Genomic DNA, 57,671 nt, shown 5'->3' on the forward strand with positions numbered 1-57,671 from the left:
TAGAGATGGATGTTACCTTCTTCGTTAATGATCGTATCCGCCCACGCCTCGACGTAGTCAAAATATTGCTGATCACCCGTTCTCTCCCACACCTTCAGCATGGCTAGACAACCTAGTCCCTGGCCATAGCCGAAATACAGTCGTTTGCCGTGGTCGATCTGCCATGCTTCAGGGAAACGCTTCATTTCGGATTCGGCAAACTGTAGGTACAGCTTCTGCTCCTGCCCCTTAATGGGAACACTCAAAAAGCATAGCAGCAAAATAAAAATAGTATTTGTTATTCTTTTATTTAACATATGAACTAGTATAAGGGATGTTGTTGTCCACGAAGCCCGGGGTTATTGTCAATAGTCGTTGTGTTCAACGGGAAAAGCTCAACTTTATTCTTTTCCAGTCCGCGGTATATATTTCGAACCCAAACGGCGTCGGCAGAAAATGCATTGGCAAAAAAGACAGCAGACGCTCCATACATATCCAGAATCGTATATCCCTGATTTTCTAATGCTGTCCTTTCTTCTTGGCTTGGCTCATTTTCCAAAGCGATAAAGTCTAACGCGACGGTCGGATCGTTAAAGGTTTTTGCGTCTGTTCGTTTGTATGCCCTATACCGAGCTGTCCCTTCATAGTTGCCTGTGTGATTAGCGAGATCGAGAATTTCTTGCTTGGTCTCCGTCAACTTTTCGTATAGTATACCCCAACGGATTAGGTCGGTTCTGCGCCAGCCCTCAAAACCGAGTTCGAGTTTGCGCTCCTGAATGATTGCGTCTCTGAAATCGGCATACGTCCCCGGCGTTTCGCCAATTTTTGACCGATCGTTTTGGAATGCTCGTAACCGTACCTTTTCATACATCTCTTTCGCTACAGCAGTGGGTCCATTATTCAACTCATTTTCTGCTTCAGCGTACATTAACAAAATATCCGCGTACCGCAGGTGTATCCAGTTGATATCCCGCTGGGCTGCCGAAACACCGCCATCTCCTTTCCAATTCACGCGAAACTTACCAACCATATGGTTAGCATAGGTATTCATCTGATGGGTACTATCTGCAGCTAGCGCGTAGTTAGCGATGGTCACATCACGGCGTACATCCCCGTCTTCAAATTCAAAATAATAAGTTGGAAGGGCCGCCATAGCTGGTTGTGATTTATTATAAAACGATCGCTCGTGCGCAAAGATGCCGTTGGTATACCCGTTTCTCACCTCGTTCCGATCCGCTCCCTTCTGTCCGTATTCAAACATAGATTCTTGATTATATCTGCCATTGACCAAATCTCGAAAAATCGTCTCATAATCTATAAGTTCATTCTCTCCTCTGTCCACAACCGCCTTGCAAGCATCACGTGCAATCTCATATAGTTCGTGAATGCGTTGCGTGTCTGAACGCTGCGCCAAGTGAACACTACCGGGCGCATAACTATCTAAATCCCATCGTAATGAATATCCCGCTGCATACAGCGCTATACGAGCCAGCAATCCATAAGCGGCATTTTTAGATATTCGCTCCACAGGCATCCCTGATTCGCCTTTCCAAGGTAACAGCGCAATGGCCTCCTGCAAATCCTGTATACAACCATCTAATATCGTATCTCGACTCACGCGAGAAGTAGAGAAATCCGGCATTTCCACTACGGGGATGGTAGGATAAGGCACATCACCAAAGTAGCGAACCACATGCAGCATGTTAGCTGCTCGGATTGCATAAGCTTCCCCTAATAGCATATTCAGTTTCGTTATTTCTGATTCGCTAACTTGATTCATCAGTGGGATATTCCTGATTAAGACATTCGCTTGCTCGACACCGGCATACATTGCGGCATAGGTAGACGTCGGACTTATCGCAGGATTGTATACATAATTAGAGACCTGGTTTTTCGAGTTGGTTTCTCCCTCTGTGGAGAAGCACTCATCTGTTCCCATACCGAATTGGTAAAAGAGCTCAGCGTTAAAGGTACTGGTGTAGGCGCCCAGTACGGCCATCTCCACTTTTCCGACATCTTCGAATATGGTGGAACTATCGAAATCCTTTTCCGAAGGCAGCTCCAGAAAATCTTTACACGATGTTGTACCCAGTAGAACGCCTGCTATAATGATATATATATTGAATTTCATAATACTATTCTTTAAAACGTTAAATTAATTCCCGTTACAAAACTTTTAATGCGTGGATAAGCCGAGTTGTCTACCCCTCGCGTTAAAATGGCGTCTGTAGCCGAAACCTCGGGATCATATCCCGAATAATTCGTAAATGTGTGCACATTGTTTAACGTAACATAGAACCTCATTCGTTGAATAAATGCTTTTTTAGAAACTCGGCCGGGTAACGTATAGCCTAGCGTGATATTGTTGATCCGCAAGAACGATCCGTCCTCCAGATAGTAATCCAATGGATCAGAAATCGCAATATTATTACCGGAATTCAAGCTCCATATCTGGCGCGCGTCATGTTGATCTGGATTCAATTCGGCTAACCGGTTTAAATCACTTGTTTCCAGCCCGGTATTGGGGTCAATTAGGGTAAAGCGATTCGCCATGTCGCCCAGCGAGTTCTGATTGGGTAAATACGGCCCCATAAACCGTTGGCTATTCATATTGAAAACTTTGTTACCATAAACAAAGTTCAAGAAAACACTCAGGTCGAAACCCTTATAGATAAATTCATTGTTGAAGCCCCCAAAAAATTTAGGTTCAGGGTTACCCAGGTCCGTACGGTCTTCCGGTGACCAGACCGGGTTGCCGTTTGCGTCGGTCTCGCCCATTATTGGCAGATACTTCACGTCACCCGGTTTCACGGAAGAACGATCTTTCCCTTTTAAAGAAGCTACACCATCTTTTAGTGTATAACCGCCCTCACCGTTTTGTGTAAAATCGTCGGTCGTATACACGCCGTCGTATTTGTATCCATAAAAAGTACTAATCGGCCCACCAACCTGTGTATAGAAGTTAATCCTTGATTCATAACTCGTAATCATATAATCATTGCCGGCACTACCAAAAAGACGCCCCACTTTCGACCGGTTGAAGGTTATATTGAAAGCAGACTTCCACTGAAAGTTGTCATTACGTACGTTTAACGTGTTCAAGGAAAGTTCTACCCCACGGTTCCGTAGCGTGGCAACATTCTGAAATTGTGTTCTATACCCAGTAGAAGTTGGTATATTTGCCTTTAACAAGAGATTTTTTGATTCATTATTGTAAAAGTCGGCGGTCAAGTTTACACGGTTATTCAGCAGTGCTAAGTCCAGGGCAATATTAGTGGTTTGCGTCTTCTCCCAGACCAAATCTGGATTTCCCAACGTTTCGCTCGGTCTGACACCAATAACTGTACTGTTGTCCACGGCCACAACGGTTGAGCCATACAATGTAGCATACCGTGTACTTTCAATCCTATCGTTGCCCGTTGTTCCGTAGCCTACACGCAACTTCAGCTGATCGAAAATACCATTGTCTTCCATAAAGCTTTCATTGTGTATATTCCATGCCGCGGACGCCGATGGAAATGCACCCCATTTATTACCTTCCCGAAAGGTGGACACGCCATCAGCACGAATGGTAGCGGTTACCAAATAGCGATCATCGTAGTTGTAAATTCCGCGGAAAAAGCCTGAAACTAAGCCGTATCGACGAGCTTCAGATTCGCCACGTTCCGTCCTTCCGGCCAAGCTGACATCCTTCAATCCAAAATTACTTCCCGGAAATTCAAAGTATTCGTGCTCTACACCATGACTTTCTTCGTATCGTACTTCATGTCCTGCCATTAAATTGATGTGATGCTTATCTAGATCTTTCATCCACGACAAGGTATTCGTCCATTGCCATTCATAATTCTCCGCATTTTTCATAGAACCGTACGGCCCTCTGTTGTTCCTGGCGTCTCTGGTTCTTCCGTCATCCCAAAAGTCATTACGTGTCTGTCCCCACTGATAGGAACCTTGTGTCCGGAAGGTAAAGTCATTCAAAAACTTGGCTGTCAACCCCACGTTAACGTTGGCTAAACGAGAAGCCCTTTCTCTGCTTCGCGCATCGTTCATAATAATGGGGTTTGCAATATCATATTGTGAATCGATGAGCTGGAGGTCCTCACTGATATCGTTATTCAGCAATTCTTGGTCGCTATAGCGAACTCCACCTGTAGCTGGTTGCAGCGCCGACATTTTGAGCATCCCTCCTAAGGAGCCTCCGCCCTGCCTATTGGCATCTTGGAACAACGAATTAAAATCGACGTTCACACCTTTAAACAATTGGTGATCCACCTTGGCACGCACACTGTTTCGCCGAAAGCCCGACTTCGCCAATATGCCATCTTGATTCGTATTGTTATACGATAACATCAACCTCGTCTTCTCATTACCTCCCGAAATATTGACATTGTGATTTTGCAGCAAGGCGTTTCCACCGAACACTTCCTCTTGCCAATCAATACCGGTACGCGATCCATAATCGTTATGAATGCGGGCATAAGCTCCAGAAGCAAAATCAGGCGCGGAAACATCACCTCCAAACATAGCTGCAAAATTGTGTTCTCTACCAGCTAGTGTCTGGAATTCATATTGGTATTTCACATAATCTTCTACGCCCAGGAGGTCAAGCTTTCTGCTCAATTGCTCAAAACTCAGGTAAGCATTGTAATCAACAGCGGTCCGCCCAGATTTTGCCGATTTTGTGGTAATTAATACAACTCCGTTCGCTCCCCGGGCGCCATATATAGCCGTCGCGGATGCATCTTTCAAGATATCGATACCTTCGATATCGTTAATATCAATTTTCATCAGTGCATCGTCCATTACAAACCCATCCACAACATACAAAGGTGTTGTTGATCCAGTAATAGATGTTCCCCCACGCACCATGATATTAACATCCGCCCCGGGAGCTCCACTTTGCGTTACGACATTTACACCCGCAACTTTACCGGTGAGCGCTTGCGCCGCCGTCGTGACAGGGACCTGACGAATGTCTTCTCCTTTAACTGAACCGACAGCACCAGTTAAATCTCTTTTTCGGGCTGTCCCGTACCCAATTACGACCACTTCATCCAAATCATTGTTAGCAGCCATCAATAGGATAGTCACTGGATTCTGGTTAGTTACGGTCACGTCTTCTGGCGTATATCCTACATAGGTAATCTCTAAGACATCGCCTACCTCAGCAGCAAGCGAAAAAGTTCCATTTTCTTCCGTCAGTGTGCTCGCTGTCTTACCTTTGACTTGCACACTGGCGCCACTTATAGCTTCGTTATTTGCGTCAGTCACTCTCCCCGACAAGGAAAAATCTTGAGCCTGTAACATGAGTATCCCCATCAAAAAAAGCAGTAGAGTCAACAACCCGCTGTGGTTAATTTTTCGCATTACGCTGCGTTTCATCTTCATTGTTGCCATATAATTAGAATTAGCATATCGTTTATCACTCTTGGTTTAGTTTATCTTATAATTTCCTTTCATCTTCTACCAAGCTATTGATATAAACTTCGATGTTTAAGTACCCCCGCTTTTTCTTACTTTTCGCTAGGGCGTCGGCGGCATCGTGCTTATTAAGGCCATGAGCATCTTCCCATGCATCTGGAATTCCGTCTCCATCACTGTCCGCCGGCGCTTCTCCTCCCTGGACCTCGCCCACACCGCCATTGGCTAAGGGAACGTCCGCCTCCGTATACACATACACCGCCTCGGTCCCCAATGAACTCACCTCCCCAACGAGCAATTCGTCCAATTCGTCACGCTTCGGATAATTTGCGCCTACGTGCTGGACGACCCAATCAAAGGCTTTTCTTGTGCCCATTGCGGAAGGTGTATAAGGATAATCGTAAGGTCGGGATTGAAAATTTGTCATTTCCACGCCGGGATAACCAGTTAGATTTGGTGGAACCGCACTTCCGTTGAGTACACCGTCTTTATCGTCGTCCCAAAAATTGCCTGACGCATATAGACTAAAAGTAGGTGTACCTCTGGAAAAAGGCGTGTTTTTCGCCGGCGTGTGTGGTCCGGCAATAAAGTAGTTATTAACGATGTTTACCTCAGAGATGCCCGCAGATCCCCCCATGATATATCCATCTCCAGAAACCGTGTGACCATACGTATTACCTTCGTTTCCGAAATTGTACACGACATTATTCACGAATTCATTGATTCCTTTTACTTTAGGATTACGCGTTTTATTGCTAACATACAAATTCCGGATGATACTGAGTGGGCCGCCAGGCTCCATAAGGCCCCCTGCAGAATGGTTATGACGATGAACACCTTGGGCAATGATGCTATTTTGTATTGTAATATTGTTAATTTCGCTACCATTTATAGAAAATACTTCATCGATACCCCAAGCCACAGACAGATGATCAAAAATCATCGAATCGCCGTGCGCTATGGTCACCGCATCTTCATTCCGTCCTGCTCCTGCGTTCACGCCACATCGAATACGCATGTAACGAGCGATGGTATTATTTGAATCACTGAATGAAAAGCCCCGTCCATAAAACACGACACCATCTCCAGGCGCCGTCTGACCGGCGATCGTCGTGTTAGCCGGCACCGCTATACGCGATTGCAGGTTGATGATCCCACCGACAGCAAACACGACAAAACGGCCCGGACGGCTCACGGCGTCGCGAAAAGATCCTGGCCCACTGTCGTTCAAATTGGTAACTACATATATCTCTGGAGATTCATGCCCCCGTGCACCCACAGCATAACGTCCAAAACCTTCCGCTCCGGGGAACGCTAAGATTGGACCATCTTCGACCGGGTTTAAATGTTCGCGTATTTTTTCGCAGGATGATCCGAGTATTGCCAATCCTAATAGCATCATACCGGTTAATTTGTTGAATACCGTCTTTTTCATATTGATTTAAATTAGTTAACTTTTTATAGTCGACGCTATAAGTAACGACACCCCTTAAGATTCAATGTTTATAGTTTATACTTGGTGTGTCATCGTCCCATAGTTGCCTTGTATCGACATATATGTTACTTCTCATCATCAAATGTAGGGCAAGTCCCTCTTTTTCATTTTTAAAAATTGACAAAATTCATCTAATAATTGACATACCCACGTAACGGACGTTTTAGGCGGGTTACGGGGCAAGACAAGACGATATTGTACGACAAATGTCTTGTATCATAAAATAAGGAATGCTATTTTGTTATGGTTTGTTGCTTTTTTTTAAGTAATCCGATGGAGAGATTTCATACATTTCCTTAAAACACGTACTGAAATATCCGGAACTGTTGAATCCCACTTTGTAAGCTACTTCTGTTATGGTAAGTTCGCCCGTATCCAACAGCTGCTTTGCTCGTTTCAATCTAATATCTCTAATGAATTCAACCGGAGACATATTCGTTAAACTTTTTAACTTTTTGTAGAATGTAGTTCTTCCCATTGCCATCGCGTTCACCGCTGTGTCAATATTGAAGGATGTGTCTGACATCCCGTTCTCGATAATTTGGATAACTTCTATTAGGAATGCCTCGTCTTTGGAAGTAATAACCACTTCACTAGGTTCTAGTTTCAATACAGTTGGTTTCGCTAGCATATCGGCAACTATCTTCTGTCGACTCTTCATAAGGTTACGCAACAAATACCTAACGTAATCGATATGGAACGGCTTGGTTATATAAAAATCAGCCCCGTACGAGAGCCCTTTGATCTGATCTTCTATAGTTGACTTAGCCGTCAATAAAATAATAGGGATATGGCTCGTAGACGCGTCGCTCTTTAGCTTTTCCAGCATTTCGATGCCACTGACCTCTGGCATCATAACGTCGGAAATAACTACGTCTGGCATCACGTCGACAGCCATCTTATATCCTTCCTTACCATTGCTCGCCTCATATATATGATATACAGTTCGAAATTCGTTGGCAATAAAGCGCCGTAATTCCGGATTGTCTTCTACCAAAAGTAATTTTGGCAGGTCTTTGTCTGTAAACATAGTAGTATCCAAGCTTTCCGATGCACTGTTCGGATATACCTCGTCTTCGCAAAGTGCTACAGGTTCCTTTTTCAAATCGGCAGGATCAAAATGAGCCTTGCCATCCGGTAGCGCAATCGTAAAAGTCATACCGATCTGTCGATTTTTTTCCGCACGCAACGTTCCTTTATGCAGCTCTACGATATCTTTTGACAGGGCGAGACCAATTCCAGTCCCCTTAAACGCTTTATGCTGCCGATCGCCTCCTTCGTAATACAGCTCGAAAATGGCATCAAGCTGATCCTCCGCAACCCCTTCACCCTCGTCCACAACTTGTATATAGAGGTATCCTCTGTTTTTTTCAATACGAATAGTAATATCGCTATCCTTCGGCGAAAACTTGACAGCATTAGAGATAATATTGAAAAACACGATATCCATCTTATCTTTATCACACCAAGCGTATACTTCCGGCGCTGAGGGGATCACCTTTATGTTCACATTTTTATCCTCCACAAGATCCTCAAAGTTGTCTAGTAATTGACAAATGAAAGCCACAAGCTCTACTTTTTCTATATGGAGCTCGGCTTTTCGGGCTTGTATTTTACGAAAGTCCAGTAACTGGTTGACGAACCTGACCATTCGATTCGTATTCTTATTGGCTACATCCAAATATTTAGCGCCCTTTTCTGATAATGTTTCGGTTTGTTTTAACTTGAGCAGCGGATTAACGAGAAGCGTTAACGGTGTTCGCAGTTCGTGGGAAATGTTCGTAAAGAACTGCATTTTCAGTTCCGTCATTTTCTTCTCAACGGTTATCTTGTGCTTCAACTTGATCATGGTGAAAACAATCCTTCGGGCTATCTCCAATGCACAGATAGCCAAAATAATATAACAAAGAATTGCCCAATTGCTTAGCCACCACGGTTTTTTCACGATGATACTTATACTTTTCTCTGGCACATTCTCGAAATGCCCACTATTTACCGTTTTGACCCGAAACGTGTAACGCCCAGGAGGTATTTTGGTATAAGTTGCTTGCTTTTGGTTCTTTACATTATGCCATTCTTTGTCATACCCTTCCAATATATAGGCATAAGAAATATCGTCAGGGAACCTGTAGTCTAACACCGTGTACGCTATAGTGATGACATCCTCATCATGACTCAATACAATTTCATCCGCGTAGTTTACGGATGTCTTAAGCGGCGATTTCGGGTCCGTAATATCAATATCTTTATTATAGATTTGCATCTCCGTGAAGACCATGTTTCCAGGAAACTTTTCATTCACAATCTTGTCTGGATAAAAAGAAATATAGCCATCCATACATCCGAAAAAAATCTCGCCATTTGGCAATTGAAGACAGGCTGCCTCGGAGAAATCAGTTCTTGGCAAACCGTTGTATGTACTATAATTCCTAAATTCCTGTGTTTTCACATCCAACATAGCAATACCGTTCTCCGTGGTCATCCAGAGATTACCGTTACTTTCCTCCGTGATGCTCAATATGATATCATTGGGTAGACCTTGCTCCTTGGTAAACGCCATAAATTTAAGATTTGTATCAAACTGGCCAGCCTTATTCATCACTTTATTCAGCCCTCCGCCAAACGTACCAATCCATACTTCCTGGCTTTTCGATCGAAAAAGGTACATAATATCATTATTTCCGAGACTATGTTTATCACCGGCGACTTTTACAGTGGGGATAAATTTCATATTATCGGGACTTTCATCAGGATCAAAACGAAGAAGTCCATCAGTCGTTCCTAGCCATATTCGGTTATCCGGCCCTTGGATACTGTGCCGTATGACATTAAATGTCCGCTTTGGATAGTTTTTAAAAGAATTATACACGTTTTTAAACCGGACTTCTCCGCTTTCCTCAACGAGCAGGTTCAATCCTTTCTGGAACGTGCCGATCCACAATCGGCCCTTATGATCCTCCGTAATACTATAAATTTGATTACTGCTCAAGCTTGCGATATCGTTTGGATCGTTCTCATACCGTGTTGCGTGATACTTTGTTCGCTGTTCGTTTTCAGGCATCAGTTTTACCAACCCATAGCCTTTCGTTCCAATCCAAATATTCTTGTTCCGATCTTCCGTTATGCAGTAAATACTTCCCGGAATTTGGTCGTTTTCCAGCCGCTTTAGATTGCCGTTCTTATGGAAATAAATGTCCCCATGTTTATTGGTTAACCAGACCTTTCCATCAGAATCTCGAAGCAAAGCTCTGATTTCATTGTCAAATCGCCCCGGGGCGGTATCGACGAGCCGTCCGTGTTTAAAATTATCAGAAAAAAAAGTGGCTTTATGTACACCACCGTTTCTTGTACAAAACCACAAAACACCTTTTTTATCAGAGTACGCAGCAACAAGATTATTGGAAAATAAACGATTCTTATCTTCCGGATTGTTATAGAAATAAGACAAGTCGTTTTTGCCCTTGTCGTAATAGCCAAATCCGCCCCACTTCATACAAACCCACACGACGTTGTTAACGTCCTCAAAAACCTTAAAACTGCCGTCGTTTTCGAAAGTCCCTCTGGGCATAAAGGGTAAATTATGATCTTTTTTATGTACAAAAGGGCGAAATATATTGCTTGTGGGTTCATATAAAACTACACCGTCCCTTTCAGGTTCTAACCATATGTTTCCGCTTCGATCTTCATACATTGACAAATAGGTTGCATGACCGTTCGTATATTGCTGATAGCTTGCATTCCGATAATCGTAAATGGTTAATCCTTGATTCTCCGCAGTTAAATAAAGTTTACCTGTTTTGGAAATCAGCATATCTAAGATTCGACCTTTCAGTATGCTCTTTTGCGAAAAGGCTTTGGTTGCAGGCTCGTATTGCAAAACTATACCCTCTGAGGTTGCAAAAAACACGCTACCCTCTTTATCAGCCGTCGCTTTGGTGAAGTTCAGCATGGCTCCATAGGATGGAATGGCAGAAGTCAAATGAGGAACGTAGGTATTGTTTTCTTTGATCAAACATCGTAAGCCGCCTGTTGTGCCGAACCAAATCCGATGCCCGTTGTCTTCAAAAATGAAATTGACATTATCTTCCAAATAAGGGCTTTCTGTTCCGTAGTTTACAACATGAGGGGCTCCGTTGTCCGATTCTGAAACGCATATGACGCCATTTTCCTCCGTGGTTAGCCAAACATCTCCATTGGCCGTAGGAATGATTTTCGCGACGAACAGATGTTCCAGACTTTCTCCTTTATCCGTTGTAATTATCGGCAAGAATTCTTCTTTTCGTTTGTCAAATCGATAAACTTTCTTGTCGAAAGTCCTGATCCATAGATACTCCCTTTTACCTTCAACGATATCTCTTATTTTATTGTTTTTCAATGTTGAACGATCCCCTGGCTGCGATTTATAAACAACAAAATCATTCCCATCATACCTGTTCAGTCCATCCCAGGTGCCAAACCATATAAAACCTTCGGCATCTTCAATGATACACGCGACACCATTGTGAGATAAGCCGCTTTCTGTGGAATACGTCTTGAATCTGGGTTCCCGTGGTTGTGTCAATCCATGAAACACGTTGATTAATAAAATCAACATCATCACGCCTATAACTTTATTGTTTTTTTTACTCATTTATATTGGTCTATGGCGTCACAAACGCTTTCTCTCATATAATCACATTTGGTTTACGACTTTTAAATATAAACCATTCCCCGAAGGGATGCATCATGGAGTGTCCTGTTCTGCGTCATAAAAAAACGGGCTGTTCTCTAGAGAACAGCCCGTTAAACGTAAAACAACGTAAACTTTTTAATACGTTTGTCCGTCTACCCCAAAAATCGCCGCATCCGTTTTGGGGTCTATCTTGTAGTATTGAATAGCACTGTCGTTCATTTTCGGATAGGATTTTTTAATCAAGGTAATCATTTCTGCTCCCGCTAACAATGCTGGCCCATATCCGTGTGCTGCATAGGCATTTACCGGACGATGGTAATAATATGCTGGATCGAAAGCCATACCTGTGCCTACACAAGTGCCTTCGACCTGTCCTTTTTCATTGATTTGCGTGGACACAGCACTCCATCCTAATTGCGCTACCGGTCCGTAGGATATGACATCCAACCAACCTTTGTTAATTCCCCGCGCGATACAATAGACATAGATCGCCGTAGCCGAAGTCTCTAGGTATGAATCATTTTTATCCAATAACTGATGCCAGAAGCCGGTACCTGATTGATAAGGAACAATACCTTTGACATGCTTTTTATAAATTTCGAGTATATCCGTTCTCTCCGGATGATCCAGCGGCAAAACATCAAGCACTTCGGTTAGCGTAAGCAACGCCCATCCGTTGGCACGTGCCCAGTGAAAAGCGGGGTGGCTATCTGCACTTTCGATCCAGCCATGCATATACAATCCTTTTTCCGGCACGAACATACGTTGTGTAAATTGCTTTATCTGGCGTACAGCTTCATCGAAATACCGTTGCTCACCGGTGTAGCTCCCCATTTGCGCAAGTGCAGGTATACCCATGTACATATCATCCAGCCATAGACTATTCGCCTGCGGACGCATGCGGGCGAAGGTACCGTCGGCCAGACGGTGTTCCTTATTTTCAATAAAGTCCATGTAATTGTTGATCAGTTCTTTGTAATCTATACCGGATGCTGTATGGCTAAATTTCACCATCGCGGCGCACATTGCGCCGGCGTCATCCAACGAACCAGGCAATATTACCTGTCGAATTTGTCTATCCATCACGTTATGTTCTTCGTGCAGACGTCGAAAATGTGGGGCCACTTCCGACAGAAAATCAAAGCGTTTCGCTACGTACTCCCGATATTTCGGATCCGCCGTTGCTTCCGCTGCTTCCAGCATAGCGGAGTACGTCACGCCCCATTCATAGCTCGCCAGACGAAAATCACCTTTTTCCAATTGGGCATGTTCATTTAGCTGTGCGTAGTCTGAAATTTCCTTACCCGTTATGGTGTCTAGCACACGAGTAGGCGTCTCTTCATCCAGATAAACAAATATCCGATCGATGTTTTGTTTAATTTCCTCAGCGGTCCATTCTTTATAGGGTGTGGTATATTCCGGTGCCAACAGATGCAGCGGGGTATTCGAATCGTTGATCTTCGTCTCCTGTGTGGTCGTCTCTTGACATGACATCATTCCCAATATGGAAATGATTCCTATTGATAAATACGCGGTTCTCATATTTTTTATACATATTCGTTTATAATGAGTTGTCGCTTGCAAGGTACCGAATGCTTTGTATAAAGCTATCATGCCGTATCCTGTGGCAGAAGTACACAACGCAAAAGAGCTGCTTAATCTGGTTAAGCAGCTCTCAAAACAACACCATCAATAAATCAATAACCCGGGTTCTGGTCGTATAATCCCGGAGCTGTATTCATTTCTGATTGCGGAACAGGATATAACACATACTCCATCTGGAAGTCCCGCATCTGCCCTCCTGTATCCTCCGTTTCAATCCATGCCTGCATAGTCGTTTCGACGGTTCCCGAACGGATAAGATCAAACCAACGGGTCCCCTCTCCAATAAATTCGCGACGACGCTCCTCCAACAGTTGTGCTTTCGTGACACCTGTTAACGTCGTGGTCAGCCCGGCACGTTCCCGCACCGCATTGACAACTGCATCTACGTCCGTATCAGTCGAACCCGGCGCACCATTAAGCACGCATTCCGCTTTTAACATCAATAGGTCTGTATAACGGTATACGATATAGTTAATCGGCCAGTCAAACCTACTTGTTGTTGGCACTTTCGCAATATCCACAAATTTCTTAACAAAGGAACGGGTTTCCACCACATTGCCATAGCTATAGCCCTCCTGAATGCTGAAGGATCTACGGACGTCTTCGGTTTCATAGGCTCTCAGCAAGTCCGCTGCTACCGGCCGTATGGTTAACCCTCCCTGTGTCGGAAGACCTAAAACCTCAACAAACCAAATATCAGGAACGAGCACCCAAGGGAACGTCGAGCCTACAATGGGGTTCGCTCCGCTAGCGTATTCAATATTGAAGATAACCTCTTCGTTACGTTCATTATCGTAGTCAAATATTGCACTATATGATGGTAATAGCGCGAACTCATTACTGGTTATGATATCGTTAAATTGCTCAACTGCTTTGTCCCATTCGTTCGTGTTTAACCCTGCGCCTCCAATTCCCAAATCTGGCCCAGAGCGTGTCATATAAACTAATCCGAGCAGCATTTTTGCACTATACTTATTTGCTCTGCCTTTATCTTCTAAAGTATAGTCACTGGGTGCGGGCAGATAACTTATAGCCGTATTTACATCTTCCATGATCAAGTTATATACTTCACTGACCGGGCTACGGGGAATAGCTTTCGCTTCAGTTGCATCGACCACTCTATCTATCAGTGGTACGCTTCCGAAATAGCGAATCAGATCAAAGTAATAAAATGCACGTAAAAATCGTGCCTGTCCTTCCATGCGCCGACGTATTTCCTCATCTAGGATAATGGATTCTCCTTTTTCTGCTAATTGTTCCAGATAATTATTCGCTCTAAAAATACCGTTGAAATTTGTCTCCCAAGCTTCTTCCACGTAGGGGTTGCTCGCAATAGTTCGATGAAAACTATTAATGCCTTCCCAATCACGTACCCCTCCGTCAGAAATTGCATGCAAGTTATCGGACCGGGTCTCTGACAAGTTCATCAATCGGTCTGGATAGCCTCTCAACGAACTATAGACAGCATTTAACCCTTGATTAAAATCATCTACTGTCTGAAAATAGGTGTCAGAAGACGCTTGGGAGATAGGTTGCTGATCCAAATCCATGTCACAGGCCGATAATAGGTTTAAACTTAATGCTAAATATAATATCTTCTTCATCGTTTTAAAAAGTCAAGTTAATACCAAATGTAATTGTTTTTGGTAGCGCCAATCCACCATAATCGCCAGCTTCGAGATAGTCATCGTCGCCACTCAGGTTCGTGTTCGCCGATTCGGGATTCAACCCACCGTCATATTTATCACGTCCCCAGAAGTTCTCCAACGTCAAATACACCCGTCCAGAGTTCAGCCACGATTGTCCTGCAAGCCGTAAATCGCGGAAGTTATATCCGAAAGTGACGTTCCGTAAGCGCCAGTAATCGGAAGAATACAACCAATCGGTATTTTTAATGCGGCCAAAGGTAGAATAGGCTTTTCCGACCCGACCCTCGCCCGGATCTTCTGCTGAACGCCATCTATCCCGGTAAAAACCTAATGCGTTATCACTAGCACCTTGTCCTGTGCGTCCCAATGCCCGCCCTAAAAGCGAATATAGATGTCCGCCACTTTGCCCTTGAAACATAAAGCTTAAGTCGAAGTTCTTGTATTTGAAATCGTTCGTAATCCCCCAGACATAATTAGGATTGGGATGCCCAACAATGACACGATCCTCCGCATCTATCACGCCGTCTCCGTTAGCGTCTACGTAACGGGGATCGCCCGCTACCTGCGTCCCATATAAGGCGGCTCCGTTATCGATATCTTGCTGCGTAAGGATACCATCTTGCTGGACGACGTAAATACTATACATCGGTTGTCCGACACGCAAAATACTGTGCTCGATATCAAAAGAAGACGGAATCAGGATTTCCTGCTGGTCACCGATTAGCTGCGTTACTTTATTCGTATTATGACTGAGGTTGAAAGAGGACGACCAGGAAAAATTATCTCGTTGTATGTTGCGGGACGTAATTTCCAAGTCCCATCCGCGACTTTGTACTGTACCAGCATTATCCAATAAAGACCCGAAACCGGTAGACCACATGGTCGGCACATTCAACAAGAGGTTACTGCTTGTTCTCTGGTACCAATCAAATGATCCTGATAAACGCGAGCGAAGTAACGCAAAATCCAATCCCACATCAAAGGTTCTGGATTTTCCCAAGTAAGATCGGGATTGATAATATTACCGGGAGCCCAGCCAGGCGCGGTATTTCCACCCCAGGCATAATTAGCGTCACCTAAGATAGCTATACTGCTGTAATCCCCGATATTATTGTTTCCGGACTCTCCATAACTGGCTCTCACCTTTAAATCTTGTATAAAGTCTGCTGTCTGCATAAAATTTTCGTCTGACAGCCGCCAGCCAGCCGATACCGATGGAAACCAGCCCCATTTCGTGTTCATACCGAAACGGGAGGACCCGTCCCTACGCATACTTGCCGAAAACAAATACTTTCCATCAAAAGCATACTGTATACGCCCGAAATAGGATAGCATCAAGTTTTTGGTAGCGTTGGTAGAGGCGATAGTACCAACGGCAGCATTCAACGTTTTTATATTACTATTTCTATATCCTCCTTGTGAGGTAATAGATGACGCATCAAATCGATCGTAGTTGTATGCATGCCCTAACAGAGCCGTGAGGTTATGCCTGTCTAATTCCAAATTATACGTTAATGTATTCTCGTTGACGAAAGTCTGCTTCCGATATTTGTTACTAGCCCCGTACGTAGATTGATTCGGGTTGTCCACGCGTTGTTGCAATGTCCCCCCTACTGTATACGGCCTAAAACTAAAAGAGGTCCGATCCGTATGATCCAGATTCACTGTGGTTTTGAAAACCAAATTGTCAAAAATATTGTATTGTCCGTATAATGTCGCCAAAACACGTGCTGTTTTGTTCTCTCCGATATAGTTTTCCAGCTTAGCTATTGGGTCATTGGTCGATGTGCTCCACGGATAATGGGCATTTTCAAATACATTGACGGTCCCAGCAGGGTTATTTTGCACGGGTGTCATCGAATATATCTGGTGTATGATGTTGTCCTTTCCTTCTATCCCCGGATCATTGGCTTCAGAATACGTAGGAGCCAGATTCATCCCAAATGTCAGTTTTTTTGTCGGCTTCACATCGACATTCGCACGTAGTGCATAATTTTTATAATCCAGTCCCCGAATTATTCCTTTTTGATCCATGTAATTTCCCGAGACATAATAATTCACGTACTCGGTACCCCCCGAAGCACCTAATTGATAATTTTGTACCATACCTGTGCGATACGCCTCATCCTGCCAGTCAATTAGATACATACCCGGTCGACCATCCTGCAACCAACGTTCGTCAAACATAAATGACGTGTTGTACCCACCCGAACCTAGGCCTAAAATGGCGCGACGTTCTTCTATCGTTTGATTTGCTGAGCGTCCAGCACCCGAGGCCACCCACTGCCCGTTGATCATTTCCACTGCACGTTCGATCCATTCTTCACCATTTAGCATATCCAATTTTCGATAGGGCGAAGATGCACCTAAGTAGGTATTGAATGTCATCTGGGGCTTGCCAGTCTTTCCGCGTTTTGTCGTGATAAGCACAACACCATTGGCTGCGCGGGAACCATAAATTGCGGCTGCCGAAGCATCTTTCAATACTTCAATCGACTCAATATCATTGGGGTTAATATTGTCCAGAGGGTTGCCCTGTGCATAATTCCCAGATCCGTTTGGCGCTGCAGTCGCCAAAGGGAATCCATCGATCACATACAACGGCTCACTTCCTGCCGTAATAGAACCCGAACCACGTACCTGTACGCTAAGCCCCTTCCCCGGTACGCCTGTTGTCTGTTTCACCCGGACGCCGGACATCTGTCCCACTAATGCTTGATCGACACGCACAAGGGGACGTTCTTCCAGTCCGTCGGCATTAAATTTAGAAACAGGTGCGATAACATCCGAACGACGCTGTGTACCGTAACCAATGACAACTACTTCGTCCAGCATTTCGTCTTTCGCCCGCAAGGTCACGACAAGCGGTTGCAAACTTTTCACCAGCATTTGCTGACTTTCATATTCAACCGAAGAAAATTGCAATGTTTCACCGGGCTTAACCTGAACACTAAACTCTCCTCCAGCTCCAGACGATGCAGACCGGTTATCATCTCCCAAAACCCGCACCGATACCCCCACTAAAGGTCGCTGCGACGCATCAACCACTTTACCTTGCAGCATGTCCTGTGCAGCAGCCGAATAACCAGCCCCCAGAAAAAGGGCAAGTAAACAATAAAAAAAGATCTGTTCTCTCATAGATTTATCAACTCGTTATACCATAGATTTATAGTAGCTCAAAAGCAAGGTAAAAAGTTTGTGTAACAAAACTGTTATGTACTTTCATGGTCGTCTCAAAAAAAGGCCATTTCCTTATCGAAAATGGCCTCTCCCTTAAAACGAATAAACTACTGTATTTCAATAGCTAAATAAACGTACCGGTCCTTTTAGACCGCTATCCATCAGCTTCCAGCTACTTGCATCAAAATCTTTATAATCAATATTTACAAAGTTAATCTCGTGATAATTGCGCCAAGACACGTTTCGTTTGTCCAAATCTCGAATGCGATTAGCCATCAAGTTAGCAACCTCTATCCGTATATCATTTTTTCCTTCTTGTAAAAAATCACCAATTTCAACCGTAAACGGATGTGCCCATACCACGCCGGCATCCTTGCCGTTGATCCATACGCGAGCACTTTCGCTGACTGCCCCCAGCTGCAGCTGGTAAGCTTTATCAGATTTTTTTGAGATGGTGAAAGAGCTCTCATACGCTGCCTCACCGGCAAACTTATTAGCTGCCTCATCTCCCCAGTCCGTCCAATAACTCAGGTTGTTCAATTCCCGGCCTTTGGGCAATTGAGGACCACCTTTCAAGAAACTTACTTTCCACGGATTCACGAATACTTTTTCTTCCTGTAGCTCGTCGACATAGTGATAAGGTAGATCCGCTTTGTCTGTATCGGATACGTATACGACCCATGCATAACCGGCTGGGATCTGCACACGAACGTTACCTTTCTCTGCGGGAAGCTTAAACGTCGCTCCCGTCTGGGGATCCAGCAAGGTATAGTTTTCCCCAACACTATTTAGATGAACACGCTGATCGATCATTCTATCCGTATGGTTGACCATATAGTAATACGTTCCTTTTTCAGTCACTCTTCTATTAAATTTCAGTCCCGTACGTGCTAATCGCTCTGCATACAGTTGCTCGGTTTCCAACGCTGAGTACACATCATTTGTGAGGTATATTTTACCGTTGCCGTACGCCGTATACTGGTTTTCCTCGTCCAGTTCAAATCGGAGCGTCGCCAACAGGTCTTTCATCTTTTTGCGACGCTCTTCCAGATTCGCTAAGCCGCCAACATCTTTCGGTAAAGTTTCAAAAATGAGTGTCGCTCCATTCCTCGCTAATTTCAATAGATTGTCGAGCGTTTCCTCCGAAAAATAATGTGTCGAAGGAATATAGATAACCTTATAAGGTCGTGCTTTTTCTGCCGTTAACACGAGGTTGTCCTTTACCTTTGATTCAGCGAGGATGGCATCGGTTACAAAATCAAAACTATACCCCAAGCGCTGGAGATACATGCTTTGTTTGTAGAACTCGGTCGGGTGTAACCAATCATCAACATGATGTACGCTTAATGTTTTAAATGGCGCTTTGGTATCATGCCAAACATCATATATCGACCAATACACCAATAATTCGTTATCTGCCTGTGTCGTCTGTAAAATAGATTGTACACGCGTAATATAACTATTCAATCCGGGGAGGTGAGACCAAAACGAATTGTTAGTCGTAAAATTGACAGATGCATAAAACAACCAGCCCGGATACGGCACATCTTCCGGAGAATAGGTCGTGCCGTGGTAAAAAACGTGGTTTACCCCCGCCAAAAACAACTGTTCTACTTCTGGTTTTGCCTGTGCGAGCGACGTCTTGAAGTGCTCCGTGAGCCATGTAAACGTTTCGGACGACGTATATTTTTTACCTGTCGTATGGGTTGCCGACGACGCGAACTTAAACATCATCGGATCAGGATCGACATTACGAACATCAGCACTGTCCCGTCTCAAATCCGGAATAGCAAAAAAACTGGAGCCAAAAGTCTCACATTCAGCAATATCCGTACTGGCATATAGATCTATTAAGTTTCCCGGCGATCCATGTGCTTGGTTTTTCGATAGCGCCCCCTGTTGATTGGAGAACGAGGTAAAAGGAACCAAGAAGTTATCCCGAAGAATAGCATTCACCACTTCCCGGTAATCCGACTTCACACGCTTTTCCTTTTCTTTGTCGTTACTCTTTCCAGCAAAGTCCAGTAAGTATCCCTGTAATTTATATCCCTTCCTTTTTTCAAATTCTCCTAAAAAATGATCAGTCCAGTTGGCACCATATACTTCATAGCTGTCGTTAAAAAAAGCACGAACCTGTAGATCCTTTCCTTGAAATGCTTCCTGAAAATGACTAAAGTAGCGTTGCACGGGTTCTTTACCCAGATGATCAAGCGTAAATCCTTCGCCTCCCGGCGCCGCACGTTTGACTTTTTGACGCGTTCTTCCCGAGAAAAGGACGATTACCCGGACGTCTTCGGGTGCTGTCCAGCTTCCCGACTGGTTATGCATCTGACTATCCAGATTGATCTCCTGTCCATCGGATTTATATGCACGAAGCGCCTGCAATTTGCTAAAACGCTGTTTGGTATCGCTTACACCTAGCGGAAACGATATTGCCTGTCCTTGCTTTAGATCGATCTCATCTAAAAACAATTTGGTAGCCGCATGTTGCTCATCGATTTGCGGTCCACCAAATGGCCAGCCCGTTCCTAGGTTAATATCCACGCCCATGTGATGGGCGTTTGCTTGATCCACGGTAAATGCCAGCATATCCATCCACTTGTTCGAAAGAAAAGGGATATACCGATCTTCATACCCTTTGGCACCGTATATAGGGGTCACTTCCACGCCGCCGAAACCTGCCTCATCCAGTAGTTTTATCTCTCTGGAAAGGTTGGGTTTATCCACAGCGGAGCCTAGCCACCACCAACGTGTCCAAGGTTTCATTTCCTTTGTTACGCTGGGCCACAGGTCTTGTGCCCATCCAGCGGAAGTAGCCATACCATAACATATCAATATCGTTAAAAATCTCTTCTTCATCGTTGTTAATCTAAATGGAAAACTTTCGTTAAAGGTCTAGAAATGGGCGAAAAGTCGGCGTTCGTTTCCATGATATCTGCCATATACTTCCACCAACGTTGCACGACAGCTGTCTTTCCTAATTCCTGGGATGATTTACCTGTCAAATACTGGACCGCAAACAGTGTATTGGTATCCTCATCCAAAAAAATAGTATAGTCTGTTATGCCACTTTCTTTCAATAGCTCCACCAGCTCCGGCCAAATAGCAGCATGTCTCCTCTCATATTCTTCCTTCATACCCGGTTTCAATCGCATTTTGAACGCCACTTTCATCTGTTTATTTTTTTGTGAATATCTATTTCAATAATACTCAATCGGCCGTTGGCGCCGATATCATCTCTCGCCACACCGTCATCCAATTTCTTGCCACCTATTTCAGCATGTTGATTCTCCGCTGCGACAACAGAACTACCCTTCAGCTGGATTTTTACGCGGCGTCCTTGGGTACGTGGGATTTCCAGTGTATAGTAACCCAACGTCGTTTTCGTCTTCCCATCAAACACCAGCTTGTCGTCGACAAAAACCTGTAGCGGGTAACTCCGTGACCTAAAATTATTCAATTTTACATCAATTTCATCAATATCCGATTTTTTGTCCAGCGTGTATTCTATCCACGCGCTTTGCAATGTTCCATCATTCACCCAGTCTGTCAACTCATTGTCGTCATAGGAGGCCATAGCCATCTCTTGATTAGCACCAGCTCTTACTTTCTGTATAGGCAATGTTATCCGCCGTTGCTTTAAAGGTTCACCATGCAAACCATTTCCCCGGTCCATATTGACCGGTAAGCCCATTCCCGCACGTTTTACAAAAAGACCACTTTTCTCAACGACAGGAGAAACTTCCCACGAGAGACTATCCGGCAAAAGACCGTTGACCTGTGCTTTTATGTTCATTTCGCCTGACTTTCCGTATCTGGTGCGTAGCAATACGCTATTTATACCGCCTTCAACAGGGAGCGATTCCGAAAGGACATAGTTGTTGGGGCCTTGTGCAATACCTCCCCGCCATTCCATCGGACCGTCCCAACTGAAATCAATCATATGGGTCGCCGTCGGGCAACGTCTACCTTCTTTGTCCAACACTTCCACATCGACTAAAACCATATCGTTACCATCGGCATATAAGCCATTATTCCCATGCTGGTAGTTGAGCTTTACCCGATACGGCTCGCCGGCTGTTTGTATTACTTTTTCATTCAACACCTCCCCGTTTTCATTATATGAACGCGCTTTTAATTCCCCTGCCACAAAAGCTATCTGTGGAAAAGTGAATAAGAACTGATAAGAACGGGCACCAAAACCTTGACTCTGACCGTTGACAAACAGTTCCACCTGCTCGCCTGCGCTGACTACATGGATATCTTTTTTTGTATGTGGCGCATAATTCCAATGGCCGATGATGTGCAGCCCCTTAGGATCTGGATCGATCCATCCATCCCACATGACCTGATGGGCGTAATAGGCATCTTTAGGAATGCGCATGGCATCTACTTCTCCACTTCGACGATAGTTCTCTTTCCCCCTATAATGCGTATTAGAGTCGGAGAAGATAATATTCACACCGCCCGAGCTTACTCGCTTTCCAGTTCCCGGACGTACTTTCCAGTATTCCCACCAACGGCGAACCGTCTCCATGGCGTGCTGATCCTGGTTCCTATTGTAAGCACCGGCATCGTTACCCTTATACAGCGGCCCTTCTCCCTCTTTGTGGAAAGGATAAGTATGTTCATCCCAATACTTACGCAGGCCTTCATCGCGCATGTATTCGGTGGCAATCATCGGGTGTCTACCGCTCTTATTAATGTAGAGCATTTCACCGCCGTATTCCGCCAGTTTACTATCCAACATTTCACGAGATCCGACGGCACGGCCTCCATGGGGATCATATTGGTCACGAATGGCAATCATTTCAGCCATGTGTTCTTCGGAGATTGATTCATTTCCACTTTCCCAAAAAATAACACTCGGGTTGTTCCGGTAGTAAATGATCGCATCGCGCATCAGTTCGGTCCGCTGCTCCCAGCGGCGACCATCTACGTCCCTTTCCGCGTCTCCCGCGGGCAGCATTTGCATCAGTCCGACACGGTCGCAAGATTCCACATCCTGACGCCAAGGCGCAACATGCATCCAACGAACCAGATTCGCATTACTTTCCACCATCAACTTGTTGCTGTAGTCACTCAGCCACGGCGCCACAGAAAGTCCTACTGCCGGCCACTCATTGCTCGTCCGTTGGGCATACCCTTTCATCATCAACACTTGATCGTTTATAAAAACCATACCGTCCCGAAAAGCTGTTTTACGGAATCCTGTACGCGTATCCACCACATCAATCGTCTCGCCATCAACGACTAACTTCGTCGTTACTGTATATAGATAACCGTATCCCCAATTCCAAAAATTGACATCGTCCAATTTAGATTCCGCCCGAATCGTCCCCGTCGCTCCTGCCGCTAACGAAAAAGGACTTTCAAATGTATGTACAAGCCTACCTTCAAGATCCCGTACTTCCACTAAAAACTGTCCTTTAGACGTCGCAGATGTTTCATTTTTCACTTCGGATTCTACGTGGAGATCCAGCCGTTTTTTTGAAATATCGATGTTCTGTGCATAAACATAGACGCCCGTTGTTCCTAAGTTGGAATATAAAGGCAAGGTCTGGTACGTTCCTCCAGTAAAATGAATCCAAACATTTTTGGGGATACCGCCATAATTTGCGTTGAAATTTTTATCGTTCCATTGGAAAATACTATTGGTCGCTTTTTCCCTATATCGCCAGTCGTTATCGGTTCGAATAGCGATTACATTTTCGCCTTTTCTTAGCACGCTTTGCGAGATATCTAAGCCCGCTGCCATAACGCCATTCTCATGACGGCCAATCCACGTGCCGTTCAGATAAAATTCCGCGCCGAAACGCACACCTTCAAATTCCAAAAATACCTTTTCTTGCGGCACATCATCCGGTAGTATGAACGTCTTGCGATACCAGACCACTCCAGTACTGTGTTCGTGTATTGGCTTTGCAAAAGCCTCATCTTCGTTCCAGGCGTAGGGCAACGTAACAGCCCTCCATTCCGTATCGTCAAATGTGGGCTGCTGGGCTTCTTCTAAATCGCCCTTGTGAATCTTCCATCCAGCGTTGAAACTATATGTCTGCCTGGGTTGTGCCCATGTTGCTAAACCATAGAACAAGACACATATCGTTATACACAGTTTTGTCATATCATTAGGGCTTTTATCTCTGGTTTTATAGTCTATGTTATTTGCTTGTTTCCATCAATCGATACACTTCCGTACCCGCCAACAAGAAACATCCGAGCCCATAATCTTCAAAATCAGGTACACTTGCATAACTCACGGGTTGTCCATCCTTGGGTTCTTTTCCAGTTCCCTGAAGATAGCCTAAGAAACCAGATGGGTGTACGGCTTCGCTCACCATCCCGTTCCAAGCCTTCTCCAAAGCTGGCTGGTACGTAGCCTTATCCAAGATACCTTCATTTATTCCCCAAGCCATACCGTACACAAAAAGAGCGGTTCCGCTGGTCTCACGACCGCCAAAATTCGTGGGATCGTGCATACTGACATTCCAGAAGCCATCTTCCCGTTGTGTAGCCAGAACACCTTCCATCAGATCCTTGAAATCTTGTAGATATTCCGCACGATGCCGTTGGTTTTCCGGAAGAAGATCCAGCACACGTACCAACGCGGCTACCACCCACCCGTTTCCACGCGACCAATAACAATCTTCCCCATTGGGTTCTTTATAAGGCGGAACGAAATCTTTATCGCGCCACCATAATTTATCTTCCCTGTTATATAAACCGCCCCCTTCAATATCTCTTGAATGCACATACATCTTATACATGTAGTCAAAGTATTGCTCGTCATCGTACATAACTCCCAATTTCGTATAGATAGGCATTGCCATCTGAATAGCGTCTATCCAAGTCCAGTCGTCCACTTTTCCCGATGCGATGATGAAATCGATATTCTCTTTAATATCTGCTATGCGCTCCGGTTGCGGGTCTATTTCGTAAAGGTCGAGATAGGTCTGACCACAATTTTGATCGTCGGCGTTACGCGTTTCCGTACCATTACGCAGCCCCCATGCATGATTATTGCCCCAGTCTACGGCATAATCATAATATCGTTTATCCGGATCGATTTTATACAACGCCATTAAGCCCTCATAGTACACACCCCTCGTCCAGATATTACTCGGACGCCAACGAGTCGTATAGATAGGTTCCTTCGTATCCGGCCATTTATCCATAAAATAGTTATTGGTTCGTCGCAAGATTTCCAATACTTCGTGTTTTTCTTCCTTTTTTGATACCAATTGCTTTTTGGGAGCACAAGCACTCAGGATAACCATCATCAACAGCAGCAGGCTATACGTTGTTCTTCTTTTACTACTCATCGTATTATTGAAATAGATTATTTGATTTATATTGTTGCAACGATAATACTGCATAATTTCTTACCGGGCAACCTGCTGTATCCTGAGAAAGGATGAAATTTACTCATACCGTACATTTTTTCGCTTCTTGTCCAGTTCTTGATAAGGTATGACGCCAACACGTTTAGACCAAGCATCATAGATATCGGACAGCTCTTTCACCACTCGAGGATATTTGGCTTTAACATCGGTATTTTCTGCCCGATCGTTCTCCACATCGTAGAGATACCATATATCTTCCGGGTATTCCGCGACCAGCTTCCATTTTCCTTTCCGAACGGCTTTATTCCCCTCGTGTTCAAAACAAATCGCTCGATCTTCCGCTACTGCGCCATTCCATATCGTCTGCAACGCCTTTCCCTCCATGGGCTGGATGGCGTGTTCGGCAAATTCCTGCGGATAAGCTACATTCGCCCATTCCACGAAAGCGGGCATAATGTCAATAAGATGGGCTGGACGATCAATCTGCAAACCGCTAGGAATATATTTTGGGCCATAGGCAACAAAAGCAGTGGCATTTCCTCCTTCAAATTCCCAATGTTTAAACTTGCGAAAAGGCGTGTTACTGACTACAGCACCTTCCTTGCCGTAAGCCGTAAACGATTTGGGGTGACTCGCCGGAAAGAAATTGGCAGCCCGGATTTCTTCCGTGAACCCTTGATTGGTTATCGTTTCGTTGCTAGCGCCGTTATCAGATAGAAACAGAAAAATAGTGTTCTCCAACTGGCCGCTACGACGTAGATGTTCCACGAGTTTGCCGACATTTTGATCAATGGCATCTACCATGGCCGCATAAACAGCCATACGTTCATCCCATTGTACTTTTTCTGCCCATGAAAGCGATTCCCAATCGCGCATAGTCGTGTCTAAAGGCGACAACGTAGTCGAGGGCGGAAACAAGCCCATTGCCTGCTGCTTCTCAAATCTTCGTTGACGGACAGTCTCCCACCCATCCATATATTTACCCTGGTAGCGTGCGATATCTTCCGGCTTCGCATGTAAAGGCCAATGTGGTGCTTGATAGGCGATATAAAGAAAGAAAGGATCTGACGCTTTCTCCTGTACGTGCTGATCGACAAAGGAGATGGCGTAATCGGTGTAGGCATCGGTACTATAATAGTTTTGCGGAGTTGCTATTTCCTCGTTGTCCAAGGCAATGGTTAATTTTTGATTGGGACGATAGGGCCTGTTTTCAAAATAACTGTTCGCACCATCAATAAGTCCATAAAATCGATCAAAACCACGCTGCAAAGGCCAATGTTCCTGTGCCTGACCAACATGCCACTTCCCCGTCATATACGTACCATATCCCGCACTTCCCAATACTTCGGCAAGGGTGACCGTTTCACGGTTCAGGTATCCCTGATAGGCGGGGTAAGGCCGGGTATTCATCATGTCTCCGATTCCCGCTTGGTGCGGATATACACCCGTAAGCAACGAAGCTCTAGACGGGCAACAGCGCGAAGCGTTATAAAAATTGGTCATTTTAACGCCGCCTTGTGCCATACTATCTAGATAGGGCGTCTGTATTTCCGATCCAAAACAACCTAAATCCGAATAACCCATATCGTCTGCTAAAATTAAGACAATATTGGGGCGATCTGCGGTCTGTGCAAAAGCAACCTGTAGAAATGCCAAAAAACAAAGAAAATGGATACGTAGAGCTTTCATCATTGGTGTTATATCAAGTTATTTTCTTAAATATCTTTTCAACCCTAATTCGGGATTTTCCAAAAGATAATCTACAATTAACGACGCATTTACCTCTGCTCCAGCTTGCAGGGTATGGGTATGATCCTTGGGGCCAAAGAATAATCGTCCGACCTCTTCCTTTCCTCTCTTTTCATATTCGGCCACAATCAAATCTTCCAACGGGATGAAAAAAGCAGCTGCCTGTTCTGCCGCTTCCTTTGCCCAAATAGCATAATCGGATCGTACGACGCCTGCGCCGTCCCAGCGATTACGCGGGATTGGCGAACAAATAATGGCAGTAGCCCCCTTGTCATGGATATTCTTTACAAATAAACGTAAGTAGTATCCATAACTATAAACCATCTCGTTTTGCTTTAACAGAGGATTTTTCACCTCTTGATACGCATCGCCGTTCCCTTTAATGGTACCTCTTGCTCGCAGGGTATCCACGATTGGGCTGGCATCGTTGTGACCAAATTGCATGATAACGTAATCACCCGGCTGTATACTATCTAACACTTGTTGCCATAGTTTCGGGTTGTTATAAAATGTCCGAGTGCTCGTGCCGCCCAATGCCTTATTCCGTACATCAATTCGTTGCGGGTTAAAATAGTCAGCGATAAAACTACCCCATCCCCATTGTCCATTACTCCCCCCATCTCCCCGTCCGGTTTTGACGGTAGAATCTCCAATGAGAAAAAGTGTAGGTTTGTCTTCCTTTTCGATAAAAGAACATAAAACCAACATGACAAAGACGGACAATACTACATTAACTCTACTGATATTCATTATTTTATATATTTCGATAATGGATGTTGTATGTTTTTCAAATCTTATAATCGCTAATTGCTTTACCATTTGCCTATAGCACTTATTTCTTTGTCTTTAAATCCCTTCCAGGGTTTACAACACGTATGTCCGGCGCTTTAACCGGAAGGACCATCCCTGTGCCGAGGTAAAAACCAGTATGGGGTGGTTGATTATAGGCGACGTTTTGCCAAGCAATACTCAAACGGTATACGGGATCGTGCATCAAGGTATACAGTCGATGTTCTGTCGGAATAGTCGTTGTGTATATCCGCAGGGATTGATTATCCTCGGATCTGAGGATAAGTTCTTCCCGCCAGTCCCCTAATATGTCAGCGCTCAAATTTGGTGTACTTTTTGATCCATTGATTGACAAAGCCCCTTCTGCTCTAAAAATTATCCCTTCTTGATATTTTTCGATATAGTTACTGTTTAATAGCTCCCGGCTTAAGTCACCATCCCACCAAATCAAGAAATTGGTCGAACGGGGCGGAGGTCCCACTGGATTTCCTTTCATATCATACATCACCTTTGAACCTAACCACCACATATAGGCTCCTCGATGGTTGGGGTCGATATTGGCTGCTACTCCCCTGCCCACATCCTGATCAATGCCGCCTTTAAAAAGTATTTCACCCGTTTTCGCATCGCGAAGCGCGGCGCCTATCTTTCTACGTTCATGTATACCAAATGCTTCTAAACCCGGACGGTCCGGATCTAAATCGGTTACGTGTAAAGCATCGCCATGTCCCAGCCCTGTTGTATACAGTCCGGTACCGTCGTCATCAATACACATCGCACCAAATATGATTTCGTCTTTTCCATCTTGGTCTACATCGGCCACTGCAAGACTATGATAACCCTGGCCCGCATAGGGATGTTTACCGGTCTCGGTATCGAATACCCAACGGCTCACTAGTTTGCCGTCTTTAAAATCCCAGGCCACTAATGCCGTCCGTGCGTAGTAACCTCGTGTCATGACAATGCTAGGGTTTTCGCCATCCAGATAAGCAACAGCCGCCAGATAACGCTCCGACCGATTCGCGCGGGTGTCACCCCAAGAGCGCAGGTCACCTCGTTCCGGCAAGTAATCCACGGTGCTGACCGCCTCTCCGGTGCGTCCATCAAAAACTGTAAGGTATTCGGGACCCGTCAAAATACGGCCGTAGGTTGAAGAATTGCTGTCGGTATCCCGCCAGTCCGCATCGGGGTCACCTATAATCTTTCCAGATCCGTCTTTTGTACCATCTGCTGTTTTGCATACAAACTCCGCGCGACCATCGCCATCTAAATCATACACCATAAACTGGGTGTAATGTGCCCCTTCCCGAATGTTTTTGCCTAAGTTAATTTCCCATAAAAAGGTACCATCCAATTTATACGCCTGAAAAATCGGATCAGTAGTGATCCCATTGTGTGCATTGTCGTGTCCCTTTCCAATTTGGTGTACAATAATCTCATACGAACCATCGCCGTCTAAATCCGCCACAGAGGCGTCCCCGGGTGTGTAATCTTCAGGGGTACGTAACGGAATTTCTAGATATTGTCTTACGGGCGTATTCTTTTCCAGTTTTAGCGTGGCCTCCAGATTTTCTTGTTGGTTTTCCACGCTAACCAATGTGTAGGTCACATCCTGCGCTAGATCGACCCTTTTGTCTTCAAAGTTTGTTCCTTTCAGCAAAGGCTTATCGGTAAGCCGTACTTTCTTTCCCTCTCCATATTGTCGGTATAGATGAAAAGGCAGATTATATTCATCTGTCGCCAGCAAACGCCAGCTAAGGAACGTGGTATGATCAGACGTTTTGACCGCTACGAACCCTCGATCCAAGTATTCCATCTGACGCTGTGCCGAAAGCGGGATAGCTACAAGCAGGAAAACTGCTGTCAATAAGGTGTTCTTCAGGTTTTTCATAATGGGTTATTTTAGCGTTATTTCTGAGCAACTTCTTTGCCGTTTACAACCACGTTTTTCAAAATAAAGTTTTCAATATAATCCTGATTGATATGCGGTCTTTTCGCTTTGATATTCATATTTTCAAACGTGAAGTTGGATAATTGATACTGATTAGAGTTACTCACGTCGAATAATACGTCACACGCGAGCTCGATATTACGTAGGACGATATTCCGCGCATAGGAAAGCTTAATACCCTCTTCCCCTTTCAGGTCAAAAAACTGGGTCCAGGGACGGATAAACAGCATGATGTCTGCTGTCCCTTTGACATTCTCGATCAGGATATGTTCGTATTCTTGTGGCGTGTCTGGGCGCATTTTTAGCTGTAACATGCGTTTCGCACCATCAAGTGTATTGTTCCGGTAGATCACATTGTAACTGTGTATAGACTCACTGCCGCAGGTTAATGTGCTATGACAAAAGCCAAACGTACAATCTTCAATAATAATATTATAATTCGGCCCATTGTTCGGGTCTTTGTCTGCCGTTGGTCCCTTGCCACCTTTTAAAGCAATAGCATCATCGTTCACAGACATGTAACAGTTTTTTATCAGCACGTTATGGCAGTCGTCTAAATCAATCGCATCCGAACTCGGTGCCTTAACAGGCTCTTTTGGAGCCGTAATATGCAAATCAATCAACTTCACATTTTCACAACGATAATAATGCGAAGTCCAAAAGGGAGAGTTTTTCATATGTATGCCAGACACCTGTACATCTTTGCTGTTGGATACATAGAGAATACGTGGCCGCATTTCATCTTTATTCGTACAATTTGGATTGAATTTGCGACGAAGCCAAAAAGCTTTCCAATAGCGGAGTCCATTTCCGTCTAATGTACCTTTTCCGGACACGGTAAAACCATCCACTTTGTCCGCGTTAACCAAAGCCGCAAAATACTTGACCGTTTCACCTTCTATACGCGTCGTCAATAGCTCAAAATGACTGATATCATCGCTTCCTTTCAACACGGCTCCCTCCTCCAGATACAAATGGGTCTTCGGTTTGAAAAACAGAGAACCACTTAGAAATATGCCTTTAGGTATGACCACTACCCCTCCGCCAGCTTCGTGCGCTTTGTCTATCACGGCTTGGATTTTTTCTGTTTGAAGTAGGGTGCTGTCTGGCATAACACCAAAATCAGTAATGCGGTATGATGTTCCTAATGTCTCTATACGTGTGGGCTCCACCTTCTTGAACCAGTCAGATACGGGTGTTCCGTCCGGAAAACGGTCCTGCCCTTTGACCAGATGCAATGAAGTAAGCGCTATAAATAATACGGCAACTATGAAGATTCTGTTGTTCATCTGTTTATTTTTTGTTTATGATTATAAAGTTGAAACGTAGGTTCTCTACCTTTCGGTCAGCTTGCGAGCTCTATTATTGTTTAACTTTTTATTTATCATCCCTAAACTATTAACAAATAGCAGCACAGGCAACCTGTAGTGTCCTGTTTGAACTGCATAAAACGGTTGATAATGTGACATTTTGGTAGAGAAAGCTTATATATCGCTTTTATAACCCTATGTAAAAACTTTGTTATGGCATTTAATAGCAGGATCCGTATCAAAGCCTACCCTCGCCCTAATCGGTCAATATGTTCTCTTTAGGCATCACAAATTGCGTATTTTCTTTTTCTCCTCGCGGTGTACCGAAATAGAAATAGAGTGTACGGGATATCGGCCCATCCAACACGGTCATTTCGCCTGCCGGACCATTAACCTCCGGTCTATTGTTAATCCCCATCGCCAATTTGGTACCGATGGCAGGGATAGCATCTAAAAAAGAGATATCACCGGCTGGAAGCTCCGGGTAGTGCTTCGGTCCGGAAATACCATAAAAATCGAATAAACGCAGATACATATCGTCCTGTTCGGTAGCCACAAGGAACTTGCCTTGTGTCGTGTTAAAATGCACCCAGCTTACGTCGGAAAAATATCCCTTGAACTCCGGAAATTCCCAAGGCCCAATACCCGCTCTGGAATCGTTGTACATATTTTCCCACGTGTTTAAGGTCACGCCCTGCAATCGGTTTTTCCAAACCCGATACGGCCCGTTACCCAACCATTTCGCCGTAATGATATAATTCTCCGGGAAATCAAAACTCACTCCCGCGTACGGTCGTTTTCCGTTCATCTGGTAACTATAATCCAATTTTAGCCATCCATCGGGCCGCATGGTCCAGCGGATGTAGTCCAGCTGACCGTCAAAAGCAAATTCCACGGTCTTATTATCACCTACCGAAGTCGTTCTAACCTCTTTCAACGTATATTCTCCATCAATCAATAGCGGACCGTTCTGAAAAGCGAGCTTCATACTATAGTCGTTTGCTAGATCTGCTAGCAAACCGTTTTCCTTTGCAATAAATGCTGTAATGCCATTTGCTTTCAACACATAATATGCGCTGTCTTCTGTCAGTTCGACCGGGGTCGCCGTTTTTACGGGTAAGATCTCTTCAGTTATCGACGCATTACTCCGAACGCGCCAAGACCAGGTATATATCTCTTCGCCATGCGCATCCGTAGCCGTTAGCAACAACGCGTCGTAAGCTTTCCAGCCTTCCGGCAAGTTCAACTTCAAGGTGCCTTTTTCGGTGGGCTTTATGGTTGGTGCCTTTAGAGCCTGTATCTTTTCATCAGCTATCCCTATCGCATCAGCATATGGTTGTTGGTATTTAACCAATCGATACTGAAACGTACATGCAGAGAGGTCGGTATGATGATAGCGGTTTTCTACTTCGATGTCGCCACCAAAATCTGCCGGCAAGTTCTTCATTTTGATATGAACAGGAGAAAAAATCTCTTTGATGGCAAAGAAACTAGCCTCTTTTTGTCGGTAAGGCCCTAAAATACCATCTGGGGCATTTACCCGGTTCACATCAATAGTACCATTAAAATCGGTACGCACAATACCTTCGTCCGCAAAGTTCCAGATAAAACCACCCGCTCCAAGCTTCGCTTCCCAGTGCAGATCCCAGATATCAGCTAATCCGGCAGCAGCGCCACCATCATCCTGTGCATGCAGAAACTCGGTCGTCATAAAAATATTCGGTCCTTCCAGTATTTTCTTTGTCGAGTAAAAGTCTTCATAGTGATTACAATCTATTCCATTGAGTTCATTTCCCGGTCGATGGTGCGCATGGATCACCGTGCGTGCAGATAAATCATACTTCGCGTATTCATCGATCAGTTCCTTATTATGTCCACCTTCGTTACCATTGCTCCACAGTATAATAGATGGATGGTTCACGTCCCTTATAACCAACTCTTTTACCAGTTTCTTTCCTACGGATGTTCCATAGGCCTGTTGCCATCCCGCAAGCTCATCCAAGACATATAAACCTAAAGAGTCACAATATTCGAGAAACGCTTTGTCGGGTGGATAGTGCGAACAGCGTACGGCATTCATGTTCATCTCCTTAATAAGTTTCACATCGTTCAAATCCAATGTTCGGTTGACAGACCGACCTGTTTCTGGCCACCAGACATGGCGATTTACCCCCTTCATTTTCACCTTCACACCATTCACGTATATTCCATCGCCTTGACGGACCTCGACCGTGCGAAACCCAAAACGTTCCGTTGTTTGGTAGCTGTCTCCACGGCTATTCGTTAATGTAAATACGGCGTGGTATAGGTGAGGTGTTTCTGCGGTCCATAAATTGGGTTGGTCTACATTCAGCGTCACCGATCTCACCGAATCAGAAGATGCGAGCCTTATACTTTTTGTTCCGATTACATGTCCTTCTTTATCCTTTAAGTCTACCCGTAAAGTGGAATTTTCCTGAATATGCTCGACATAAACATTGCTCCTGAACGAACCATCTGCTTTCGCATCTATGGCCGCCCACGTAATATGCGCTTTGGGTGTGGCTTCCAAATAGACCGGTCTATATATGCCGCCCAAAATCCAATAGTCGGCCAGACGTTCTGCATTATTTACAGAATTATCTGCCGACATCTTGGATACAATTACCTCTAATGCATTCTCCTTGTCGAAATGGACCTTGTCTGTAATATCATATTTAAACCTGTAGAAAGAACCCTGATGGATGTCACCAGCCGATTTTCCGTTAATCTCCACCTCCGTATCGGTCATTGATCCTTCGAAAACAATGGAGATCTTTCTGTCTTTCCAGTGTGCGGGCACTTCAAACGCATGACGATAAATTCCTTTTTCGTCATGAAAACGAAAATTCTTACCATAAGTAACGTAGTCTCGGCCATAATTATAGTTTCCGAACCCTTGTTGCTCCCAATGACTAGGCACCGCTATTTTCGACCACTTCCCTGCTTTTCTTCCCCCAGTTACCCAAAAATCCCATTCTACGGTATGTTCATTATCCTTACCGGATAGGTACCGAATTTCTTTTACATGCTGCGCATGGCCTGACAAGGTGGTACATAATAGTAAAAAGGCGATATATGTTTTTATTTTCAGTGAAAACATAGGTTTAATCATCATTGTTAAAAGCAGAGGCAAACTACCAAATAAATTAAATTATCGCATCCTGCGGCATCCTGTCGCAGGGGCGATTACACGTTATTTTTTTATACGGAAGCACGTAGTACGGTATAAAATGGTACCTCTAAGCGGCTAGTCAAACCATCTAAAATGCTGGTAGCCGCATATTCCCCCATTAGACGAAAATCCGTCGAAATCGTAGTGATACCATTTAGTATAAATTTTTTTAGCGGAGTCTCATTATAGGAGATAATCCCGATATCTTGGCCTATTTCCAGCCCCTTCACACTCACCTTATCCAATAAATGAAATAAGTCATCTTCGGCCAAGTTGATATAGCATGTTCCTTTTTTTATTTGTTCTTCTTGCAGATCGCCGACCAAAAGATGATCAAATGCATATTCCTGGCAAAACTTATAAAAGCCCTTAATAATTGCTTTTGGATAATCGCTATGATCAGGGAAGACCAATTTGAGCATGTTGTATTTAGCAAGTCGTTGTCGAATGGATTCCAATGCCTCATATATATCTTTTTCGTGATGCTCACAAACAATCGGAAAGTCTCCGCTTACGCCTTCGACATCTCGCCCCAATAACAAAAGCTTATCTGTTGGAATGGCAGACAATACCTCTGCTGCTTTTTCTCTTCCTTCCTTAAAATAGGGAAACACCACATAATAATCATACGGCTGAGATAGGTTTTGCAACAGTGTACGCAGATGCGTAATATCGCTATTGTAAACAAAGAGATCTATAGCGGCCTCACTACCCAACTTACTGGCCAATGCGTCGTAAACAATTTTCTTGTGCGAACTCAACTTATTTAAGAATACCGCTATACGCAAGCGGAAAGTTTGCTCTTTGGCAACAAAATATCCCTTGCCGGGAGAGGACTTTATAATCTCTTCCATACGTAATTTCCGATATCCCTTTTCAACGGTGTCCCGTGCAATTTGCAATTGATAACTTAAATCATTAATGGACGGAAGCGCATCTCCGATTTCGACGACTTTATGCTTGATCGCCTCCACAATAGCATCGGCTACTTGTACATATTTAGGGGTTGCCGAAAAATCATTGATTTTTATCATCTTAATTAACTCCGCATTTATAGTGTCGCGTGCACGTGACGAAATATACAAGGTTTCCATGTTACTATAATTTAAGGTTGGTTAACAAATCTTATACTTTTTATCTACATGATGTTAAGCTTGTTGTTTATACATTGGACCATTTTATACCGATACATTTACGCCTGTATAGTTGCTGTTAGCTAAAAGCAACGCAGTATGGTGGTCAGCGTTTTACAAAGCTATCGCAGTCTAGGAACCTAAGGCAGTAAAAATTGCTCAAATTCCCTGTAAAAATGTCTCAAACCACCAAAATTTAATGGCTTTTTGAAATGGAAGGTTTTCTTTCGTCTTTTGTGCCACTCGAGCCGCGGCGGGGCTCTTCCTTTTTTTTCCGCAAAAAAAGGAAGCAAAAAAACTCCCCACTTTAAAATTTTGAATAATAGGATAATGCAATCACCATATTTCTACATATTCCAAAATTTTATATGTGGGATTTGTAGCTTAATAAGGGGACAATACAATTGCATGAACCCTCCTTAACCTTCAAGGTCGCATCCAAATATTTGAGGTCTGTAGAAACTCATCCTTAGTACTACCCCTATCCTCAAATATTTGAAGCGACGATTTTTATGAACTAGTGTTTATTTTGGTGTTCATGAACTCACTCCGTTCGGTTTGTGCAACTTTTTTTAAAAAAAGTTGATTAAAGAAAACCTTCGTTAAAATTTCAACAAAACATTTATCTGCGTCAGCACAAAGACAGGACAGGATGGAGTTATTAAGCTTTTTTTGTACATTAGACCTTATGTTAAGGGCGATGCTAACCGGAAAGCTAACAATTTTCACAACAACTGTCCTTGTGCTCTTGATCGGTATAAGGCTGGTTAGTCATGCGCAATTTCTACAGTTGAAATTTGACCACATTACCTCCGAAGACGGGTTACCGCAGAGTACCATACATGGTATTGCAAAAGATAAACATGGCTTTATGTGGTTCGGCACCTGGTCAGGACTTTGCCGATATGATGGCTATAATATACGTGTATATCGATATGATGCGCATAACGCTAGAAGCTTAATCAATAACCGCGTCCACAATATTTTAGCCGACAACCACGGCGATTTATGGATCTCTACGTTCGACGAGCAGTACCTCTGTCGTTACCGTTATGAAACAGACGACTTTGAGCGTCTCCCCGTAACAGATTGCCCGCCGGAACTACAAGATAAAATAAACCGACGTAACCATCGTCTTCAAGTTAGCTTCAGCTACCAACAAACACGGTGGCATTTAGATAACCTTTCTACGACATTGGTGGAAACACATCTTCCGTCAGGAAAGCAGAAAATGTACACGGTTGACGCGGGGAATCCCTGGTCTATAAATGATGCTTATGTCAGCGATATTTTTTTAGATAACCAACAGGTTATCTGGTTAGGGACCTATAGCAACGGAATTAATCGCAGCTATCTTGATGCCAGCCCTTTTCATTACCTTTATCATGATCCGGATCGTCCCAATTCCCTTGTCGAAAACATTGTGCGATCTATATGTGAAGATCGGCAGGGAAACCTCTGGGTAGGGACTCGCAGTAAAGGTGTGACGCTGATTAGGAAAGACGGGCAATACCAACATTTTCAACATGATCCAGCGTCGTCACACTCCATTCAAAATAATTATATTAAGAAAGTATTTTGTGACTCGGACGGCTACATCTGGGTAGGAAGCCAAAGTGGGCTAGATCGTTACGATCCTCATGAGGGGATCATCGAGCGAATCGGAGCTTCAGCCGCATTAAATGCAGGTGTGTATGGCATGGCGGAAGATGCGGATGGAGATATATGGTTAGCAACCTGGAATGGCATTTCCAAATTCGATCGCGGCAATCAGAAAATAGAAACGTTCGATCTTGGCAACGTTCTTACACAGCAACACGTATGGACTATCTTTATTGATAGTAAAGGGCAAATTTGGGCCGGAACAGAAGGAGCAGGCATATTCATTTTTCAGGAAACAACCGACGGAAAGCTGAAGCTTCTCCGTGTGCTACATCATGGAAACCCGACGTCCACTGCATTGAGCGATAACCGTATATACAGTATATTTGAGGATTATGAAAATCGCATATGGATTGGAACAGGCAATGGGCTAGATTGCTATGAACCTCAATCTGGACATGTGAAACAGCTTTCTCAGCTTGGAGATCTTTGGCCGAAAGGGACCATAGCTGGCGTTACCGAGGACAATAACGGCTTTATTTGGGCTAGCCACAAGCAAGGCATATCACGAATAAATAAAAAGACGCTCGATATTCGTACATTCTCAAAGCAAGACGGCCTACAAAGTAACGAGTTTGCGGACGGTGCGGTATACAGAAGCCTTCAAGAAAATAGACTCTATTTTGGAGGCAACAAGGGAATAAATCATTTCTGTCCGGATAGTATACGCACCAATACAACGGCTCCCAAAGTTGTCTTAACCGAACTTCGTATTCTCAACCAACCTGTGGAGGTTAACCAACAAATCAATGGCCGAGTGGTGCTACAGCAGCCCCTTTACTTGAGTCCGTCCATCGCACTTACCTATGAAGATAAAAGTGTCAGTATTGAATTTGCAGCTTTACATTTTGTCAATCCCGCTGGTAATCAATATGCCTATATGTTGGAGGGTTTTGATCAGGATTGGATATATGGCGATGCCAGTAAAAGAGTGGCCAGCTATTCTAACCTCGCTCCCGGGAATTATACTTTCAAGGTCAAAGCGTCTAACAGCGATGGTGTATGGTCGACTGTTCCAACTGAACTATCTATTTCTGTGGCTCCCGCTTTCTGGGCCAGCACAGAAGCTTACGTCGTTTATACCTTCATATTCCTACTATTGCTGTACACGTTTTATTATTACATTACCCGATATGCGAAACTAAAATCGAAACTCAATTACGAAGCAATTCTCCACGAAAAAGAACGTGAGCTCCACGAAAGCAAGGTGCAATTTTTTACGAATATCTCCCATGAGATCAAAACTCCGCTTACCTTAATACTTTCCCCGATACAGCAATTAAAAACCTGGGCAGATCAAGATTTTAAGATACAAGAGCAGCTCCAGACGATGGAAACGAATGGTCAACACCTTTTAAAAACGGTAAATCAATTATTAGACATACGTCGTTTTGAAACAGGAAACGAAGAGCTCCACGTTGAACAAACGGAGCTTCTCTCACTTATACAAAAAGTGGTTGATTCTTTTTCGCAACAAGCCCGTCAAAAGAAGGTTCGGTTGAAGGTGGCGTCATCAAAACCCGAAACCTACGCGATACTAGACCCCGATAAAATCGAAAAAGTACTATACAACCTGTTCTCAAACGCCCTTAAATTTACCGACAGTGGTGGTATGATCAAAGTGCGTGTCCAGCAAGATGTCGAACATTTACGCATAGACGTTATAGACAACGGGAAAGGTATTTCTCCGGAGGATCTCGATCGTATTTTTAAACCTTTCCTTCAGGGCCGATCTACCGTTCCGGGGGGTACGGGACTCGGACTGAGCTACAGTAAAACGCTGGTAGAAATGCATGGGGGAAAACTGACTGTCATCAGCCGTGCCCATACAAAACGGAATAAGTTGACTATATTTCGTATTTTATTACCTGTCGCGCAAGATGATAGCGCGACAGAGATATCGAAAGGGACGGATAGTTCGCTCGATGCTGTGTCTACAGCACCGCTGGGCGCATCAAACGAATTCAGCGAACAGCTTCCGTTGGTATCGCAAAAATGCACCCTTCTTCTCGTGGAAGATAATGACCAAATGCGGGGTTATTTAGCAAAATTCTTTCGTAGTGATTACGATATTTTGGAGGCTCCAAACGGTGAGCAGGGACTGAAGCTTGCCAAAAGACACGTGCCTGACTTGATCATCAGCGATGTCATGATGCCCAAAATAGATGGTATATCCTTTACACGCCAAGTAAAATCCGATATCTTGCTACGGCATATTCCGGTTATTCTCCTCACCGCCCGGACTTGGGTCGAATATGAAGTAGAGGGGTTGGAAACTGGAGCAGACGATTACATGGTCAAGCCTTTTCATTTGCCCATCCTCGCGCTTAAAGTACGAAACCAACTCTTAACACGTTTTCATATACAAGAAAAGTTCAAACAACAAGTCTCCATTGAACCAACAAAAATAAATCCCCAATCGCCTGATGAAGTATTGCTTCAAAAGGTGTTGCTCTATATAGAAGCACATGTACAGGACTCCGATTTAAAAATTGAAGATGTTTGTCAAGCAATCGGGCTGAGTAGGGCACAGCTTTACCGTAAAATGAAAGCGTTGACAGGTTATAGCATGAACGACCTAATTAAAGAGATCCGATTGAAACGTGCACAACAGCTGCTGCAAGATCAGAAATTTCAGATCAATGAAATCGCTTACATGGTCGGGTTTAATGACCCCGAGTATTTTAGGAAAAGCTTCAAAGCAAAACACGGATGCTCTCCGACTGCGTATGCCAAACAATTTTGTACAATTTCAAGCGATTTCCCGCAGGACAGCACATAACGCGTTTACGCAAATAATCTTATAAATTGCGTATTGAACTCGTTATATATCAGCCATGGTGAAACCAGCATATATTTTTCTTCTGCCATTTTTTATTACGGTGCTTGGCTATTCAACGGTTGTTGGCCAAAAACGTGCAACACCTCCAGATTGGCATACTAAGGTGGGGGCGCAATCGAAACCGTCAAAAACAAAGGAGTTCTTTGTTAACGATTACGGGGGACAACACGATGGCATTACGCTAAACACGGAAGCCATTCAAGCGGCCATCGACGACTGTGCGAAAGACGGAGGGGGTATCGTGCGCTTTCAACCGGGTTCCTATCTTACCGGATCCATATTTGTAAAGCGTAATGTTCATCTGCGTATAGACAGTAATGTTACCCTTTTAGGAAGTCAAGATATCCACGATTATAAGGTCATAGATACACGTGTAGCCGGCATTGAGATGCAATGGCCGGCAGCGTTAATCAATGTGTTGAATCAGGAAAATGCTGCCATCAGTGGAACAGGCCTTATCCATGCACAGGGAAAACCATTTTGGGAACAATATTGGCGCATGCGAACCGAGGAATATGAACCAAAAGGCTTACGTTGGATTGTCGATTACGACGCGCGCCGGCCGCGCACTATTCTCGTATCCAACGCAAAAAATGTAACATTAGAAGACCTAGAGATACAACAAGCAGGCTTTTGGACGGTCCAGATTTTATATTCCACTTACGTTACTATCGATGGCCTAATCATTAACAATAACGTGGACGGTCATGGGCCAAGTACCGATGGTATTGATATAGATTCATCTTCCTGGATCCTGGTACAGAATACAGATATTGATTGCAACGACGACAATTTTTGTATCAAAGCTGGTCGCGATGCAGACGGTTTAAGGGTTAACAGACCCGCAGAATACATCATCATCCGAGATTGCTTTGCTCGTCGGGGGGCAGGCCTGCTTACGTTAGGGAGTGAGACCTCCGGCGGTATACGTCATGTTTACGCTACCAATATTCAAGGCTCCGGCACGAAAAACTGTCTAAATATCAAATCCGCAACAACGCGCGGCGGTACCGTGGAGGATATTCTATTGGAAAATGTGAAAATGGATAGTGTCGGAGTAGTGTTGCAAATAAACATGAACTGGAATCCGAGCTATAGCTACTCCAAATTACCCGAAGGTTATAATTACAATGAAATACCCGAGCATTGGAAAACACTATTACAACCTGTTGAGCCTGCCGAGCGGGGTATTCCGACTTTTCGGAACATCACCATGCGCAACGTACAGATCAAGGGTGCCAACAGAGCAATCAATGTCGAGGGGCTTCCCTCTTCGTGGGTGGAACAGATCACATTGCAAAATGTGTCTATCGAAGCAAAAGAAGCAGGAAAAATTCGTTATAGTAAAAATTGGAATGTGCAAGATTTTAAACTCGAAATTAAAGATGGTTCAGTTGTTGCAAAACAACATACAGCAAATATATCATTATAAAAAAGCGCATAGACCTTACATCTATACGCTCTCCTAAACACTGTATGAATATTAGATTTTATTAAGCGCGATAATAGCGTAATTCGATAATATCACTTGGCACAGGCTGCGTATTCCATTGGTCGTGAATCACCAATGCAGCACCGATTGCCGTAGCCTGCGCCATGGAAGCTGCGTATAGCTCGATATTACCAAACGTCCTAGCAAGCAAATTCATAAAAATACTGTTTTTACTGAATCCGCCGTCCACAAAAATGCGCTTGATTCTCTTTTCGGCCAAAATAAGACGGGTAGACGCTGCTTGCGCTGCAACAAGGTATAACATAAAAGCATGATAAGCCTCTACGTAATCAGCAAAGCTGTCCAGAGCTACCTGCCCGAAAGCTTCTAGATCAGCGGGAATCCGCTTATCTGCACTCAGTTTATCAATAAGCTTCCAGTCAATCTCTATATGTTTAAAGCGGCCCGTCGTTACCTGAAAATGTTCTGCAATCCGCTTTGTCTGGACCTCATGCTCGTAGCCGGCAAACAAGCGAGATGCTTTAACCGGTGTGCCGGCGTACGTCATATAAAACAGGCAGTCTTCTTCTAATTGCTCTTTTGTCAAACCCTCTTCATTGAACGGATTCAACGAAATGCACCAAGTACCCGTAGAAATCAAAATAAAGGGTTCATGGAAATTCAATAAATACGGAATCAGCGCCGAAGAACTATCGTGCAAACCCACACCCACTTTGTAAGTGCTTCCCGGGAATGCTGCTGAAAACACCTCGTCTCCTTTTACAATGGGTGCCAGCTTGTTTTCTATACCCGTTTCCTGTACCCACTGGTGGTATCCATTCTTTGAAAAATCCCAAAGTGCAGTATGGCAACCTATACTCGTCATATCCGAATATACCTGCCCTGAAACCAAAAAGCTGAGATATTGCGGAAGATGTATGGCGCATTTCAGCTTTTCGTATACTTCCGGTTTCTCCTGTTGCAAACGAAAGAGCTGCAGTCCTGAGTTCAAACTTCCCAATGCAGGAGAGGCTGTAGCAAGAGAAAATGCCTCTACCCCGCCATATGCGCTATGCAAGCGCTCTTCTAGTGTTTTGGGGTAGGCTTTGAGGTAATTGTATAAAGGCGTTAATGGTCGCCCGCTTTCATCTAGATATACGAAACTGGCGCCGTAGGAAGTGAAGTTGATCGCTTTGATATCAAACTCACCCAAACGAAAAACTTCATGAAGGGAATCGAATACAGAAAGTCGGAGACTCTCCAAGTTTTCACACGGATCCCCGTCTTCGTCCACTGTTTCTAGAAATCTGGCGGAACGCTCAAAAACAATGTCGTAATGTTCATCAAACAAAAACAATTTCTTATTTGTCTTCCCTACATCGAAAATAGCGACAACTGGCGTACGCATTCTAAAAATTTAAATTAGCTAAAGATGATCCGCCGACTGGGCGGATCAGTTGAAAAAAATTGTGATTTATTGTTCGTGATTAAACTATAATCCCGTCGCTACAGTATTGCTACCGCGTTCTTCGATCAGCTTATTCCGAATATCCAATTCATGGAATAACGCAACCGGATTTATGGCTGCCCCCTGACGTAAACGTGCTTCAGCCACCAATGGACGTACATCGGTACGGAAGGCGTCTTGCAGAATTTCCTGCGCACGTACGATGTTGTTTTGTTGTTGGGCCTCTTTCAACGCTTTACGATCTACCAACAACGCTTGTGCGTACGCGATTTTAATGGCTTCTACAGACTGCAGCAAGTCAACCAATGGATCTTTTAAGTTGTGTGAGGCATCTATCATCCAACCCAAACCGGTAGCGTGATCGATTCCACGAGCATCCATTCCCTCCACTAGTTCGCTGAAAATCAAGAACAATTGGTAAGGTTTGATGCTACCCGCAGTCAAGTCATCATCGGCATATTTACTGTCATTAAAATGGAATCCACCCAGCTTGCCCTCCATCAACAACAAGGAAACAATTTGTTCAATGTTCGCATTGGGTAAGTGGTGTCCTAGATCCACAAGCGTATAAGCCTTGTTACCCAATTTATTAGCTAACAATAGTGATTGTCCCCAGTCTGCGATAGTCGTTGAATAAAAATGCGGTTCGAAAGCTTTGTATTCAACAAACATCTTCCAATCGTCCGGCAGGTGCTTATAAATCTCTTTTAAACTTTCCAATGTGTTTTGGAAAGCTTCCCGAAAATTAAGCTGTCCTGGGAATGACGAACCGTCTGCTAACCAGACGGTCAATGCTTTCGACCCTAAAGCTATACCATGTTTAATGACCTCGATATTGTGGTCGACAGCTTGCTTACGCACCTTCGGATCCACGTGGTGCAGGGAACCAAATTTATAGCTATATGCTTGCTCCGGCTGGTCTTGAAACGTATTGGAATTGACTGCATCAAAACCTAAGCCATAAGAGGCAGCAAGTGTCTTAATCTGTTCTGCATCCTGGGGGATATCCCAAGGAATATGAAGGGAAATAGCGCCGCTGGAACGGTTCAATGCGTGCAACAAACCAACGTCCTCGATCTTTTGCTCTAACGTACCCGGTTCGCCTTTGCCCGAAAAACGACCAAAGCGCGTCCCCCCTGTCCCTAATGCCCAACTTGGGATAGCAATCTGGAACTGTTGTAGTTTATCCATTAGCTCTTCGACATTCGCTATGTTTTCTGCGGTATAGGAGAAAGCACGTTGGTGCTTCTCCACGAGTTGCCGATTATGTTGTTCTATCGTCTGATTATCTAGTTTCATCGCTGTCTATAAAGTTAATCAAAAATTTACCGTACAAATGCCATTGCAACACCGCCATCGACGTTGAGCACATTACCTGTCGATTTGTTCAGGTTACCACCAACAAAAGCGAAGCAAGCGTTGGCAATGTCATCTGGCAAAATAATTTCGTTTAGTAAGGTACGTTTTGCGTAATAAGCTGGTAACTCCTCGACGGTAACACCGTATGCTTTGGCACGGCCTTCTGCCCATCCGCCTGCCCAAATGTTGCTATCAGAGATAACCGCGTCTGGATTCACTACATTCACGCGAATCTTCTCCGCTCCTAATTCAGCTGCATTCAATCGGCTAAGATGAAGCTGAGCAGCTTTCGCGCTACCGTAACCGGCGTTATTCGGCCCACTTACCAGCGCATTCTTACTTACAATATTGATAATATCGCCACCGATACTTTGTGCTTTTAAAACCTTAGTAGTCCCTTGCGTTACTAAGAACTGGCCTTTTACCAATACGTCGTACAGTAGGTCCCAGTCTTTTTGTGTATGGTCTTCGATCGATTTAGAAATAGACAAGCCTGCATTATTCACGACAATGTCCACGCCACCGAAAGCTAACGCAGCTTCTTTTAATGCTTCCTCTATTTGCTCCTGATTGGTAACATCTAGTACTGCTGTCGCCACTGCATCTTTCCCAAATAAATCGATGAACTCTTGCTTCGCCCCTTCGAGACGTTCCGCGTTCAAATCGTTCAATAATACGACAGCGCCTTCATTTGCGAATCTCTTAGCAATCGCTTTACCGATTCCACCTGCGCTTCCCGTAACCAACGCGATCTTGCCAGATAGCGCCTTCGGTTTGGGCATACGTTGTAATTTAGCCTCCTCTAATAACCAGTATTCAATATTGAAAGCTTCTTGACGAGGCAAAGAAGTGTACTCACTGGCAGCCTCTGATCCCTTCATCACATTGATCGCGTTGATGTAAAATTCCGCCGCTACCCGTGCGGTTTGCTTGTCTTTCGCAAAGGCAAACATCCCCACGCCAGGGTACAGGATGATTACTGGATTTCTATCGCGAATAGCCGGGCTATTATCGTGTTTACAGGTCTCATAGTATTCGGTATACATAGCTCTGTAGTCTTCAAACAACGGCTCTAGTTGTGCTTTTACAGCTTCTACGTCACTCAAATCAGCTTCCTTATCCAAGTTTAGGATAAGCGGTTGAATCTTGGTCCGTAAGAAGTGGTCTGGACAACTCGTGCCCAGCGGAGCCAAACGCTCCAAATCGTTGGAATTAATATATTCCAACACTTTATCATCATCGGTAAAATGGCCGATCATATGGCGTTCGCTGGAGCAGAATCCCCTTAACACAGGCGCTAGCTGCGCTGCTTTTTCCCTACGCGCGTCTGCTGATAAGCTCTCTATCTTTTGTCCGCCAAATACGGGTCTATTTTTACCATAGTTCTGCGCTAAGTATTCCGCACAGGTTTCGATAACATCCAATGAATTGACATAACTCTCATAAGCCGTATCACCCCAGGTAAACAGTCCATGCGAACCTAACATGATGCCTCGAATACCTGGATTTTCGTCCAGACAAGCTCGCAATTGCAACCCTAGGTCAAAACCAGGTTTCTGCCACTCTACCCAGCCAATTGTGCCGTTGAAAAGTTCCTGTGTAATTTGTTTACCATCTTTTGCCGCGGCAATAGCAATGGCAGCATCAGGATGCAAATGGTCGATATGTTTAAATGGAAGAAAACCATGCAATGGCGTATCAATAGATGGCGCTTTAGAACTTAGGTCAAAGATACAATGGTTAAACAATTCCACCATCTCGTCCTCGTGTTCAATACCACGGTAAACATTTTCCAAGTTACGCAAGCGCTCCACATACAGCGCTGCCAATCCGGATTTCTTTAGTGTGCCAATATCTCCACCCGAGCCTTTGATCCACATCACTTCCACCTCTTCTCCGGTCAGTGGGTCCTTATCAATTGTTTTACACGATGTATTACCACCGCCATAATTTGTAATTCGCAAATCTGACCCCAGTAAATTGGAGCGATATAACAACAAAGCAACTTCATCACCTTCTAGCGATTTTGCTTTTTGTTCATCCCATAGATAGTTTACATGTTTGTATTCTTTCACGGCTGTATAAGTTTTGATGTTATTTTATTATTCTAATGTTTTTGCTAATCCGACAATACAAATGGACAAAATAATCGTCGCAATACCCGCTATGATAGAGGTATAGGTGGATTTATTCACGCCTTTCCATTCTTTTAAGATAACTCCCCAAGCATTGGCAATCAAGATGATAAAGGCCATATGGAGAATCCATGAGCTCGCTCCATTTCCGAGACGGCTTTCGCCCATCCCGTAGAAGAAAAATTGCAAATACCAAGTTGTTCCGGCTAAAGCACATAGCAAAAGGTTCTTGCGCAGTGGAGCGGTTTTCTTCGTATAATCTGAAAACGTTTTGTTCTTGGTCAATAAGTAGAGACACCAGATGACGTTGGTCGTGAAACCTCCCCACAGAATGACGACATAGCTCACGTTATTTTGGTACAGAAATTCTCCCTGATTCGGGTTCGCGGCCTTCCAAATCTGATTCGCTACATCCGCCATCGGTTTCCCGGCTTCGATACCAAAGTTAAAACAGGCACTTAATACACCCGAAACGATGGCCACAACAATACCTATCCCAAAATTATAACCTGATTTTGCTTCAGCAGAGAGGGTGGCTAAACTTCTTTCCTTTAGAAAACCTGCTCTGCCGCAGAGATATATCCCAACAATACAGACTGCAAGGCCGACCATTACGCAAATCCCTGCATTTGTTGTAAAGAAATAATCAATACCGTGTTTGCCGGGTGATTGATTAAAAAAATAATAAATAGCAGGCATTAACGAACCGAATACCATACTCAAGCCCAACATGACGCTGCTTCCTAATGAAACGCCGAGATAGCGAACACCGAGTCCATAGGTCAAACCGCCAATTCCCCAAAGCAAACCAAATAAATAGGTGTAACTAAGCGTCGAAGTTCCGGCCTCGCGGATAATATCACCAAAATTAGGAATGGTGAGCCAAGCTGCTATCGGCGGCACGATAATCCAGGAAAAGAGTCCTCCTAAGATCCACATCGACTCCCATGACCAATCTTTTACTTTTTTATAGGGAACATAGAAACTTCCCGATGCAAAACCACCGATAAAGTGAAACAAAACCCCTGCTAATGCATTCATAAATTATGTGTTATAATAATATAGATCTTTCCTAACAACGCCCTAAGGTAAAGGGAATATAATAGAAAACTGTTATGTCCTGTCATGTCCCGCTATCCAACACATTAACGACATCTGCGGTCCGTTCTTTCGGAAACACCTGTAAATCGACCAACTTTCCGTTTCGCAATTTACCTTCTATCGTTGTTTGCTGAGGGGCGTGGAGTTTGAAATCGACGTCCCATTCACTCGGCCACGCAGGAAAAAGATAAAGTTTGTCGTCAACGACTTGCAACAGCATTTCTTGCAGACCGATCATACCCGAGCCTCCCCAATTGTGGTCTGGAACCCAGTCGAAACCTGGGCCCCAAAAAGTGGGAAAACGTCGGTCAGCATTTCTTAATTTAAGTGTTGTATATTTTTTAGCTTCTTCGGTTAAACCTAGACGCGCAGCGAAGATATTATCTTGCTTCCAGCCAACATGGCTTCTGAACTTTAAAACATCGGGATCATGATGAAACGTATTTAACGCCAAGTCTATATCAGGTCTGCCCACGCCATAAATTCCCCATGGATATACGCCATACAGTTGCGGCGCTTCGGTATTGTTGATCCGAGACCATATTTCTGCCGGGGCTAGCATCCTTTTTCCATTCAGCTCCCGCGTGGGCAGCGGTGGGATTTTTTCTTGAAATTCTTCTAGATAGGTCCGTAAGGAGTCATTCACTTCGGCAGAAGAAAGTGCCAACATACGGCGCGTGACTTCTTGCAGCGCAGCCACCGTAGTGGAGGCGTTATATGCCATTTTATAGGTTTCCGCAGAAGATCCGGGATAAAAAATCAAATGTCCGTTCTGATCCAATATTTTACTTCCAAGTTGCTTTGCGCGGTATTGATAATGTTCGTCAAAGAAACGCAGGCAGCTCTCTATAAAGGGAATATAGGGTCGAATATCGGCATCACTATAATTTGCTGTTTCCAGCATCATCATACAAAACTCCAATACCGTATCCCATTGGTGTTCCAGCCAAGCGTTGTACTGTAATCCTTTGTCGTGGCTTTCCGGTCGTTTCCAATTATATTCTGCTGGATTAGGCAACCCGAAATTTTCGATCTGTTCGGTGAAACTTGCTCCTGCGTGCCCCCAGTATACTTTAGAGCGCCATTCCGCATTGCCTTGTATCCGTTGGTAAAACTTAAATTGGGCGGGTAGCATATCGAAATCGCCACTTTTTAACATCGGCCAATATACCAAACGTTGGTTCTGTGCTGTGTGTGTTCCTCCGCCCCAATTGCGAAAGTCGGGCGTGAAATTCATGGTGCTGTCAATGGACGATGGATCGTATGTGAACAATCCGCCGTTAAACTTCGTCGGATATTCACCATAAGCGTTCGCCGCCAGCATAAAACGGAACAGCTGATAATTACGTCCCACCTGCCAGCTTTCATCGCGTTCATTAGGGTTAGCCGGCTGTACGCGAATGTAGCTTCTTTCCCAAAAAGCACGCCACCAATCCAGATTTCGCTTTTTGATACGTGCTTTGGATTCGCTAGTTTTAGACAAGGTCTCCACCTGTTGATGCCATTCGCCTAACGAAACCGGTCCAGCCACATGCAGGGATATTTGTAAAGCATGTCTGGCAGCAGATTTATCGCTTTTCAATACCCAAGCTTTGTGATCGGTATCCATATAGGTACCCGAACGCTGCTCGAGAAAACGAAAACCGTTACCTTGCATCACCCCACCAGATATCAGACCCAAGAGTGGGTTGTAAAGGGAGTCTTTGACGCCTTCCATACCCTGCTGTCCCACGACGATATCAAACACCGTTTTACCGGTATTTTGGTGAAAAAAGAAAATTTGTTGACCCACCCCCCGAACACTATCAGGCTTTGTCACAACTTCATGCGGTGGCGCCCATTTCCAGGAGTTGGCGTTATTTTCCCGCTTCTTAGGATAACGCTCTTTATATCGCCAATTTTCGTACGACGCTTCGACTTCAATTTTTTTATTTGCTTGGACGTCCACATATATATTCGGACGCTCTACATCTACCCACAAGGATACGTCCGCCCTTACGCCATTGTTTTCTCCCGAAATAACCACCTGTCCCTTGTCAACCTGCAGTTGCTGCTGGAACACGGTACCTTCAAACGGGTTAGGATAAAGTTTCAGTCGTACCCGACCGAGCTTCAATAATGTGTTGTTTTCATCAAAAGCCCCCGATTTGCCTAAATAAAAAAGAATATCACCCTTTTCTACCCATACATTCAGACCGATATCCCCTCCACCTAATGGCATGGACTCGCCCGAATGGTTACTCTGTTTATCCCAGGTGATATAATAATCTTTCCAATCAAACTGCTGTGCATGGAGCTTATTGCCAAGCTGCACATAGCCGATCAATAATACGATAGCAGTATAGGTTAATCTATTCATCCTTATTTCATTTTTCGTGTCTGTTCACGCTATTTGCCAAACATTACGAATTGTACTTCCCCTAATTAACACCTCATGTCGCCTTGGGAACTTTGCAACTACACAAATTTGCCTTCGCAAGAACCCATGATGCAAAGATTCCCTAACGACGAGCTTTTTCTCCCTTTTTTGCGGAAAAAAAGGGAAAAGAAAACCGTATTACCAATCATCCGTCCGGAATGAGCTTACCGGAAGTCCATTGACACCAAACAAATCTCCCTTCACAAAATCCTTAAAGGCGTAACGCACAGCAACAGGTTTGGAAACATGCGGCGAGGAAACAACGACGGTCTTACCTTTCACGATTGCATTTGCAGGACGGAAGACTTTGTCTTCTCCGGCAATCTCAAAGGTGTGTATTTCTTTCCCGAATGAGGTCAGCCCCAGAGGCACATCGTTAAATTCTACCACGACGTTACTACCCTGTACCTCCATACGTTCATAGACCGGGCTTTTATGATTCAATCCTTTTATACCATAGGTATCGCCTAAAGCTAATAAAGCCAACCGGTCGGCTCCCTCTCTTTTTCTCGCCGGATGTATACAATCGACCTCTCCCAAATCCATTGTTACCGCCATGCCCGAATACGGTATTTTAGCTAGGGATTTCCGCTGGGCATCCCTTATAAAAGCAGAATTGTACTTTCCACCGACATAGTATGGCGGTAGGGAAGCATAGTTAAAGGGTGCGATTTGTGTATAATAAAAAGACAACGTATCATTTTGCCACAACTCTCGGTACTTCGCTACCATAAGGGGGAATAAAGTTTCATACTGATCAGGCCTTTCGTAGTTTGATTCGCCCTGATACCAGATGATCCCCTTTATACCATAACCAACTATGGGGTTGATCATACCATTGTACAACATTGTCGGTTGTCTATTTTTATCTTTAAGGCCCTCCTCTTGCTGCGGAATCTTAACATCCTTCATATCTTCCAGCCATACCGCATCCATCCAAGCCTCTATATTGGAACCTCCATAACTGCTATGGATAAGCCCGACGGGCACCTTTAATATTTTCCGTAGTCGTCGCCCAAAGAAATATGCTGTTGCACTGAAATTAGCAACATTTTCTGGACTGGCCTCCTTCCATGCCGAAGGTTTACTATCCTCCGCTGGCTGAAGCAAAGGATTCCGCGGCACCGTGTATAAGCGCAGCTGTTCATCCTGTGATTCGAGAATAGCAGCTGTACTACCCATAATCGGCTGCGACGGATAACCTTTCATTGGCATCTCCATATTGGATTGCCCTGAACACAACCAGACCTCGCCAATCAATACGTTGTTTAGCACTACCGTATTCTCTTCAGAAATTGTAATATTATAGGGACCACCCGCTGCGGGTGTTTGGATAAACAAACGCCAAGCCCCTTTTGCATTAGCCTTTACCTCATATTCCTTCTTATCCCAAGAAGTTTCTACCCGTACAGCGGCGCCATTTCTAGCCCAGCCCCAAATCGGTACGCTCTTTTGCTGCTGCAGTACCATTCCATCGGTAAAAATAGCGGAAAGGCGAATCTCTGCTCGCAAGCTAAGTGAGGTGGATAATAGTAAAAAGACAATTAAATACTTCATTATTCTTTCCAATATTAATTTTTACGCGGTAGCCAAACGGCCATATCACCGAACGTCCGATTTCCCCACGCGAAGTAGGGAACAAGACGAATAGCCACCTCCTTTTGATCCTCGGCAGTTACCTTTCGATACAAGGAGTTCCATTGCTCCGTGTTATCGGTATATGCGTTTCCTTTAAGGAAAACAATAGATTGTCCTAATACCGATTCTTGTACAGGTTCAAAGTTGTCAGAGGCTTTTACTTTCAAATCAAATAGATCAAGATCTGCTGGGATATCTTCTTTTTCCAGACAGTACACAACTGGACCACGCATTACAGCGATCTCGTTACGTGCTTCCTCGACTAAGGGATTTGCCTCCATAAATGTCACTTCCATGGGTAAACGCAACGTGATGCGGTCTCCTTTTTTAAATGATCCCGCTAATTTAGCATATCCTTTTTCTAGCTGAAAGTTTACCTTTTTATTGTTTCGTATGATTTCTGCGCCTTCGGCCCAGCCGGGTATACGCAACTTCAATGCATAGTTTGCGGGCAACTCCTCAATAACAAATGAAGCATCTCCGTCCCACGGGTAATTGGACTCTTGCGTCACTTTAATTTTTTTTCCTTTATATTCCGTATCCAAGACATTTCCCCCAAATAGGTTTACCCACACAGCGTCGTCCGACACACTATAGGCATAACTGTTAACCTCCGCAATGGTACGTACCACATTCGGCGGGCAGCAATTGGACAAGGAGATATACGGTACACGCTTTTTTGACCAACGTTGTTGAAAAGGCAAATTCGATGAATAACTTAATGGATTGGTATACAAAAATTTGTCACCATCTAAACTAATTCCCGACAGTACGCTATTATAAAGCGCCAATTCAAGTATGTCTATATATTTCGCATCGCCTGTGAAGGTTGCCATACGCCAGTTCCATAGCATATTACCAATATTTGCACAAGTTTCGTTATGTGCCGTTAAGTTGGGTAGTTGATAGTCTCTTCCAAATGCCTGGTGTATCTTTTGCACATCAGCAGGATCATAGGATGTCCCGTCTGGTGACGTACCGTCATACAAGGAACCTAGCCCACCAGTAATATACATTTTGTGTTTTACGACATCATCCCAGATAGCAAAAAGCCGGTTGCTTAAGGTCGTGTCTTGTATTTCGGTAACCAAGTCCGTAACGCCGGCGTAAAGGTAACTCGCTCTTACTGCATGCCCGATTGCCTTATTCTGTTCGCGAAACGGAACGCGATCCTGGTTATCATCTGTACCGTCCTCAATTTCTCCTTTAATATCGATCAAGTGTTGTGCTAACTCCAAGTACTTAGGGTTCTTTGTGGTCCGATATAATTCTATCGTACCCATGTAGTGGGATGGACAAATAGCGTTTCTGGCGAGGGTCGGATTCGATTTTTTATAGAAACCGTACAAATAGTCTGCGGCTTTGACCGCTATATCTAATAGATTTTTGCTTCCTGTTACCCGGTTATGAATGCATGCGGCAGTCATTAAATGGCCGATATTATATGCTTCAAAACTTAAGCGGTCCTGAAACTCAATGTTCTCACCCGAATTGCGCTGATCGATTGTCGCCTTTGTATAGATATAACCATCTGCACGTTGGGATTTTGCAATCACAGGGGTTACCTCGTCGATCATCTGGAGGAGTCGTTCGTCTTTTGTTTGCGCATACAAGGCACATACCGCTTCTAGCGTCTTATAAAAATCGCCATCGTGAAAAGAAGGCCCCTTATGCTCCCCTTCCTCTAATCCCGCGGCAATTTCGAAATTTCGGTATGCATGACTGATATCTGCACTCGTATAGACGTCCCACAAATGGGGTACCATACGCTCATAACAAACCGTTGTTCGTTCTGCCCAGAACCCTTTCGTCCAGGAGACATCGCCCATATCCACCGCCTTTTGCACGGCAAAAGGACTCTCACCCGTATTCGTAATCGCTTTTTCCTGTGCTTCTATCTGTCCAACAAAAAGCGCAGACACCGCCAATAGCAATATGTTATTTTTTGTCTTCATCGTACTTCATTTTTTGGTACCATATCAATTTGACATCACCTTGTAATCCCGATTCCTGCGGATCTTTCAAGAATTTCGGCGTTGCCGTGGTTTTGATTATTTTCTCGTTCGGTTCTTTATGTGTCTCATACCAGAAACGATTGCCCCAAGTGTTGTATACCTTTATTTCCAGCTGGTTTTCTCCTGACTTTAAATAGTCAGTCACGTCAATCGCTAACGGATATGTCCATATCACACCAACTTCTTTTCCATTTAATACAACTTCGGCAAGGCTCTCTACTTTGTCAAGTTTCAACTTAACGCGCTGCCCATTTACCTGTTGAGGTTGGTTGAAAGTGAGCGAATAGGTCCCTACTCCGGAATGATAACGCACCTCATCTACTTCCGAAATTGTCCAAAAATCAGGCTTTTGCTGTACGACCGGTTCATGCTCTACATCGGTCAGTTGCAGATTCCAATTACCCTTTAACGTCTCTGTTTTTATCATCTCCCAATGAGGGATATCGATCTTATTTTCGCTAAAAAGCACGAAGAACGACTGAAAAGGCTCGAACGATATCGTCAATTCGGTACGATTATTTCTCTCCGCCGAAGAAATGGGCAATAATCTGTCCTGCAGTACATCGTACAGATAGGTATACGGTGCCGTCGTTCGGAAGGAGAAATGTGCATCCTGCTGTATACTGTCTTGATTGGCCACGAAATAACTGTCTCCCCCGTCAAAATTTCGGTGATTCCAGGAAATGGCAGCATTGCTCTTGTTGTTTACGATCACGTCTTCTTCAATTCCCAATGCAGCGAAGCTCTCCGCATGATAAGTTCCTAAATATACCCTACCGTTTCCAAACGATTTATGCTGTAAACCATCGGCCGTTTGCATATTGCCAAAAAGGTCATTAACCAGTGCTTGAAAAGCCAGTGAGTCCTGCCTCGTGCCGATACCATGTAAATCTGTAGGTTTATCATTGAACAAAACAGTTGCTCCCTGCTCCACCAAATCAGCAAACTTCTTCAATGTTGCCAATGAAAAATGAGTGGGCGTCGGATTCATAAGGTGCTGCCCTGGCACAACCAACAAGCGGTATGCAATATGATCGGCGAATATAACAGCTCCGTTTTCCACTTTCGCTTGATGGAGCAAAACATCGGGATTAAAGGAGTCATACGCGTATCCCCGCAACGGGTCAACCCACTCAGCAGGATTATACATATTCGCGCTCGTTGTCACACTAGCGACTTTCTGTCGCGGCCAGCCTTCATTACGCATCAACGAATCTGTCCGTTCGACACGGGCCTGTCCGATAATACCCGGCAGTGTTTTTGTCAAACGGTCGGGCAATATAGACCGCCTCGGCATTTCCTCGCCGATAAATACAGCTATATCACGCACCGGTTTTCCGTTTTGCAACAGCTGTTGTGCGCGTATAGCATAATCAACCCAAGATTTTCCAGGTTTCCACCAGGTTTGATCACGTTGAAAATAAAGCCCAATTCCATCTAGGGTCATGCCCGGTTTACGATCCATCCAAGGATTATGCACGTAAACATGATATACCAAGCTATTGATGCCTAAAGCAAAATTCCTGTCTTGAAGAGACTTCAACAAGCGTGGATGTTCGTCCCACTCCATGCGGATCTGTGTGAAAGCTTCCGCCATGATATTGTTCTTTCCGTAGATATGTCCGCCCGAAATAGCATCTAGAATATCGTTGGGCTTATCGTGCGACGGACTTCTAAACCAAAATTCCCCCATCGGCCGATGGGTAAAACCGAAGTGTGCAAAGCCATCGCTCATCATCACCGGCGCCGTCATTTCAGCGGTGAACTCCACACCGTATTCGTCTGATTTTTTGCGGAGTGTTTGAAAACCTTTTTCTTGCAATAGTTCCGCGATCGTTTCTCGGAAATCATGCAGAAAAGCTTCTGATTCTTCTACACTGTTGACGATATAACCTGCCAAAACCGGTAGATAGGGTAATATTTCATATCCTCTGCGTGCTTTGAATTCTACTGGCATTTGTTTAGTCCAATTTTGGCTGCCCGATTCCCAAGAATCAATATGATAAACGGTCAGCACATCCTTTGCTAATTCTGGACTCACCATTTCATAAGCTTTTCCAAACCATTGCTCGAACTGGAAAGCAACCGTTTCGGCATTCAGTTTATCACACTCCAACCCCTTTCCTGCACCTGCCGTCTCATTTTTATGTCCTGTGGTCGTATGTCCAATCCGCAGGATTTTCCAGTTGCCTTTCGGCAATTCTGTCGCAAGCTCCTCTCCATGGATAGACGTTGGATTCAATGCAATCGCTCGCTTGCTGTCTATAACATACGCAGAATTAACGTCTTCTTCGTCGGTAGGCAGTGAAACCCGCCAAATTTCCCCTGTCTTACCCTCATATTGATGTACACGCGGTTCTTCAAATAAAGTAATCCCCAAAAGATTAATCGAAGGTTTCCATTTCGCCGCGTCCAGGTCTTCGGCTCCCGGTTCAAAATTGGCCGGGTCGAACACAAACCGAAAATATTTTGCTTCGGTATACGGAATGGTATGTGTGACGCCGTTGTCCCAATCTAACCAACCTGTCCGCGGAGAATTTAGCTGCGTCAATTCGTCGAAGTTGACGCCGTCGTTACTTACCAATATCTTCAATCTATTCGCTCCATAATTATTCGCTCGACGCTCCACTTTCAACGCATTACAAGGGAAAGGTTGCTCAAACGCATATTGGATCCATCCGGGTTGGGATGTTGCAAAACGTTTATCATTACCCTTTTGTGCCAAATGCTGTAAATCTTCTTCATAGCTACTGGTAACCTTAGGGGATTCTTCATCACTACGTTTATGTTTTTTCGCTACCGGGATAGCAAAAAGCTGGATATCTTCATAATAATTGTATAGTTTTTCAGGTTGCGGCAACCGAATACTGACTTTACCTCGACGATTGACGGTTATTGTCGTATCGGCATAAACCACTTTTTGCATCGATTTTTCCGGTGTAATCCACGGCCCACCAGCGGTAGCGAATCCATCGTTGGGGAACATAGCGATCTGTATACCATATTTCTTAGCCTCCGCTACCAAGTGTCGGAACATCTCCCACCATTCCGGTGTTAATGTTTCTGCTGCTGGCTCAAACAAGGGCGGATCTGTCTTCGCTTTGATAGGTGTAAAATAGGCTCCGGCGATATTATTTTCCGCCATCGCTTTTAAGTCGGCCGTAATCCCCTCTTTTGAATAACTGGCATGCATAAAATACCATACAACCCATGGTTTCGCTTTTTCATAAGAATCTGCTGCAAACGGAACAATGTTGGACGGGATGCCTTTTATTTGGGCATGCCCTGCAAGCCAGCTACATAATATACCTATACTAATATAAAACCTTAATTTCATGTTTTCTTTTTAAATCTCCCGTCTCTATTGTATATATTGCTTTACGTCTGCTTTTGCGTCCATGGGTATCAGATGAAACGAATAACTATAGTTGTCCGCAGGAATTTGATATTTTTCCAACGGCGCAGAGACATCCGTCCAACTGTCGTTTCCGCCCACACCCATTTGTTTCAAATCAACGTTCAATGTAATTTTACTTTCCTTTTCGAGTTTGAACCAATGCTTACCATCCTCAATGGCTTTTTGTGAGAAAGGCCAGGCACTCATATGCAAAGGTTGATCTCCTATTACCAAAAGACCTGTCTTTTTCTTGTTTTGCAGGTGGAACCAGCGCACGTCCATACGATTACCGTTTTCCTGAGGAACCAAATATGGCTCCATAAATTCATCAATATCCAGGGTGTATACGCCTAGGTCAAATCCATAAGCCCTGTCGAGATAATTTTCCATAAAACCTAGGCCATAATACTGAATCTGTTCGAAGGTAGGGTTGATACCCATCTGCAAGCCTACTTTAGGAATATTTGGCAAACCGTCTTTTATCTCCAACTGGTAACTGACAGACACGACGCCGTGCAGCTTGACAGCATAATTGACTGTCACGTTGGCCGAATCACCAGGCAACATATAACGAGACTGTATATGTACTGCATCTGCCTCTTCTCGCATGTTCATGTTGACTAATTTTGCTTCGTTATACCAATATTTCAATTTTCTATCCGGTTTCCAGCCTCTGCGGTCGTTCTCCGTTGCCGGACGCACGAAATTCGGCAATAACGCCCCGTTAATAATTT

The 57,671-nt window shown here is 44.3% G+C and carries 30 protein-coding genes (2 of these 30 running past the window's edge); 2 read left to right on the top strand and 28 right to left on the bottom strand.

Annotated features, from left to right (window positions below):
* From C5745_RS00870 to C5745_RS00960, 19 genes are all read right to left on the bottom strand, one after another.
* Positions 1-296 carry the 5' portion of a glycoside hydrolase family 88/105 protein gene (locus C5745_RS00870; RefSeq protein ID WP_105715059.1) on the bottom strand. Its footprint begins 880 nt before the window's first position, so the window shows 296 of its 1,176 coding nt (coding positions 1-296); its start codon is at positions 294-296; its stop codon lies beyond the left edge, outside the window.
* A gap of 5 nt (positions 297-301) precedes the next feature.
* Positions 302-2,110 carry a RagB/SusD family nutrient uptake outer membrane protein gene (locus tag C5745_RS00875; protein ID WP_105715060.1) on the bottom strand — a complete coding sequence of 603 codons (1,809 nt, stop codon included), beginning with the start codon at positions 2,108-2,110 and terminating at the stop codon, positions 302-304.
* Between the two features lie 11 nt (positions 2,111-2,121).
* Complete coding sequence (locus tag C5745_RS00880; protein WP_105715266.1) at positions 2,122-5,346, bottom strand: SusC/RagA family TonB-linked outer membrane protein; 3,225 nt, start codon at positions 5,344-5,346, stop codon at positions 2,122-2,124.
* A 76-nt stretch (positions 5,347-5,422) separates the two neighbouring features.
* Entirely contained in the window at positions 5,423-6,835 is a 1,413-nt protein-coding gene (locus C5745_RS00885) for a pectate lyase family protein (RefSeq protein ID WP_105715061.1), read from the bottom strand.
* A 301-nt stretch (positions 6,836-7,136) separates the two neighbouring features.
* Positions 7,137-11,525: a hybrid sensor histidine kinase/response regulator transcription factor gene (locus C5745_RS00890; RefSeq protein ID WP_105715062.1), complete on the bottom strand. Its 4,389-nt coding sequence runs from the start codon at positions 11,523-11,525 to the stop codon at positions 7,137-7,139.
* Between the two features lie 177 nt (positions 11,526-11,702).
* Positions 11,703-13,109, bottom strand: coding sequence for a glycoside hydrolase family 88/105 protein (locus tag C5745_RS00895; RefSeq protein ID WP_105715267.1), 1,407 nt, complete (start codon positions 13,107-13,109; stop codon positions 11,703-11,705).
* Positions 13,110-13,264: 155 nt separating this feature from the next.
* Positions 13,265-14,776, bottom strand: a complete 1,512-nt coding sequence (locus C5745_RS00900; RefSeq protein WP_105715063.1) for a RagB/SusD family nutrient uptake outer membrane protein — start codon at positions 14,774-14,776, stop codon at positions 13,265-13,267.
* A gap of 4 nt (positions 14,777-14,780) precedes the next feature.
* Entirely contained in the window at positions 14,781-15,797 is a 1,017-nt protein-coding gene (locus tag C5745_RS00905; protein WP_207795674.1) for a SusC/RagA family TonB-linked outer membrane protein, read from the bottom strand.
* A complete protein-coding gene (locus C5745_RS00910) occupies positions 15,713-17,959 on the bottom strand; it encodes a SusC/RagA family TonB-linked outer membrane protein (RefSeq protein ID WP_105715065.1) in 2,247 nt (748 codons plus the stop codon). Before C5745_RS00910 ends, C5745_RS00905 begins: the two co-directional genes overlap by 85 nt.
* 159 nt (positions 17,960-18,118) lie before the next feature.
* Positions 18,119-20,860, bottom strand: coding sequence for a glycosyl hydrolase (locus C5745_RS00915; protein ID WP_243403203.1), 2,742 nt, complete (start codon positions 20,858-20,860; stop codon positions 18,119-18,121).
* A gap of 5 nt (positions 20,861-20,865) precedes the next feature.
* Positions 20,866-21,174: an L-rhamnose mutarotase gene (rhaM, locus tag C5745_RS00920; protein ID WP_105715067.1), complete on the bottom strand. Its 309-nt coding sequence runs from the start codon at positions 21,172-21,174 to the stop codon at positions 20,866-20,868.
* Entirely contained in the window at positions 21,171-24,125 is a 2,955-nt protein-coding gene (locus C5745_RS00925; protein ID WP_105715068.1) for a sugar-binding domain-containing protein, read from the bottom strand. Before C5745_RS00925 ends, rhaM begins: the two co-directional genes overlap by 4 nt.
* Before the next feature lie 37 nt (positions 24,126-24,162).
* Complete coding sequence (locus tag C5745_RS00930; RefSeq protein WP_207795675.1) at positions 24,163-25,323, bottom strand: glycoside hydrolase family 88/105 protein; 1,161 nt, start codon at positions 25,321-25,323, stop codon at positions 24,163-24,165.
* A 99-nt stretch (positions 25,324-25,422) separates the two neighbouring features.
* Positions 25,423-27,036 (bottom strand): arylsulfatase, encoded by a 1,614-nt coding sequence (locus C5745_RS00935; protein ID WP_105715069.1) that lies wholly within the window; start codon positions 27,034-27,036, stop codon positions 25,423-25,425.
* A 15-nt stretch (positions 27,037-27,051) separates the two neighbouring features.
* Positions 27,052-27,843 carry a rhamnogalacturonan acetylesterase gene (locus tag C5745_RS00940; protein WP_105715269.1) on the bottom strand — a complete coding sequence of 264 codons (792 nt, stop codon included), beginning with the start codon at positions 27,841-27,843 and terminating at the stop codon, positions 27,052-27,054.
* Between the two features lie 82 nt (positions 27,844-27,925).
* Complete coding sequence (locus tag C5745_RS00945; protein ID WP_105715070.1) at positions 27,926-29,773, bottom strand: rhamnogalacturonan lyase; 1,848 nt, start codon at positions 29,771-29,773, stop codon at positions 27,926-27,928.
* 17 nt (positions 29,774-29,790) lie between these two features.
* Positions 29,791-31,122 (bottom strand): rhamnogalacturonidase, encoded by a 1,332-nt coding sequence (locus tag C5745_RS00950; RefSeq protein ID WP_105715071.1) that lies wholly within the window; start codon positions 31,120-31,122, stop codon positions 29,791-29,793.
* Positions 31,123-31,399: 277 nt separating this feature from the next.
* Positions 31,400-34,279, bottom strand: coding sequence for a glycoside hydrolase family 2 protein (locus tag C5745_RS00955; protein ID WP_243403204.1), 2,880 nt, complete (start codon positions 34,277-34,279; stop codon positions 31,400-31,402).
* A gap of 86 nt (positions 34,280-34,365) precedes the next feature.
* Positions 34,366-35,430, bottom strand: a complete 1,065-nt coding sequence (locus C5745_RS00960) for a GntR family transcriptional regulator (RefSeq protein ID WP_243403205.1) — start codon at positions 35,428-35,430, stop codon at positions 34,366-34,368.
* Positions 35,431-36,121: 691 nt separating this feature from the next.
* On the opposite strand from C5745_RS00960, the gene C5745_RS00965 reads away from it, so the two are divergent.
* Together C5745_RS00965 and C5745_RS00970 are read left to right on the top strand one after the other, a co-directional pair.
* A complete protein-coding gene (locus C5745_RS00965) occupies positions 36,122-39,913 on the top strand; it encodes a two-component regulator propeller domain-containing protein (protein WP_105715072.1) in 3,792 nt (1,263 codons plus the stop codon).
* A 55-nt stretch (positions 39,914-39,968) separates the two neighbouring features.
* Entirely contained in the window at positions 39,969-41,405 is a 1,437-nt protein-coding gene (locus C5745_RS00970) for a glycoside hydrolase family 28 protein (RefSeq protein ID WP_105715073.1), read from the top strand.
* Positions 41,406-41,466: 61 nt separating this feature from the next.
* On the opposite strand, the gene C5745_RS00975 is transcribed toward C5745_RS00970, so the two are convergent.
* The 9 genes from C5745_RS00975 to C5745_RS01015 form a co-directional block, all read right to left on the bottom strand.
* On the bottom strand, positions 41,467-42,813 hold the full coding sequence (locus C5745_RS00975) for an FGGY-family carbohydrate kinase (RefSeq protein WP_105715074.1): 1,347 nt from the start codon (positions 42,811-42,813) through the stop codon (positions 41,467-41,469).
* Between the two features lie 84 nt (positions 42,814-42,897).
* Positions 42,898-44,172 (bottom strand): TIM barrel protein, encoded by a 1,275-nt coding sequence (locus C5745_RS00980; protein ID WP_105715075.1) that lies wholly within the window; start codon positions 44,170-44,172, stop codon positions 42,898-42,900.
* 26 nt (positions 44,173-44,198) lie between these two features.
* A complete protein-coding gene (locus C5745_RS00985) occupies positions 44,199-46,307 on the bottom strand; it encodes a bifunctional aldolase/short-chain dehydrogenase (RefSeq protein ID WP_105715076.1) in 2,109 nt (702 codons plus the stop codon).
* A gap of 27 nt (positions 46,308-46,334) precedes the next feature.
* Positions 46,335-47,408 carry an L-rhamnose/proton symporter RhaT gene (rhaT, locus tag C5745_RS00990; RefSeq protein WP_105715077.1) on the bottom strand — a complete coding sequence of 358 codons (1,074 nt, stop codon included), beginning with the start codon at positions 47,406-47,408 and terminating at the stop codon, positions 46,335-46,337.
* An 82-nt stretch (positions 47,409-47,490) separates the two neighbouring features.
* Positions 47,491-49,827: a DUF5703 domain-containing protein gene (locus C5745_RS00995; protein ID WP_105715078.1), complete on the bottom strand. Its 2,337-nt coding sequence runs from the start codon at positions 49,825-49,827 to the stop codon at positions 47,491-47,493.
* A gap of 198 nt (positions 49,828-50,025) precedes the next feature.
* Positions 50,026-51,444, bottom strand: coding sequence for a sialate O-acetylesterase (locus C5745_RS01000; protein ID WP_207795676.1), 1,419 nt, complete (start codon positions 51,442-51,444; stop codon positions 50,026-50,028).
* 14 nt (positions 51,445-51,458) lie between these two features.
* Positions 51,459-53,480, bottom strand: a complete 2,022-nt coding sequence (locus C5745_RS01005; RefSeq protein WP_105715080.1) for an aceric acid hydrolase — start codon at positions 53,478-53,480, stop codon at positions 51,459-51,461.
* Positions 53,464-56,877 (bottom strand): glycosyl hydrolase, encoded by a 3,414-nt coding sequence (locus tag C5745_RS01010; protein WP_105715081.1) that lies wholly within the window; start codon positions 56,875-56,877, stop codon positions 53,464-53,466. The genes C5745_RS01005 and C5745_RS01010 overlap by 17 nt, the downstream gene beginning before the upstream one ends.
* Positions 56,878-56,901: 24 nt before the next feature.
* Positions 56,902-57,671, bottom strand: the end of a protein-coding gene (locus C5745_RS01015) for a glycoside hydrolase family 2 TIM barrel-domain containing protein (protein WP_243403206.1). The gene runs 2,548 nt beyond the window's last position; only the last 770 of its 3,318 coding nucleotides appear in the window; its start codon lies beyond the right edge, outside the window; the stop codon is at positions 56,902-56,904.

The organism is Sphingobacterium haloxyli, from assembly GCF_002980525.1.
Taxonomy (GTDB): domain Bacteria; phylum Bacteroidota; class Bacteroidia; order Sphingobacteriales; family Sphingobacteriaceae; genus Sphingobacterium; species Sphingobacterium haloxyli.

Coding starts and splice junctions, on each gene's coding strand:
- C5745_RS00980 (WP_105715075.1), bottom strand. CDS start 44,172: ATGAAACTAGATAATCAGACGATAGAACAACATAATCGGCAACTCGTG.
- C5745_RS00970 (WP_105715073.1), top strand. CDS start 39,969: ATGGTGAAACCAGCATATATTTTTCTTCTGCCATTTTTTATTACGGTG.
- C5745_RS00940 (WP_105715269.1), bottom strand. CDS start 27,843: ATGAATATCAGTAGAGTTAATGTAGTATTGTCCGTCTTTGTCATGTTG.
- C5745_RS00945 (WP_105715070.1), bottom strand. CDS start 29,773: ATGAAAAACCTGAAGAACACCTTATTGACAGCAGTTTTCCTGCTTGTA.
- rhaM (WP_105715067.1), bottom strand. CDS start 21,174: ATGAAAGTGGCGTTCAAAATGCGATTGAAACCGGGTATGAAGGAAGAA.
- C5745_RS00935 (WP_105715069.1), bottom strand. CDS start 27,036: ATGATGAAAGCTCTACGTATCCATTTTCTTTGTTTTTTGGCATTTCTA.
- C5745_RS01005 (WP_105715080.1), bottom strand. CDS start 53,480: ATGAAGACAAAAAATAACATATTGCTATTGGCGGTGTCTGCGCTTTTT.
- C5745_RS00875 (WP_105715060.1), bottom strand. CDS start 2,110: ATGAAATTCAATATATATATCATTATAGCAGGCGTTCTACTGGGTACA.
- C5745_RS00975 (WP_105715074.1), bottom strand. CDS start 42,813: ATGCGTACGCCAGTTGTCGCTATTTTCGATGTAGGGAAGACAAATAAG.
- C5745_RS00900 (WP_105715063.1), bottom strand. CDS start 14,776: ATGAAGAAGATATTATATTTAGCATTAAGTTTAAACCTATTATCGGCC.
- C5745_RS00915 (WP_243403203.1), bottom strand. CDS start 20,860: ATGAAGAAGAGATTTTTAACGATATTGATATGTTATGGTATGGCTACT.
- C5745_RS00890 (WP_105715062.1), bottom strand. CDS start 11,525: ATGAGTAAAAAAAACAATAAAGTTATAGGCGTGATGATGTTGATTTTA.
- C5745_RS00955 (WP_243403204.1), bottom strand. CDS start 34,279: ATGATGATTAAACCTATGTTTTCACTGAAAATAAAAACATATATCGCC.
- C5745_RS00960 (WP_243403205.1), bottom strand. CDS start 35,430: ATGGAAACCTTGTATATTTCGTCACGTGCACGCGACACTATAAATGCG.
- rhaT (WP_105715077.1), bottom strand. CDS start 47,408: ATGAATGCATTAGCAGGGGTTTTGTTTCACTTTATCGGTGGTTTTGCA.
- C5745_RS01000 (WP_207795676.1), bottom strand. CDS start 51,444: ATGAAGTATTTAATTGTCTTTTTACTATTATCCACCTCACTTAGCTTG.
- C5745_RS00925 (WP_105715068.1), bottom strand. CDS start 24,125: ATGACAAAACTGTGTATAACGATATGTGTCTTGTTCTATGGTTTAGCA.
- C5745_RS00895 (WP_105715267.1), bottom strand. CDS start 13,109: ATGAGAACCGCGTATTTATCAATAGGAATCATTTCCATATTGGGAATG.
- C5745_RS00965 (WP_105715072.1), top strand. CDS start 36,122: ATGGAGTTATTAAGCTTTTTTTGTACATTAGACCTTATGTTAAGGGCG.
- C5745_RS01010 (WP_105715081.1), bottom strand. CDS start 56,877: ATGAAATTAAGGTTTTATATTAGTATAGGTATATTATGTAGCTGGCTT.
- C5745_RS00950 (WP_105715071.1), bottom strand. CDS start 31,122: ATGAACAACAGAATCTTCATAGTTGCCGTATTATTTATAGCGCTTACT.
- C5745_RS00995 (WP_105715078.1), bottom strand. CDS start 49,827: ATGAATAGATTAACCTATACTGCTATCGTATTATTGATCGGCTATGTG.
- C5745_RS00930 (WP_207795675.1), bottom strand. CDS start 25,323: ATGAGTAGTAAAAGAAGAACAACGTATAGCCTGCTGCTGTTGATGATG.
- C5745_RS00910 (WP_105715065.1), bottom strand. CDS start 17,959: ATGAGAGAACAGATCTTTTTTTATTGTTTACTTGCCCTTTTTCTGGGG.
- C5745_RS00880 (WP_105715266.1), bottom strand. CDS start 5,346: ATGCGAAAAATTAACCACAGCGGGTTGTTGACTCTACTGCTTTTTTTG.
- C5745_RS00885 (WP_105715061.1), bottom strand. CDS start 6,835: ATGAAAAAGACGGTATTCAACAAATTAACCGGTATGATGCTATTAGGA.